The sequence below is a fragment of the Aquimarina sp. AWH4_224 genome (assembly GCF_056160245.1).
This window is the reverse complement of record NZ_JBSWWU010000008.1, coordinates 230,686-287,665: the sequence shown is the minus strand read 5'-3', so window position 1 is coordinate 287,665 and position 56,980 is coordinate 230,686. Positions and strand designations below refer to the sequence as shown.

General features: G+C 35.3%; 61 protein-coding genes (2 of these 61 running past the window's edge). 19 read left to right on the top strand and 42 right to left on the bottom strand.

Annotated elements, in window-relative coordinates:
* The 6 genes from ACXAGJ_RS17075 to ACXAGJ_RS17050 form a co-directional block, all read right to left on the bottom strand.
* Positions 1 to 264: the 5' portion of a hypothetical protein gene (locus tag ACXAGJ_RS17075; RefSeq protein ID WP_474841330.1), read on the bottom strand. It extends 150 nt beyond the left edge of the window; 264 of the gene's 414 nt are visible here — the first part of the coding sequence; the start codon lies at positions 262 to 264; the stop codon falls past the left edge of the window.
* 36 nt (positions 265 to 300) lie between these two features.
* A complete protein-coding gene (locus ACXAGJ_RS17070; protein ID WP_474841328.1) occupies positions 301 to 912 on the bottom strand; it encodes a trimeric intracellular cation channel family protein in 612 nt (203 codons plus the stop codon).
* A gap of 32 nt (positions 913 to 944) precedes the next feature.
* Positions 945 to 1,286, bottom strand: coding sequence for a YdhR family protein (locus ACXAGJ_RS17065; RefSeq protein ID WP_474841326.1), 342 nt, complete (start codon positions 1,284 to 1,286; stop codon positions 945 to 947).
* Positions 1,287 to 1,301: 15 nt separating this feature from the next.
* Entirely contained in the window at positions 1,302 to 1,733 is a 432-nt protein-coding gene (locus ACXAGJ_RS17060) for a hypothetical protein (protein WP_474841324.1), read from the bottom strand.
* An 82-nt stretch (positions 1,734 to 1,815) separates the two neighbouring features.
* On the bottom strand, positions 1,816 to 2,595 hold the full coding sequence (locus ACXAGJ_RS17055; RefSeq protein WP_474841322.1) for a sterol desaturase family protein: 780 nt from the start codon (positions 2,593 to 2,595) through the stop codon (positions 1,816 to 1,818).
* Between the two features lie 363 nt (positions 2,596 to 2,958).
* Complete coding sequence (locus tag ACXAGJ_RS17050; protein ID WP_474841321.1) at positions 2,959 to 4,641, bottom strand: tetratricopeptide repeat protein; 1,683 nt, start codon at positions 4,639 to 4,641, stop codon at positions 2,959 to 2,961.
* Between the two features lie 167 nt (positions 4,642 to 4,808).
* On the opposite strand from ACXAGJ_RS17050, the gene trxB reads away from it, so the two are divergent.
* Positions 4,809 to 5,777, top strand: a complete 969-nt coding sequence (gene trxB, locus ACXAGJ_RS17045) for a thioredoxin-disulfide reductase (protein ID WP_474841320.1) — start codon at positions 4,809 to 4,811, stop codon at positions 5,775 to 5,777.
* A 184-nt stretch (positions 5,778 to 5,961) separates the two neighbouring features.
* Here trxB and ACXAGJ_RS17040 read toward each other — a convergent pair whose 3' ends face one another.
* The 6 genes from ACXAGJ_RS17040 to ACXAGJ_RS17015 all read right to left on the bottom strand — a co-directional run bounded on the left by ACXAGJ_RS17040 (position 5,962) and on the right by ACXAGJ_RS17015 (position 11,116).
* On the bottom strand, positions 5,962 to 6,822 hold the full coding sequence (locus ACXAGJ_RS17040; RefSeq protein ID WP_474841319.1) for a GIN domain-containing protein: 861 nt from the start codon (positions 6,820 to 6,822) through the stop codon (positions 5,962 to 5,964).
* A gap of 360 nt (positions 6,823 to 7,182) precedes the next feature.
* On the bottom strand, positions 7,183 to 7,911 hold the full coding sequence (locus ACXAGJ_RS17035; RefSeq protein ID WP_474841318.1) for a head GIN domain-containing protein: 729 nt from the start codon (positions 7,909 to 7,911) through the stop codon (positions 7,183 to 7,185).
* A 45-nt stretch (positions 7,912 to 7,956) separates the two neighbouring features.
* Positions 7,957 to 9,702, bottom strand: a complete 1,746-nt coding sequence (locus tag ACXAGJ_RS17030; protein ID WP_474841317.1) for a PspC domain-containing protein — start codon at positions 9,700 to 9,702, stop codon at positions 7,957 to 7,959.
* 1 nt (position 9,703) lies between these two features.
* On the bottom strand, positions 9,704 to 10,039 hold the full coding sequence (locus ACXAGJ_RS17025; protein ID WP_073314900.1) for a PadR family transcriptional regulator: 336 nt from the start codon (positions 10,037 to 10,039) through the stop codon (positions 9,704 to 9,706).
* 87 nt (positions 10,040 to 10,126) lie between these two features.
* Positions 10,127 to 10,660 carry a zinc metalloprotease gene (locus tag ACXAGJ_RS17020; protein ID WP_073314899.1) on the bottom strand — a complete coding sequence of 178 codons (534 nt, stop codon included), beginning with the start codon at positions 10,658 to 10,660 and terminating at the stop codon, positions 10,127 to 10,129.
* A 3-nt stretch (positions 10,661 to 10,663) separates the two neighbouring features.
* Positions 10,664 to 11,116: a DUF4870 domain-containing protein gene (locus ACXAGJ_RS17015; protein ID WP_474841316.1), complete on the bottom strand. Its 453-nt coding sequence runs from the start codon at positions 11,114 to 11,116 to the stop codon at positions 10,664 to 10,666.
* Positions 11,117 to 11,271: 155 nt separating this feature from the next.
* On the opposite strand from ACXAGJ_RS17015, the gene ACXAGJ_RS17010 reads away from it, so the two are divergent.
* From ACXAGJ_RS17010 to ACXAGJ_RS17000, 3 genes are all read left to right on the top strand, one after another.
* Positions 11,272 to 11,727, top strand: coding sequence for a DUF4442 domain-containing protein (locus ACXAGJ_RS17010; RefSeq protein ID WP_474841315.1), 456 nt, complete (start codon positions 11,272 to 11,274; stop codon positions 11,725 to 11,727).
* Between the two features lie 105 nt (positions 11,728 to 11,832).
* The gene (locus tag ACXAGJ_RS17005; protein WP_474841314.1) at positions 11,833 to 12,633 is read left to right on the top strand and encodes a TIGR00266 family protein; all 801 of its coding nucleotides are present in this window, start codon (positions 11,833 to 11,835) and stop codon (positions 12,631 to 12,633) included.
* Between the two features lie 132 nt (positions 12,634 to 12,765).
* Entirely contained in the window at positions 12,766 to 12,966 is a 201-nt protein-coding gene (locus ACXAGJ_RS17000) for a hypothetical protein (RefSeq protein ID WP_073314891.1), read from the top strand.
* A 15-nt stretch (positions 12,967 to 12,981) separates the two neighbouring features.
* On the opposite strand, the gene ACXAGJ_RS16995 is transcribed toward ACXAGJ_RS17000, so the two are convergent.
* Positions 12,982 to 13,932 carry a LysR substrate-binding domain-containing protein gene (locus ACXAGJ_RS16995; protein ID WP_073314889.1) on the bottom strand — a complete coding sequence of 317 codons (951 nt, stop codon included), beginning with the start codon at positions 13,930 to 13,932 and terminating at the stop codon, positions 12,982 to 12,984.
* Between the two features lie 200 nt (positions 13,933 to 14,132).
* On the opposite strand from ACXAGJ_RS16995, the gene ACXAGJ_RS16990 reads away from it, so the two are divergent.
* Positions 14,133 to 14,756, top strand: a complete 624-nt coding sequence (locus tag ACXAGJ_RS16990; protein WP_474841313.1) for a hypothetical protein — start codon at positions 14,133 to 14,135, stop codon at positions 14,754 to 14,756.
* An 81-nt stretch (positions 14,757 to 14,837) separates the two neighbouring features.
* Here ACXAGJ_RS16990 and ACXAGJ_RS16985 read toward each other — a convergent pair whose 3' ends face one another.
* The 7 genes from ACXAGJ_RS16985 to ACXAGJ_RS16955 form a co-directional block, all read right to left on the bottom strand.
* A complete protein-coding gene (locus ACXAGJ_RS16985; protein WP_473286102.1) occupies positions 14,838 to 15,260 on the bottom strand; it encodes a DUF2141 domain-containing protein in 423 nt (140 codons plus the stop codon).
* 155 nt (positions 15,261 to 15,415) lie between these two features.
* Positions 15,416 to 16,747 (bottom strand): DUF58 domain-containing protein, encoded by a 1,332-nt coding sequence (locus ACXAGJ_RS16980; protein ID WP_474841461.1) that lies wholly within the window; start codon positions 16,745 to 16,747, stop codon positions 15,416 to 15,418.
* Positions 16,748 to 16,753: 6 nt separating this feature from the next.
* Positions 16,754 to 17,794 (bottom strand): AAA family ATPase, encoded by a 1,041-nt coding sequence (locus tag ACXAGJ_RS16975; RefSeq protein WP_084549442.1) that lies wholly within the window; start codon positions 17,792 to 17,794, stop codon positions 16,754 to 16,756.
* Between the two features lie 12 nt (positions 17,795 to 17,806).
* Positions 17,807 to 19,015 (bottom strand): DUF4350 domain-containing protein, encoded by a 1,209-nt coding sequence (locus ACXAGJ_RS16970; protein ID WP_474841312.1) that lies wholly within the window; start codon positions 19,013 to 19,015, stop codon positions 17,807 to 17,809.
* Positions 19,016 to 19,018: 3 nt separating this feature from the next.
* Complete coding sequence (locus ACXAGJ_RS16965; protein WP_474841311.1) at positions 19,019 to 19,768, bottom strand: DUF4129 domain-containing protein; 750 nt, start codon at positions 19,766 to 19,768, stop codon at positions 19,019 to 19,021.
* A gap of 1 nt (position 19,769) precedes the next feature.
* A complete protein-coding gene (locus tag ACXAGJ_RS16960) occupies positions 19,770 to 20,642 on the bottom strand; it encodes a hypothetical protein (protein WP_474841310.1) in 873 nt (290 codons plus the stop codon).
* Positions 20,635 to 21,597 (bottom strand): stage II sporulation protein M, encoded by a 963-nt coding sequence (locus tag ACXAGJ_RS16955; RefSeq protein ID WP_474841309.1) that lies wholly within the window; start codon positions 21,595 to 21,597, stop codon positions 20,635 to 20,637. The genes ACXAGJ_RS16960 and ACXAGJ_RS16955 overlap by 8 nt, the downstream gene beginning before the upstream one ends.
* A gap of 37 nt (positions 21,598 to 21,634) precedes the next feature.
* On the opposite strand from ACXAGJ_RS16955, the gene ACXAGJ_RS16950 reads away from it, so the two are divergent.
* Positions 21,635 to 22,351, top strand: a complete 717-nt coding sequence (locus ACXAGJ_RS16950) for an RDD family protein (protein ID WP_474841308.1) — start codon at positions 21,635 to 21,637, stop codon at positions 22,349 to 22,351.
* A 71-nt stretch (positions 22,352 to 22,422) separates the two neighbouring features.
* Complete coding sequence (locus ACXAGJ_RS16945; protein WP_170864561.1) at positions 22,423 to 22,584, top strand: hypothetical protein; 162 nt, start codon at positions 22,423 to 22,425, stop codon at positions 22,582 to 22,584.
* A 45-nt stretch (positions 22,585 to 22,629) separates the two neighbouring features.
* On the opposite strand, the gene ACXAGJ_RS16940 is transcribed toward ACXAGJ_RS16945, so the two are convergent.
* On the bottom strand, positions 22,630 to 23,379 hold the full coding sequence (locus ACXAGJ_RS16940; RefSeq protein ID WP_474841307.1) for a peptidylprolyl isomerase: 750 nt from the start codon (positions 23,377 to 23,379) through the stop codon (positions 22,630 to 22,632).
* 38 nt (positions 23,380 to 23,417) lie between these two features.
* Between ACXAGJ_RS16940 and ACXAGJ_RS16935 the strand changes: the two genes are divergently transcribed.
* Positions 23,418 to 24,014, top strand: a complete 597-nt coding sequence (locus tag ACXAGJ_RS16935; RefSeq protein ID WP_474841306.1) for an NUDIX hydrolase — start codon at positions 23,418 to 23,420, stop codon at positions 24,012 to 24,014.
* Between the two features lie 45 nt (positions 24,015 to 24,059).
* Entirely contained in the window at positions 24,060 to 24,863 is an 804-nt protein-coding gene (locus tag ACXAGJ_RS16930; protein WP_474841305.1) for a lysophospholipid acyltransferase family protein, read from the top strand.
* A 14-nt stretch (positions 24,864 to 24,877) separates the two neighbouring features.
* On the opposite strand, the gene ACXAGJ_RS16925 is transcribed toward ACXAGJ_RS16930, so the two are convergent.
* The 11 genes from ACXAGJ_RS16925 to ACXAGJ_RS16875 form a co-directional block, all read right to left on the bottom strand.
* Positions 24,878 to 25,633 carry a LytR/AlgR family response regulator transcription factor gene (locus ACXAGJ_RS16925; protein ID WP_474841304.1) on the bottom strand — a complete coding sequence of 252 codons (756 nt, stop codon included), beginning with the start codon at positions 25,631 to 25,633 and terminating at the stop codon, positions 24,878 to 24,880.
* Positions 25,634 to 25,690: 57 nt separating this feature from the next.
* Entirely contained in the window at positions 25,691 to 25,999 is a 309-nt protein-coding gene (locus ACXAGJ_RS16920; RefSeq protein WP_073314868.1) for a 2TM domain-containing protein, read from the bottom strand.
* 48 nt (positions 26,000 to 26,047) lie between these two features.
* A complete protein-coding gene (locus ACXAGJ_RS16915; protein WP_474841303.1) occupies positions 26,048 to 26,362 on the bottom strand; it encodes a 2TM domain-containing protein in 315 nt (104 codons plus the stop codon).
* Positions 26,363 to 26,366: 4 nt separating this feature from the next.
* A complete protein-coding gene (locus tag ACXAGJ_RS16910) occupies positions 26,367 to 26,699 on the bottom strand; it encodes a 2TM domain-containing protein (RefSeq protein ID WP_474841302.1) in 333 nt (110 codons plus the stop codon).
* A gap of 13 nt (positions 26,700 to 26,712) precedes the next feature.
* Positions 26,713 to 27,015: a 2TM domain-containing protein gene (locus ACXAGJ_RS16905; protein ID WP_474841301.1), complete on the bottom strand. Its 303-nt coding sequence runs from the start codon at positions 27,013 to 27,015 to the stop codon at positions 26,713 to 26,715.
* The gene (locus tag ACXAGJ_RS16900; RefSeq protein WP_073314862.1) at positions 27,008 to 28,363 is read right to left on the bottom strand and encodes a 2TM domain-containing protein; all 1,356 of its coding nucleotides are present in this window, start codon (positions 28,361 to 28,363) and stop codon (positions 27,008 to 27,010) included. Before ACXAGJ_RS16900 ends, ACXAGJ_RS16905 begins: the two co-directional genes overlap by 8 nt.
* Positions 28,364 to 28,394: 31 nt before the next feature.
* Positions 28,395 to 29,018 carry a hypothetical protein gene (locus ACXAGJ_RS16895; protein WP_474841300.1) on the bottom strand — a complete coding sequence of 208 codons (624 nt, stop codon included), beginning with the start codon at positions 29,016 to 29,018 and terminating at the stop codon, positions 28,395 to 28,397.
* Positions 29,019 to 29,114: 96 nt separating this feature from the next.
* Entirely contained in the window at positions 29,115 to 29,537 is a 423-nt protein-coding gene (locus ACXAGJ_RS16890) for a DUF2141 domain-containing protein (protein WP_474841299.1), read from the bottom strand.
* Between the two features lie 18 nt (positions 29,538 to 29,555).
* On the bottom strand, positions 29,556 to 31,709 hold the full coding sequence (locus ACXAGJ_RS16885; RefSeq protein WP_474841298.1) for a TonB-dependent receptor: 2,154 nt from the start codon (positions 31,707 to 31,709) through the stop codon (positions 29,556 to 29,558).
* 176 nt (positions 31,710 to 31,885) lie between these two features.
* Positions 31,886 to 33,184 carry an NAD(P)/FAD-dependent oxidoreductase gene (locus ACXAGJ_RS16880; RefSeq protein WP_474841297.1) on the bottom strand — a complete coding sequence of 433 codons (1,299 nt, stop codon included), beginning with the start codon at positions 33,182 to 33,184 and terminating at the stop codon, positions 31,886 to 31,888.
* Positions 33,185 to 34,210: 1,026 nt separating this feature from the next.
* Entirely contained in the window at positions 34,211 to 34,942 is a 732-nt protein-coding gene (locus ACXAGJ_RS16875) for a LytTR family transcriptional regulator DNA-binding domain-containing protein (protein WP_474841296.1), read from the bottom strand.
* A 309-nt stretch (positions 34,943 to 35,251) separates the two neighbouring features.
* Here ACXAGJ_RS16875 and ACXAGJ_RS16870 point away from each other — a divergent pair, with 309 nt between their 5' ends.
* Together ACXAGJ_RS16870 and ACXAGJ_RS16865 are read left to right on the top strand one after the other, a co-directional pair.
* Positions 35,252 to 35,746: an RNA polymerase sigma factor gene (locus ACXAGJ_RS16870; RefSeq protein WP_073314852.1), complete on the top strand. Its 495-nt coding sequence runs from the start codon at positions 35,252 to 35,254 to the stop codon at positions 35,744 to 35,746.
* A 6-nt stretch (positions 35,747 to 35,752) separates the two neighbouring features.
* Entirely contained in the window at positions 35,753 to 36,382 is a 630-nt protein-coding gene (locus ACXAGJ_RS16865) for a hypothetical protein (RefSeq protein WP_473286127.1), read from the top strand.
* A 1-nt stretch (position 36,383) separates the two neighbouring features.
* On the opposite strand, the gene ACXAGJ_RS16860 is transcribed toward ACXAGJ_RS16865, so the two are convergent.
* Complete coding sequence (locus ACXAGJ_RS16860) at positions 36,384 to 37,568, bottom strand: LETM1-related biofilm-associated protein (protein ID WP_473286128.1); 1,185 nt, start codon at positions 37,566 to 37,568, stop codon at positions 36,384 to 36,386.
* Positions 37,569 to 37,732: 164 nt separating this feature from the next.
* Here ACXAGJ_RS16860 and ACXAGJ_RS16855 point away from each other — a divergent pair, with 164 nt between their 5' ends.
* The 4 genes from ACXAGJ_RS16855 to ACXAGJ_RS16840 all read left to right on the top strand — a co-directional run bounded on the left by ACXAGJ_RS16855 (position 37,733) and on the right by ACXAGJ_RS16840 (position 41,987).
* The gene (locus ACXAGJ_RS16855) at positions 37,733 to 38,434 is read left to right on the top strand and encodes a DUF4331 family protein (RefSeq protein ID WP_474841295.1); all 702 of its coding nucleotides are present in this window, start codon (positions 37,733 to 37,735) and stop codon (positions 38,432 to 38,434) included.
* A gap of 23 nt (positions 38,435 to 38,457) precedes the next feature.
* The gene (locus ACXAGJ_RS16850) at positions 38,458 to 39,072 is read left to right on the top strand and encodes a DUF4331 family protein (RefSeq protein WP_474841294.1); all 615 of its coding nucleotides are present in this window, start codon (positions 38,458 to 38,460) and stop codon (positions 39,070 to 39,072) included.
* A 153-nt stretch (positions 39,073 to 39,225) separates the two neighbouring features.
* On the top strand, positions 39,226 to 40,515 hold the full coding sequence (locus tag ACXAGJ_RS16845) for a tetratricopeptide repeat protein (RefSeq protein WP_474841293.1): 1,290 nt from the start codon (positions 39,226 to 39,228) through the stop codon (positions 40,513 to 40,515).
* A 314-nt stretch (positions 40,516 to 40,829) separates the two neighbouring features.
* Positions 40,830 to 41,987: a hypothetical protein gene (locus ACXAGJ_RS16840; RefSeq protein WP_473286131.1), complete on the top strand. Its 1,158-nt coding sequence runs from the start codon at positions 40,830 to 40,832 to the stop codon at positions 41,985 to 41,987.
* A gap of 53 nt (positions 41,988 to 42,040) precedes the next feature.
* Here the strand turns inward: ACXAGJ_RS16840 and ACXAGJ_RS16835 are convergent, their stop codons facing one another.
* From ACXAGJ_RS16835 to ACXAGJ_RS16820, 4 genes are all read right to left on the bottom strand, one after another.
* Positions 42,041 to 42,835: an anti-sigma factor gene (locus tag ACXAGJ_RS16835; protein WP_474841292.1), complete on the bottom strand. Its 795-nt coding sequence runs from the start codon at positions 42,833 to 42,835 to the stop codon at positions 42,041 to 42,043.
* A gap of 7 nt (positions 42,836 to 42,842) precedes the next feature.
* Positions 42,843 to 43,373, bottom strand: coding sequence for an RNA polymerase sigma factor (locus ACXAGJ_RS16830; RefSeq protein ID WP_474841291.1), 531 nt, complete (start codon positions 43,371 to 43,373; stop codon positions 42,843 to 42,845).
* Positions 43,374 to 43,458: 85 nt separating this feature from the next.
* Positions 43,459 to 44,040 carry a superoxide dismutase family protein gene (locus ACXAGJ_RS16825; RefSeq protein WP_474841290.1) on the bottom strand — a complete coding sequence of 194 codons (582 nt, stop codon included), beginning with the start codon at positions 44,038 to 44,040 and terminating at the stop codon, positions 43,459 to 43,461.
* Between the two features lie 111 nt (positions 44,041 to 44,151).
* A complete protein-coding gene (locus ACXAGJ_RS16820; RefSeq protein ID WP_474841289.1) occupies positions 44,152 to 44,634 on the bottom strand; it encodes a YdeI/OmpD-associated family protein in 483 nt (160 codons plus the stop codon).
* A gap of 410 nt (positions 44,635 to 45,044) precedes the next feature.
* Here ACXAGJ_RS16820 and ACXAGJ_RS16815 point away from each other — a divergent pair, with 410 nt between their 5' ends.
* Positions 45,045 to 48,314, top strand: a complete 3,270-nt coding sequence (locus ACXAGJ_RS16815; RefSeq protein WP_474841288.1) for a M36 family metallopeptidase — start codon at positions 45,045 to 45,047, stop codon at positions 48,312 to 48,314.
* 27 nt (positions 48,315 to 48,341) lie between these two features.
* Here the strand turns inward: ACXAGJ_RS16815 and ACXAGJ_RS16810 are convergent, their stop codons facing one another.
* Positions 48,342 to 49,220, bottom strand: coding sequence for a hypothetical protein (locus tag ACXAGJ_RS16810; protein WP_474841287.1), 879 nt, complete (start codon positions 49,218 to 49,220; stop codon positions 48,342 to 48,344).
* 164 nt (positions 49,221 to 49,384) lie between these two features.
* Here ACXAGJ_RS16810 and ACXAGJ_RS16805 point away from each other — a divergent pair, with 164 nt between their 5' ends.
* The 3 genes from ACXAGJ_RS16805 (at position 49,385) to ACXAGJ_RS16795 (ending at position 54,817) form a co-directional block, all read left to right on the top strand.
* A complete protein-coding gene (locus ACXAGJ_RS16805) occupies positions 49,385 to 51,766 on the top strand; it encodes an Ig-like domain-containing protein (protein ID WP_474841286.1) in 2,382 nt (793 codons plus the stop codon).
* Between the two features lie 204 nt (positions 51,767 to 51,970).
* Positions 51,971 to 54,250, top strand: a complete 2,280-nt coding sequence (locus ACXAGJ_RS16800; RefSeq protein WP_474841285.1) for a fibronectin type III domain-containing protein — start codon at positions 51,971 to 51,973, stop codon at positions 54,248 to 54,250.
* A gap of 153 nt (positions 54,251 to 54,403) precedes the next feature.
* On the top strand, positions 54,404 to 54,817 hold the full coding sequence (locus tag ACXAGJ_RS16795; RefSeq protein WP_474841284.1) for a hypothetical protein: 414 nt from the start codon (positions 54,404 to 54,406) through the stop codon (positions 54,815 to 54,817).
* Between the two features lie 72 nt (positions 54,818 to 54,889).
* Here the strand turns inward: ACXAGJ_RS16795 and ACXAGJ_RS16790 are convergent, their stop codons facing one another.
* From ACXAGJ_RS16790 to ACXAGJ_RS16775, 4 genes are all read right to left on the bottom strand, one after another.
* Positions 54,890 to 55,726 carry a M23 family metallopeptidase gene (locus tag ACXAGJ_RS16790; protein ID WP_474841283.1) on the bottom strand — a complete coding sequence of 279 codons (837 nt, stop codon included), beginning with the start codon at positions 55,724 to 55,726 and terminating at the stop codon, positions 54,890 to 54,892.
* Between the two features lie 130 nt (positions 55,727 to 55,856).
* Positions 55,857 to 56,210: a hypothetical protein gene (locus tag ACXAGJ_RS16785; protein ID WP_474841282.1), complete on the bottom strand. Its 354-nt coding sequence runs from the start codon at positions 56,208 to 56,210 to the stop codon at positions 55,857 to 55,859.
* Between the two features lie 28 nt (positions 56,211 to 56,238).
* A complete protein-coding gene (locus tag ACXAGJ_RS16780; protein WP_073314821.1) occupies positions 56,239 to 56,709 on the bottom strand; it encodes a YHS domain-containing (seleno)protein in 471 nt (156 codons plus the stop codon).
* A gap of 37 nt (positions 56,710 to 56,746) precedes the next feature.
* A protein-coding gene (locus ACXAGJ_RS16775; RefSeq protein ID WP_073314819.1) for a hypothetical protein crosses the window boundary here: on the bottom strand, positions 56,747 to 56,980 show its 3' portion. 120 nt of this gene lie beyond the right edge of the window; the window shows 234 of its 354 coding nt (coding positions 121-354); its start codon lies beyond the right edge, outside the window — the gene reads right to left on this strand; the stop codon is at positions 56,747 to 56,749.

Here is a 56,980-nt window from a genome sequence, read left to right as displayed (position 1 = left end):
AGTTGACTTCTGCATAAAATGATAGACCATTTGCACAGCTGCGATGGTTACTGTTTTATTAAACTTGCCAGGATCACCATGTTTGGTAGCAAAACGAAGAATTTGGTCACAAATGGTTGTTGCTGCTTTTTTTGGTCCTGTATGTTGGATATGAATCCAGGCCAATCGCAAATGCGCTTCGTGAGTAAAAAGAGCAGGAGCAAGGCTTAGTTGTTGAAACTGCTTTTTGAAATCGAGATCGGATAATTCGTTGTGCTTTTCCATAGGACAAAAAATAAGTAATTACTTTTTCTACTGAGGTTAGCCCTTTATAAAAAAAGTAGGTAATGAGATTTTATATTTCACAACTACCAGGCGTATCGTAATGATAAGCAATGTGGTAGCAATATAAATGATGTTTTGGTCAATAGCAAAAGCATATAAAACCATAAAACATATTCCTCCGGCAATAGATGCTGTAGCATAAATTTCTTTTCTGAAAATTACCGGAATCTCATTACAAAGAATATCCCGTATTACACCACCAAAACATCCTGTCATAGCTCCCAAAGCAACAGAGATAATAGGCTCTAGCCCAGCGTTTATTCCTGTTTCTACCCCAATAATGGTAAAAATTCCCAATCCAATGGTATCAAAAAGGAAAAGCGATCTTTTAAGATATCCTAATTTATTTCTAAAAATGATCGCCAAGGTTGCCGCTATTCCTATCAAATAAATATTGAGCGTATTCTGCATCCAGGAAACAGGAGTATTACCAATTAGGATATCTCTCATGGTTCCTCCTCCGATAGCGGTTACAAAAGCAATGATAAAAATACCAAACGGATCAAGTTTACGATTGATCGCACTAAGCGCTCCAGAAATAGCAAAAGCTATGGTACCCAAAATGTCTAAAGCAGTAAAAATGGTCATTAGGCTTCATTTTGGGGATAAATGTAGCGTATCTATTTGGGATTATGATCTTTCGTATAATATTTTGTGTTCTTTCCATTGATTTCTAAATGAACTATTCCGGTATCCATTTTCAATGTATCAGGGATAATACCATATTTTAAACCAATTCCTTGAATAAGAAAGTAACTCAAATACTCTCTGGCTAGCTTTAGGTTTTCAAACAAATAGGTACCCCCAATAATGCTAGTTTCTGGATTGATATAGTAGTACTTGGTGATTAGCCCTTTTACATTTGCCATCTCATCCAAACTTTTGATAGAGATTTTTTTTAATTGTTTAGGGGATAAAGTTGATTTAAACTGCACGTTGACAATTACTTTTTCATTTAACATGAATGCTTGCTGTATTTATGATGTGATTTTATTTTGATTTGAAGGTGTTTTTATTGAGATATAAACAGATATCAGTACCATCAGAAGCGCGTTTATCTTAAGCAATATGGCGCTGGTTTTGATTTCCGTTGCATTGTTTCGAATTGCATATAGATAGATGATGAGTATCGCGGAGATCAGCACGTTTACAAGAATTTCAATTAAGTCTCTGGAAAAGACATGCTCCTTTTTGGGATATAAAATATCGCTTGTATAAAAAAGCATATTTACTATGATATAAAACAAGGTGGCATTATATACTTCGAGATACACCAATTTGGAGGTACTCAAACTTTGTTCCGGGACAATTGAAAACAACAGTATACCATATACTAATGCGCTTATGGTAGATCGATTATTTAAAAATCTGCGGTAGATTTTGTTACCTATGTTCGTGATCGTTTTCATGAGATACATTTTTTGGGGCTTATTTGAAGAATTGCCCCGGTTTTACCCTACAAAAACCAGGGGCAATTGCTTCTCGCTCAACTCAACCCTCACTTTGTTGTGAGATATCTTTGAATAGTAACATGTCTTTTACTTTACTTGAACCACCGGGATAAAAACCAGTTTCATGATCATAACTTTTAGGGTTTCTGAATGTCCCAAAAATCATATCTATAATGGGTAAGTCTGCATAGTTATCGGCATGAATCCCTCGGGCATGGTGATACGTATGCGCTTCCGGACGTTGCACGATATATCCTATCCAACTTGGTGTTTTGATATTGCTATGCTGAAAGATTGCCAAAAATGTAGTTCCTAGGATGATCAATGTGGTAGCTTCTGGTGTAAAACCTGCAATAAGTACCAGGCATAAACTACCCAAAAAGGTAAACCCGATCATATCCATTGGACTAAAATAGAAAGCCCCGTAACTGTCTAAACGTTCTGCGCTATGATGCATTTGATGAAATATCTTCCACAGCGCATCATTTTTATGCATTGTTCTGTGCCATAGGTATAACCCTAATTCGTATATCAATACGCCTACAATTACTCCCCAGGCGGTACCTAAAAAGGTAAGATCAAAAAGTTGATACTTGGCCAGATATCCATCCCATAACAATGGGAAGTAAGTAGATAAAAAGAAAAATACCACAAAGGCAATCATACCTTTAAGTTTCCAGAATTTTACCTTTGGTAAGCTTCGTGCTGGAGCAATGCCTTCCCAGATCATTAGACCGGCATACATGGCCAATACAATTAGTGATATGGGGTCTGTAATAATTTCTAAAGGGGTGGGTAACATGTTTATTATCTCTTTCATAATTTCTCCTACTTTTTGTTATTTAATATATTCGTACATTCAATTTTCCTCCTGATCCAAAATTGTTTTATGGATCTTGTTCCCTCATTTTTCTTGCTTTTAAACATCATGTTATTTTTTACAACTTTAAACTTTAATTTGTTTTCCGGGATCAAAAGTATAAGCGTTGCTGAGGTTTAGGAAAGAATAGGGGTATACCCGTGGTGAGCATCTTTTTATAAAAAGTAGACCACTATTTTAATGGTCTTAAACTAAAGTGGATTTTAGGTAGACAATGGTGTTTATTTAACTGATAAACAGGTGTTTGTGTGATGGTTGTTTTTAAGAAGTTCTGACCGTTCGAACTGTCCAAAAATCAAGGGATTAATTTTCCAGTGATAATAAATAGGTAAATATTTCTTGTTCTTGAGACAGTGCAAGCTTTTTTCGAAGTCGGTAGCGAGCTGTTTTTGCACTTTCTGGAGAGATCCCTAGTATGCTGGCCGTTTCTTTGACATTCAGATTCAGTCGGGTTAACGAACAAACCTTAAGGTCATTTGCACTTAGATCCGGATGTTTAGCCTTTAATTTTGCATAAAAACCAACATACACTTCTTCAAAAAATCGCTTGAAATCCTCCCAATCTTTATCAATATTCAGGTGTTGTCTGATGGTTTTATTAAGCTGATCGATCAGTTTATCTTTTTCTCTTGGGGTTGCTTTTTTTGCTAATAACGCAGTGTTTCTAAGTTCTTCAAGCAACTCATTCTTCTGCACAAAATTGATCGCATATGAAGTGAGTTCTTTGTTCTTGAAATTGAGCTGTTGCTTTAATTCCTGTTGTTTTAATGTAGCATTCTCCATTTCTTGTTGAGCCAATTGAGCTTTGGATTGCAGTAATTCGTTACTCTTCTCCAGGAGGTCATTGTTCTTTCTAGAGCGTTGCCGTAGATTTCTGAACACCAAAAAGCCTCCGCCAACTAGAATGATGATACCCATCATCAAACTCCATTTGATTAAAGCATCTGTTTTTTCTTTCTCTTTTAAGAATACAAGTTCCCGGTTCTGACTTTCAAGCTCTTTCTCGAATTCGAGATAAGCAATTTGCTTAGATTTTTCGGTATTGAAAACAGAATCTTTGAGCGTTATATATTGATCGTAAAAGGCCAGGGCTTCCTCTGGTTTGCCTTGTTCTTTTCTTAACTCTTTTAATTCATTATATGCCTGAAGCACATATTTTTTTAAGTTATTTTTTTTGGCTCTTTTTAACCCTAGTTGTAAATGAATATCTGCTGCTTCATAGTTCTTTTCATACCGGAGCAATTTCCCGTATTGAATCAGGTTACTGGTTATCCCATCCCTGTCGTCTATAGATTTCCCTGTGGTTATTGATCGTTCGATATGATATTTAGCCTGAGCAAACTCTTTGTTTTTGATATATAAAATCCCTAATCGATTATGAGCTTCTGCGATGCCGTAAGTAAAGTTATTTTCCTTATGAATTTTTAGTGCATTTGATATATATTCTTTGGCGTCATAATGTCTGTCTTGCTCCAAAAACACGGTTCCCATTTTTGTAAATGTCGTAGCAATTCTTCCTTTCAAGTCGAGTGCTGTAAAATAGTCAATAGCATTGTTGTAATTCTCCAAAGCTCGATCATACTCTTTAAGATCGGCATACACCATACCTATGTTGAGCATAGTATTGGCAATTCCTTCGTCGTCCTTTAGTTTTTGAAATTCCTGTTGAGAGTGGGTCAAAAATCGTAATGCTTCATTTTGATTCCCTTGCGCCCAGTGAGCGACACCGATAATACGTTGGGCTGTGGCCAGTCCTTTGGCATAATTTAGTGTTTTTGATAAATCTAAAGCTTGTTGCCCAAAATTGATAGATTGATTGGCATCACTGATCCAATATTCAAAGCCAATAGCATTCAGTAAATTAACTCGAATAGTATCTTTTTTTGGGTATTGATTTAATACATTTTGTAAACTATCTGCTTTTTTATTTTGTGAATAGCTAAAAGAAACAAGGAGTAATAAGGATGTAATGAGTATTCCCCGCATTATGGTTTATTGATTGATTGACATACAAATATAGAGTTGTTATGCCTGTTTTTATATGATTTAATAATAATTTAAGATGTCTATAACTTCATAACAATTCTTAATAACTTTAATGTAAGGTTTATGTTCAAATTGCTACTTTTACATCAGATAATAAAGAAATGATTATGTCTGATACAATCGAAAGAATAAAATGCCTTATCGTAGGCTCAGGACCTGCAGGATACACTGCAGCTATATATGCAGCGCGAGCTGATTTGAAACCTGTAATGTATACAGGAATGGAACCAGGAGGACAACTTACTACTACAACAGAAGTTGATAATTTCCCTGGATATCCAGAAGGAATTGATGGTCCCACAATGATGGTCCAGTTACAACAACAAGCAGAACGCTTTGGTACCGAGGTACGCATCGGGATGGTAACTGCTGTTGACTTCAGTACAGAAGTTGGAGGAATACACAAAGTTACTGTAGATAATAATAAAGAAATAGAAGCAGAGACTGTAATTATTTCTACTGGTGCCACTGCAAAGTATCTTGGTTTACCTAGTGAACAACGTTTAAGAGGAGGAGGAGTCTCTGCCTGTGCGGTATGTGACGGATTTTTCTACAAAGGTCAAGACGTTGCTATTGTAGGAGCAGGAGATACAGCTGCTGAAGAAGCTACCTATTTGGCTAATATTTGTTCTAGTGTTACTATGCTAGTACGTAAAGACTATATGAGAGCCTCAAAAGCAATGCAACATAGAGTGAACAATACACCAAACCTAAAGGTGATGTATAATACTGAGGTTGATGAAGTATTAGGTGATCAAGTGGTAGAAGGATTACGTATGGTAAATAATCAAACCAACGAAAAAACCGATATTAGTATCACTGGATTGTTTATTGCTATTGGACATAAACCCAATACGGATATTTTCAAAGGGCAGGTGGATATGGATGATACAGGGTATATCATTACCGAAGGTAAATCTACGAAGACCAATATCCCTGGAGTATTTGCATCAGGAGATGTTCAAGACAAAGAATACAGACAGGCAATTACTGCTGCAGGAACAGGATGTATGGCAGCTTTGGATGCAGAACGCTATTTAGCTACTGTAGAAACAAACGCAGGAGTTTCAGCTTAAAAGAAAAAATTTGAAGATATAAAAAGCGGCTGTCTAAAAAGTACTAAAAACTTGTATTTGTCAGTCTGAGCCTGTCGAAGACAAATTGAAAATCAGTGGATTTAAAACTTCGACAAGCTCAGTTTGACAATCGTATATCACTTTTTAAACAGCCGCTTTTTTGTTTTTATAAAATTTTATTTACCTAGTTTAATCGTAACTTACTAGGGGTGTAGTCAATATTTTTCTTGAAAAGCGCAGCCTCATTGGTAAATCCTTGAATACTAATTTTAGGTTCTCCTAACAGAAAAATTTCAGATTTGTCTTTAGCTTCAATGGTTATTTCTTCCTGAATTTGAACATAATTATCACTGGATCCTTCGGCCAAAAGAGACGCTTTTGTAGCATTTAGTTTAGTCCCGTAAAAGTCAGTTTCATTATCGGTACGTAGTTGCATAAACTGCACTTCGCCTTCTAGTTCTGCCGTAGCTTTTTGATACAAATCAATTTTGAATTCATCGGCAGTAACAATACCTTTTACTTCAGAGTTTTCATTTACTTGATAGACAACGCTAGTGGCACTGGCATGTAACTCTGCTCTTGATTTTCCATAGGCGATACAACTCAAATTACCGGTTTCTGTGGTCAAAAATACTTCTGCATAATCATTAACTTCAACAGTAAGACCAGAGGATTTTATAGCTGACAATGATTTTGCATTCACTTTGTCGTACAAAACAATCTTTTTAAGTTCTGCCCCATACAAAATATCAATGTTGAGCGCTTTTGCTCGACGAAGATCTTTGTCAGATTTTATAGTTAGTACACTATCTACAACCTCTATTTGTATGACACGCTGTATATTGCTATCGGCTTCAATTTTTACTTGGCTGTCACTACTTTCATCCAAAGTAACTTCAAACCCTTCGTAAATTTCTATGGTATGAAAGGGTTCTACATCATAACGTTCTGTGCTTACAATTTTGTTTCCCTTTATTTTTTCTTTTTGAGCATAAGCGCTGAAGGTTATGAAACAAATACAGTATAAAAAGAATAACTTTTTCATTGGATTGTGTGATTTTAATTTTTGATAAAGACTACAAAAAACAGCAAATGTTTATGTAGCAAACATAAGTTACAAAAATGGTAGCGCAAAACATGTACCAAAAACAATAACATTTTTCTTAAAAAGAAATTGTGCCAGACTATAAAAACAAAGGAAAAGGAGCTTTGGGACTATAGAATAAATAGTCTAAGGAGAATTAAAAAAAGGTAATAGAAACTATTACCATTTGCTAAACTAGAATCGTAAAATAAAAACTGCCCGAAAAATTTAGTACTTAACATGAACTAAGGTTTCAACAATGGGTGCTTTTCGGGCAGTATGATTTTGGTTGGTTGGGGTTGGTTAGATTGTTAGGATTGATTAGTTTCTTCTTACGTTTCCTCCAGAGTTATCGGTTTCGGATACTTTTTCTGGTTTTCCATAGTATACTACATTGGCACCGCTTGTAGCTTTTCCTGTAAATTCTTTTTGAGCATGAATTCTTATGTTTGCTCCGCTACTTGCTTTAGCTTCTGAAACCAAACTCAATAGATCTTGAGCGCGAATATTAGCTCCGCTTGAGGCACTAGCAGAATGGTTTTCTACTTTTCCTTCCAGATCGATAAATGCACCACTAGAAACCGAAGAGTTTACCGTTTGCGCTTTTATCTTTAATTTGATATCCGCTCCGCTAGAAGCACTAAGTGCAAGATCTTTTTGTGCTACTTCCTGATCAGAATATACGCTGGCTCCGCTATTTACGTGTATTTTATTGAGCTGATCATAAGATACATATACTTTTTTCTCATCTGCTCTATAAATATTCTCATCAGAAGTAATATACAGCGTGTTTTTCTCTACGTAAATCTCAATATGCTCGTGTAGGTTTTCATTAGCTTCTACGATAACTTTCTTGTCATTACTTTCTACTAAAATAACATCTAATCCTCTGCTTGCTTTTACGGCTTCAAAGTCCTGATCTATGGTTCTCTCTTTTTTTACTACTTCTCCTTGTCCTTTGATTCCATTAAGTCCATCGATGGAAATATTGCATGAGCAAAAGGCTAAGGACATACAAAGGGTGACTAAAAATTTGGCTAGTGTGGTCATTGTTTTCAGATTTTAGTGTTGTGATTTAACTGTTCGTTTTTTGATTTAATTTTCGGTTTTGATTTCTATACCGTCCTCGTCTATTTTTACTTTTACGGGTTCATTATTTAATTCAACGCCGTCTTCGTCTATTTTTAAATTGAAATTTTGATCTTCAGAGTTAATATTAATTTTTACCTCGTCTTCATCTTCATCATACTCCCAATCGTTTTCTTTCTCAGGACAGCTTTCGCATACAAACTTACCATCAACCAGTTTCAGGTATTCCTCCTCTTTTCGATCGATAGTGATGTAATCATCATAGGTCCAGGAGTTATTGAAACCAGACGTGTTATCATCAGCATAAATGGTAATACCTTCTGGTAGCGTTAGGGTGATATTCACTTCCTGATCTCTAAATTTGTTTGCGTAATCTGTGATCGCAAATCCGTCTAACAATAGTGTTTTTCCTTCTAATTCATAAAAGTACTTGATGTCTTCTGCACGTTCCGAAGCTTCATCATACGATCGGCCTTCTGCTTTTTTCTTTATGGCCAAACTCACTACAGAATCTCTTTTGGTAGACTTCATATAGATTTCTATATCGCGAACTACAATCACTCTATTACCTTCTTCATCTCTTTTGATTCTATAATCATCTCTATGTCTTAACTGACGCACATATCGATCATTACCTTGCATTTTGATGGTAAGCGTGTCCTTGGCTGTAATTGGAAGTGTTTTTTCTTCGGTAATTACATCAGCATCATACGCTTCTAAAGTTGCTTGTCTAATACCAATTACACTTAATCCGATTACAGAAATGATCCAAACTCCTAGTAATCCAAGCTTTGCAGGTGTACCTATGGATTTAAGATTGTTAATCAAAATCTTCAATCCAAGGATGAATAGGAAGAAGAAAGGGATTCCTACTGCAAAGAATGCTAATAATGATACAATCCATAGTGGAACATCGGGATGGTTACCAACTTCGATGTATTCGGTCCATGGGGTGTCCATAAATCCAAAGGTTCCTACCGTAAATAATCCTATAAACAAACTGATCAAAGTAATACCGGCAGTGATGATAAGGATGACACCAATGAACTTTACGAATATCTTCAATAAGAACAATAAAACATCTCCAAGGGCCTCAAAAAAAGTGGTAGAACTACTTTTTACTTTATTGCTGTATTTTTGATAGTCTACATTTTTTACGGTATCGGCTACGTCGTCAAAACCCTCTTTAATTTTTTTTTCAATATTGCTGATATTCACCGCTTCTCCTTTCATGGCCAGAAAGTCTGAAGTGGATTTGGCTTCTGGTACAAAAATCCAGAAAGCGATGTAAATCAAAATAAAAGCTCCACTAGAAAAGATTGTAAATAAAATCCATGCCAAACGAATCCATGTAGAATCTATTCCTAAATAGTGAGAAAGTCCTGAACTTACACCTCCTACATACGAATTGGTTGTGTCTCTAAACAACTGCTTAGAACTTTTCGGTCTTTGATACGATGCTCTTGGTTCGTCTTCAAAAATTTCCTCATCCAATCGGTAATCCTCTGGTTGCCCCATTACTGCGATTACCTCGTCTACTTCTTTATTACCGATAACTTGCCTTTCATCTCTTATCTTTTCACTAAAAAGCTCTGCAATACGTGCTTCTATATCGGCAATAATCTCGTCTCTACCTTGAGAATCTGTAAAGGAACGTTTGATCGCGCTGAGGTACCGTTGCAATTTGAGATAGGCATCCTCATCGATATGAAAAAATATCCCTGCTAAATTTATATTGACTGTTTTGTTCATTTTACTTCTTTTTTTGTTTGGTTACCAGATTTACAGCGTGTTGTAATTCGTCCCAAGTAGTGTTTAATTCCTTTAGAAACAACTTTCCGGTTTCTGTGAGTCCATAATATTTCCGTGGCGGTCCCGAGGTTGATTCTTCCCAGCGATAGTTTAAAAGCCCGGCATTTTTTAGCCTGGTTAGTAGGGGGTAAATCGTACCTTCTACCACGAGCATCTTTGCATCTTTTAAGGTTCCCAAAATCTCGGCAACATAAGCATCATCGTCCTTTAAGATAGAAAGTATGCAATATTCCAGAACACCCTTGCGCATTTGCGCTTTCGTGTTTTCGATCTTCATAAAACTAATTTTTAAAAGTTAAACTGTTCATTTTTTGATTGATGGTTTGATTGATTGATGAATTTGATTGATTAATTTGATTGATGATTATTTTAAAACATATTGATCAAGACATACAACTCCAGTAACAAAGACTGTTGCTAAAAGATAATTGATGAGGTTAAATTTTAGACCGTACCCTTGTTCTTTTGAGGTTTTGATAACCAGAAACAATAATGTAAATGTTACTAATAATGGAAGCATCCAATACCCAAGTCCAAGTACATAACTTAATCTTGCTTCGTCATTAGGGTTGAATATGGAAATTACCATTGCCATAAGTCTAAAAACAAAAGCGAAAAACAAAAATGGGTACCAGGATACTTTACCAGTTTTTCTTATTACGTAAAAGAACACAAAAGCTAATACGATAGTTATTATAGGTCCAGCAGCAGTTACTAAATAGCTATGCCAATCAGAATTATAGGTTCCCTCTTTTAAGGTTACCGAATTTAATGTCATCTTCATCGAATACCCTAATAGCTCGCCAGTTACATAGTGTGCAAACTCATGAACAATGAAGGTAAGCAACACTGCCAAAGCAGTAACCAAAATATACGATATGTTGATAGATGACTTCATTGGTTATTTGATAAACCTAATAGATAGTGGGTATCTGTATGACTCTCCTTTGTTAGCTTTTAATGCAGCAGTAATTACAAAAATGATTTCCAGAAAGAACCCGATTAGCGCGATTACTCCTATAAACGATGCACCTATAAGTGTTCTAAATCCTCCAGGATTCGAAAAATTGATAGATATCGAATCATGGTGAAATAAATCTGTAATAGAAGCATCTCCAAAAACATTAAAGATGAAAAACGGGAAGGAAAACATTCCTAAGATAACAGTATACAATAATATACTCAGTTGAAAATTGATAGCCTCTTTTCCGTTTTCGTCAATAAACTCTGATTTGTCCTTATTGGTGGTCCAAAGCAATATGGGAACAATGTAATTTCCAAACGGAATAAAGTATTTGGAAAATGCCCCCAGGTGCATGAACGTTGCGATATTTTTGTGGTTATTAGATGACATTTTTAAAAGTATATAATAGTTTCTTATGCAAATATATGTCTAAAAAAAGGTATTATGCAAAACATAGTACCATAATTTAACATAAATTTAAGAAAATATGAATTTTTGAACCCAATTACTTTTACCTATATTGTAACTATCAAAAATGTTAATCAATGAATATCACTCCAGGAAAACTAAATACCTTCTTACTATTTAAATTACCTTCGGCTTGGCTATGCGGAGTACGGGTTAAATCTATCGACAGAACAACTTGTACCGTTACCGTAAAGCACAGATGGTTCAATCAAAATCCTTTTAATTCTATGTTTTGGGCTGTACAGGGAATGGCAGCTGAGTTAACCACAGGAGCTTTGGTAACTGGTTATATTAGAAACAGCGGAAAGAAAATCTCGATGTTGGTAGCTAATAACAATGCTACCTTTACCAAAAAGGCTACAGGGAGAATTACTTTTGTTTGTGAAGATGGTGGATTGGTAGAAAAAGCTATCGAAAAGGCTATTGAAACAGGAGAAGGGCAAACGGTATGGATGAAATCTATTGGAACCAATAAAGAAGGAGTAGAAGTCTCTACTTTTAACTTTGAATGGACCTTGAAAGTAAAAAGGTAACACAAAGCACACTACTTAAACCAAAAATAGATGTAACGCTTTGCAAAAAATGTTTACCAATAATATAAACATTCATTTAATCATTAAAACGTATACCTAGTTATTATGACAGCACACGAAATAGACTACGACATCATCGGAGAAGAAATGCAATATGTGGAGATTGAATTGGACCCACAAGAAGGCGTAATTGCCGAAGCAGGAAGCTTTATGATGATGGATGATGGTATAAAAATGGATACCATCTTTGGAGATGGGTCTGACAAAGATAAAGGAATCATGGGTAAAATCTTTGGAGCAGGAAAGCGACTGCTTACCGGAGAAAGTTTATTTATGACAGCCTTTTATAATGAAGCTATAGGAAAGAAACGCGTAAGTTTTGCTTCTCCCTATCCAGGAAAAATCATTCCTATTGATTTAACGAATTACGGCGGTAAATTTATTTGTCAGAAAGATGCTTTTCTATGCGCTGCCAAAGGAGTTTCTATCGGAATCGAGTTTTCTAGAAAATTAGGTCGTGGCCTTTTTGGAGGAGAAGGGTTTATCATGCAAAAACTAGAAGGTGACGGTATGGCATTTGTGCATGCTGGGGGTACCACAGCACGAAAAGAGCTACAACCAGGTGAAAAATTAAAGATAGATACCGGATGTATTATCGGTTTTTCTAAAGGAGTGAACTACGATATTGAGTTTGTAGGGGGTATCAAAAATACCATCTTTGGGGGCGAAGGATTATTCTTTGCTACCTTAACAGGACCAGGAGTAGTATATATACAATCACTTCCATTTAGTAGGTTAGCAAATCGAGTGCTTGCTTTAGCTCCAAGAGGAGGCGGTAAAAGTAAAGGTGAAGGTAGTATTTTAGGAGGTTTAGGAGATCTTTTGGATGGCGATAACAATTTTTAACTGTGTTAAATAAGCGCTAAAAGACTGGTTTTTTAGTTTTATTTGCATATATTAGTATTAGTTAAATATTAAAATGTAAGCTTATTCCTACAATTACTAGTTTAAACCTAACATTTAAACCCCTATTAATTTATGGCCAGAGCAATGTTTGATTACACTAAAACTGTTCTTAAAAAAGTAAGTTTTGATGTTAATCTTTTTACAAAGGAAGTTCTAAAAGCACTAAACAGACTACTTCCGCACGAGATTGAAGAATTGAAAATATGGATTCAATCCTTGACGGTTAAACAACCAGAATTACAATCTTGTTTAATCTATTTAAAAACAACATAAAAAAAAAGCGACTTTCTAGTCGCTTTTTACTTTTGTAATAGGGCTTATAATTTGAACATTTTGGAATGCGATTGCACCTTTGACTACTCCAGCTATAGTGGTATGTAGTGCATCTATGATCTGCATTTTTAATTCACTTTTATTGAAGATTAAGCTTACTTCTCTTGCAGGTGTTGGTTCATTAAAATAATGCAAATTCGTTTTTTCACTTTCTTTTACATCCATAGTATGCAAATAGGGGAGTAGTGTCATACCCAATCCTTCGTTTGCCAATTTCACCAAAGTTTCAAAACTTCCACTTTGTAACTGGAAATGATCTTCATCATAACTTTTTTGTGTTTTGCATAAGTTGATAATACCATCTCTAAAACAATGACCATCTTCTAGTAATAGCAAGTCATCTATATCCAAATCTGTCGCATCGATCTTTTTCTTTTGGTTCAACCTATGGTTATTGGGGATATATCCAACAAATGGTTCATAATATAAAACACGTTCTTTTATATTTTCATTTTCCAGTGGGGTAGCAGCTATAGCCGCATCCAAATGCCCATCCATCAAACGTTCAATAATAGCTTCTGTGGTTAGTTCTTCAATTTTTAGTTTTACCTTAGGATACTTTTTGATAAAATTGGTTAAAAACATGGGCAACAACGTAGGCATGATGGTAGGGATGACACCAAGTTTGAATTCTCCTCCAATAAATCCCTTTTGTTGGTCTACAATATCTTGTATGCGTTCACTTTCATTGACAATATTTCTGGCTTGTTGCACTAGTTTATTCCCAACTTCGGTAAGCTCTATGGGTTTTTTGCTTCTGTCAAAAATCAGAATATCTAACTCTTCTTCCAATTTCTGAATTTGCATACTCAATGTGGGTTGAGTTACAAATGTTTTTTCCGCAGCTTTGGTGAAGTTTTTGTGCTCGGCAACGGCTAGAACATATTTTAGTTGTGTTATGGTCATAGGTTATATTTTAGAACTACAAAGATAATAAAGCTATTGATATTGTTTATTAAAAAGTATTTAAAAATTTGTTTTATCTATAGTTTTAATAGCTGTTATAAGAAATTACTGGTAAAATTACTTTTTTTTAAATAAAAGTAGGGTAAAACCTCAATATGGTGTTTTAATAATAAAGATGAAGAAACACTAACCTGATCAATATGTACCTTATAGCATATCCCCTTTATGATGCAATAATAGGTTTTGGAAAAGTGCTGGGAAATTTTAGCCATTTATGGATTCTTTATATCCAAAAAGTAATACCGAATTGGGTGATTTTTGGATGTATAGCCCTGGTCCTTGTATTGATTATGGTAGTGATTGTGGTAATTAGTTTTAACAAAGTTCAAAAAAGTAAACGCATCGTTTTAAAACATGAACTGGAGAAAAAGGTTGCAGAAGCATTATTAAAGAAGAGAGAAAGAGAATTAGCCTTCCTTCGATCGGGTAGAGGAAAACATTTGGGGCATTTTTTTGAAGAATATACGGCAAGACAACAACAAGCCTATATTACTGGAAAGGACAAAGATCAACAAATGCAGACCTTACTGCCTTATCATCTTCTTTTGAGCAGCCAATTAAGTACGTTGTATCCCAACTTTTCTAAAGATGAAATTCAGCATTGTGTTTTCCTTTATTTGAATATCCCTTCAGAAAAAACGGCAAAAAAGCTTCAGTTAGAAGTGTCAGAAGTACAATCGATTAGATGTAAACTCCGAACCAAAGTGTTAAAAAGCAACGAACAAAACTTAAAAACACACGTCAGAGCTATTGTTATGAACTAGGGTGTTTATATAGGGCATACAATAGGAAAAAAAGCTGTCTATTAAGACAGCTTTTTTGATTGATGAATATTTTCTGTTGGATTACATTCTTATTTCAAAAGCAAGGTCTTCGTTACCCACTTCGAATTTTGCATCTCCCCACATTGGTGGTCCGTAGCTCATGTTATTGTTGGATACCCCGTAACTTTCTTTTGGCATTCCGTTGGCTTCAAAATCCATTCTTCCATTTCCGTTAGCATCATGCAAACAAGTGATTCCATATTCTCCTGCAGGAATGTTGGTGAAAGTCACTTTGGCCACCCCGTTTTCAATTTCACTTTTTGCAGCCTGAATCGGAGCCGCTTTCATGAACGTATTCTCATCATATAAGGCAAATAATACTTCTCCTTCAGAACCAGTTACATTAGGAACGGTTACTGTAATTGTGATTCCTTTGGCATTGTCTTGCGCAGTAAGTATAAAATTAGAGGTAAACAAGGCAAGTAATAAAGCTAGAGTTTTCATATACATAAGATTTTTATAGTTATTTGATGTTTGAACACTTCAAAAGTCTATAAATCTATGTGCATGTAATAAAGTATGTTACCGAATTGTCAATATCATAGGATGAATTGTATCTGGTACTAAATAATTGGAAATTGAATAGGATCAAAGTCTCTTTATAAAAGTCCTCGTGCTTTAATTTCCAGGTACTTATTAATAGTATTTACAGTAAGATTTTGAGGAGTAGTGAGTACGGTTTGGATACCATACTTTTGCAATTCTTTGACCATTACTTTTTTGTCGTAAGCAAATTGTTGTGCTATGGTTTGGTCATAAATGGTCTGTAAATCTTCCGCCTCGGCTTTGATAAGCTGATTCAATTCGGTGTTTTCGAAAAAGATAACTACTAATAAGTGCTTTTTTGCCAGTGCTTGCAAAAACGGAAGTTGTCTTTTTAATGAAGAAATATGCTCAAAGTTGGTATAGAGAAGAAGCAGACTGCGATGTGTAATTTGTCGTTTGACATGAGCGTACAACAGCCCAAAATCCGAATCCAAAAACTGCGTTTTTACATTATAAAGCGTCTCTGAAACGGTATTGATATATGTTTTCTTACCACTATCAGGAAGAAAATCATTTACCGTATTCGAAAAGGTCAACATTCCTACTTTATCATGCTTTTTTAAAGCAATATTAGAAAAGGCTAGCGTACTGTTTACGGCATAATCCAATAAACTTAACTCATTAAATGGCATTTTCATGACCCTACTCGCATCAATAATCGAATAAATAGGCTGTGATTTTTCATCTTGAAATTGATTGATCATCAGGTTGCTGTGTTTGGCAGTCGCTTTCCAGTTAATGGTACGCACATCATCGCCAACCACATATTCCTTAATCTGCTCGAACTCCATAGTATGCCCGATACGGCGAATTTTTTTCAGCCCAATTTGTGTCAGTTTATTGTCTATCGCCAAAAAATCGTATTTCTTCATTTGGATAAAAGAAGGATATACTTTTACCATAGCAGATTTGTCAAAGCTATATCTTCTTTTAACAAATTGTATTTTGCTCATGGCGTAAATATGTAAACTACCGAACACATATTCCCCTCGTTGAACGGGGCGAAGTGAATATTCAAAATCAAGTACATTTTTTGGGCCAATACGTTCTGATTTCAAAAAATCTCTCTTCTGAAATTGAACTGGGATCTCATCGATGATTTCAACATATGTGGTAAAAGGATAGTTGTTCTTGATCCTTATCGGTACTGCGTTAAAATCACTATTCGAAAATTTATCTGGTAACAATCGGTTACTATCAATCCCATTTTTGGAATTGAAAAGGATGATAACATCAAATAAAAATACAATCACAAACCCCCATACCAACAGCCATGTAAAAGGATATAGTATATGAAACCAGTACGCTAGTAAAAATAGTACAGCTATCGTAAAGAGTATATAAAATACGTTTTTGGTCAGGTATAAAGATTTGAAAAATTGAATCACTACTTAACGGGGGATTTCTACAGATTGTAAAATCATTTCAATAACATCTTCTGTGCTCATTCCTTCCATTTCGCGCTCTGGAGATAAAATAATACGATGGCGCAATACCGGGAATAACGACTTCTTTATATCTTCTGGAGTCACAAAATCTCTACCATTGATTGCTGCAAAAGCCTTTGAAGCATTCATCACTGCTATTGAGGCACGAGGAGAGCCTCCTAAATACAGATGAGGATGGGTTCTGGTTTTGGTGACAATCTCTGCAATGTATCCTAATATCTTTTCTTCAATAATAACTTCTTGTGTCTTATTCTTGAATTCTAATAATTTTTCTGGAGTTAAAACAGCATCAATCAATTCGAGCGGTTTTGTTGCTTTGCGTTCATGATGTGTTTTAAGGATATTGATTTCTTCTTCTAGATTAGGATAATCTACCTTGATTTTAAACAAGAAACGATCTAATTGTGCTTCAGGCAATGCATAGGTACCTTCTTGCTCAACCGGGTTTTGGGTAGCCAACACCATAAAAGGTGGTTCCATAGGATATCGAACACCATCAATGGTTACTTGTCTTTCTTCCATAACTTCGAACAAAGCAGCTTGTGTCTTTGCGGGCGCTCTGTTGATTTCATCAATAAGCACCATATTAGAAAAAATAGGGCCTTTTTTAAATTCGAAATCACTTGTTTTCATATTCAAAACCGAAGTTCCCAAAACATCACTCGGCATGAGATCGGGAGTAAACTGAATACGATTAAATCCGGTTTCTAAGGTTTTGGCAAATAATTTTGCGGTCACGGTCTTGGCAATTCCCGGAACTCCCTCGATCAAAACATGACCATTGGATAACAAAGAAACAATCAATAATTCTATAAAATCTTGTTGTCCAACGATAACCTTCGCTAATTCGGTTCTTAACTTTTCTACTGCCTGTTGCAGCTCACTCAAATCGATTCGATTTTCGAAGTTAAGGTCTTGTTCTGTCGGTGCTCCAGATGACGTTTCTTCTGGCGGAGTATTATTTTGCAGTTCCTCGTTTTCCATGTGCATTTTCTATTATGATCGACTTTTGAATTCTTTAATCAATTGATAAAGTCGGATTAGTTGTTCCTTTTCTATTTTTGGTGTGTTGTGTAGGTCGTTGAAAAAATTAAACAATTCTTTGGTGTCTTCTACTGTATTATTGCTTCTGGCGGCGATGTCTATTATTGTTTTTTCATCTATACTATTCGTTGGCACCCGCAAGGTGTTCCGAACGTACTCCAAAAACAATAGGTTTTGTTTTTTTGCGATTTCCTTGTGCTTCTCTTTTTCAAAATACATCCCACTTATGGTCCTGGTAAAGGCTAGGGTTTGATTTTTTAAAGGTTCGATGATTGGGATACTTCTTTGCTTTCGTTTTCCTTCAAAAATGACCAATAATACTGCAGCAATGAGTACAAAATAATAAGCCCACTTGAGATATCGATTACTCAGTAGTAAAAACAGTGGAGACGTATAAAAAGTTTTTCCAGCTTTGTAATAATTGTCCCAAAGAATAGGCTTCCCCTTAATATAAGTCAGCGCATTTTGAGTGTACTCGAAATTGTTTGCTTTAAGCATAAAGTAATTTCCAAAAGCTTCTGGGAAGGTATGTAATAAAATAACACCGTTTCCAAAAGGTTGCTGGATATAGTTCACCTTAGGAGATTGTATTTGTAACGTATCCTTATACAGCTCAGTAATCCCGAGTACTGTAGTTTTTAGGGTGTCGATGGTTTTGAAATACGAGTTATAAATATCTCTATCGTACAAATAGGGGAGGTCCACTTTTAATTTTTTATTGACGAGCTCTAATAATGGCTTGGTCGTAATATTATTAACCGAAATTAGGTTTTCGGCCTCAAGTTGTAAAGTATCTAAGAGTTTTTCTTCTATGGTTTTTGCCGAGATAAATAGTGTATTTCCTTTATCTACCCAATTCAATACTTTATTCAACTCATCTTTGTCAAAATTCACGGTTCCATTTACAAAGAAATACGTGCCCGATACTGTGTCATTATCGGTTAAGAATTCGTAAGGAGGTTGATTAATGTCCTTTACTTTTTCGTCGGTAAATGCTTCTTTGATCAGATTATAAGAAACAAAAGTACCTAAGGGAATTTTATCAGTTTTGGCATAACTAGGAAACCAATTAACAGGTTCCGGTTCATTAGCTTCCAAAAAAGTAAGCAACCCGATGGCTACGACAATTACAATGATGAATATTTTGGATTTCTTACTCATCTATTATTTTTGAATGCTTTGGGTTATGGATAAGAACTCTTTTTCAGCCTGTTGATAGGTGTTTTGATTGACTTCAAAACTTCCATACCAAATAAAATCGTATAACTTGGTAATTACTTTAAATTGTTCTCTCAAGCTACTGTCGGTAAGCTCTTTACTATAATCTGTATTCGTTTTTTGCGACTCCCAATCGATATACTCCGCTTCAGATAGATTTTTTAGGACTAACAAATAATAATAACGAATCGCCAACCTAAAATTTTGTTGTTTTATGGCTTGATTAATGAGATCTCTGATATCTTGGTTATGGATAATGTCTTCTTCGTCGGTAAAAGCTACTTGTGGGATTTCTTCATTCTCTAAAAGCATTTCTCTTGGATTTACTTTCATAAACAACCAGACTAATAAGAATAATACTGCAATAATGACCAGATAGGGTAATATATTGAAGAAACCTGCCCAAAAACTGCTAGCTTCGTTGGTGCCAAACAACCAATTGATGAATTTCATAAATGCTTGGGCTAACCAGCTTTTGAATTGGGTCCACCAATTATCCACTTCTTGCTTTTCTCTATAATCAAAAGCTCTGTCCTTTTTATAGGATTCTATTTTATCCTGATCTAGCTTTTTAGCTTCTATCTCAGAATCTAAATCATATATGACTTCTTGACTTTGGACTATACTAGTACTATCTACAGCTTGAGCAGCTATAGAAAAAGGAATACATAATAGTAAGAAGTATAAAAATTTCAAGTTATTCAGATTTTCCTAGAGATTCTATTTGTTCAAAAGCTCCTGTAGAATGTTTTCTTTCATTCAGATTAAAATATATAAAGGCAGTAGCAACAGCAGTGATGATATATAGTATGTATTGAGCGGCAGACGAAATCGTATTTAATATAATAAAGACCCAATCAAACATGGATGAAGGATCTGACATTGTACTCTCTGAAGCCGCGGTAAATGTTTTGGTTAAAGAATAGACTACGGCCGGGATTGAAAACACCATACTAATTAACCAAATGATAATTCCTAATACGAATAGGGTAGCAAAGGTAATCCACCATTCATCTTTGACCAGTTGAAAACTTTCATTGATCGAATCAGAAACACTAATATTTCTAAAAACCAAAAGCGAAAATACCATGCTCATTGGCACGTATAAATAAACGCCTGGGAAAAAACATAACATTAAACCAAAAAATATGATGATCCCTGAGAGTAATCCCAATCCAATCATACTTCCAAAATCTTTTTTAACTCCTTGAGATACTGCATCTTGATCTACCACGCCTTTTCCTTCAATATATGATTTGATGAAGTGAAGAACGGTTCCAAAAAGGAGTCCATAAAACACTAATAGGGTAATTAACATAACAAACAGTGCAATAAACATATTTCCAGTGCCTAAAAGACCTCCACTACTAAGATTTACGGGGTCTAGCACATCAGCCGAGGCATATGTATAATAGCCTGAAGCTAATAGTAGTATTACAAAAGGAATACCAGAGGTTTTGATCAACATACCGAATAATGATTTTCCATTGTGTCTTAAAAAACCAAAAGTATCCGTCAGTATATCTCCTAATTCTCTTCTTTTTTTGAATTCTATGTAGTTATTATTCATTTTCTAGTTTGTTATATAGTTGTCTGGGGTAAATTACATAATAAAACAGGATCAGTGATAAAGAGCCTAGTATAATGATTAAGGCAAGCCAATCCGGCATTTCGGTATGTCGAGTTACGAATCCTTCCAAAAACCCTGCAATAATAAAGAAAGGAATTGTACTTATTACAATTTTTAATCCTGCCTTTATTCCTTTTACAAAGGAAGTTAAACGAGTATATGTTTTAGGGAATAAAATGGATTTGCCCACTACCAAACCAGCACATCCCGCAATAATAATTACAGAGATTTCTATGGTACCATGGATCCAAATCGTTCTTGCGCTTTCCCATAACAAACCTTTGGTATAAAAGAAGTATTGAAATGCACCTAGCATGATAAAATTTTGCATGAGCATATATACAGTTCCAATACCAAACATTACCCCTAATATAAAGCAGTTGAGGGCTACTCGAATGTTGTTGATGGTAATACCCAAAAACATGTTAGTTTCTCCCATCTGTTTATACACGGCCATAGGATCATCTTTTGCTATATTTTCTAAAGTCATATTTACATAGGCATCTCCAAGAATCGAGCGAACAAATGCTCCATCTGTGGCAGAAGAATATACGCCTATTGCGGTAAATAGTGCTGAAATTAAAAAGGCAATCAACAACTCTTTTTGATAGCTATAAAATTCTAAAGGAAACTCTTTTATCCAAAACGTATAGAACCTGTTTTTCTTCTCTTTTTTGGTTCGATATACTTTTTGATGTGCTTTGCTAGCTAAGCCATTTAGGTAACTTAGGGTTTGACTATTGGGGTAAAATGTTTGTGCATAACTGAGATGATCGGTTATTTCTATATACAGATCCGAAAGTTCATCTGGTGGAATGATGGTATTATTAACCAGAACACTTTCAAATTTTAACCATTTATCTTTATTTTGCTTCACAAAAGCCGCCTCGCGCATGTATCAAAAGATTAAGAGGTTCAAAGAAACATAATTAATGGATAATTTTCAAATAGAAACTGCCCAAAATGTTAGCATACAACAAAATGCTGCTGGCATCGGAGAGCGAATACTAGCATATTTTATTGACTTTATGATTATCATAGCGTATTACATACTCATATTGTTTGTTATTGGTATGTTGGATGCAGATATGGGGGATCAATGGGCTTTTTGGTTGATACTCAGTATTCCTCCGTTTTTGTATTTTTTGCTCTGGGAAACGTTTTGGGATGGGCAAACACCTGGGAAGGCTACTATGAAAATTAAAGTGACAAGACTTGACGGATCACGCCCTGCATTTTCAAATTATTTGATTCGGTGGTTACTTCGCTTGTTGGATATTTCTTTGGCTATGGGTGGAGTAGCAGTGGTTACCATTTTGATGAATGGGAAAGGACAACGCTTGGGGGATATGGCTGCTGGTACCACTGTGATCAGCGAACGACAACGCGTACAATTTCATCAAACCATATTGGTGGATATACCAGACGATTATGTTGCTGTTTATCCTCAGGTTACTGTTTTTAGTGATGCTGAAATGAGAAAAATTAAAACAATATACTCAGAAGCCAAGAGAGAAGCCAATCATAATGTTATTTTGGAACTGTCTAAAAAGGTCAGTGCCATAATGGATGTAACCCCGCAAGAAAAGCCTCTACATTTTGTAGATAGGGTGATTGCAGATTACAATTATTACACGCAACAATTATAATTTATCACCAAGGGGTAACAATTTTTCGAACTTTTTGATATAGGGATATAAATCATAAAATCTTTTATATCATGAAGAAAAAGAACATCAAAAAGTTACAATTGAGTAAAGACAGTATTGCACAATTAAGAGGTGGGTTAGCTCACCCAATGGGAGAGTATAAAGAACGGGTTAAATATTATGTAGGTACAAGAAATACCTGCCAATGTGAGACCATTGCTTCTCCTTGTTAAACGACAAAAGCGGACCTCGGTCCGCTTTTTTTGTTATATAAATTATTATTTAATGACTTCGGCTTTGATGAAGATGTTTTCTTTGGGCCATTCGCTGCCATCTACGGGGACGTTTGATATTTTGTCTGCGATATTCATCCCTTTTACGACCTTACCAAAGATGGTATGTTCCCCATCTAAATGACTGGCTCCTTGTTTGGCTAGAACAATAAAGAATTCATAAGGAGTAGAACGATTAGAAGGATTATCAACCCATTGTTTTGATAGTGCTACTGCACCTCGTACATGCTTTAATCCTTTTACCTGCTCTTGCGGGATGGTGTACTCTCCGATTTCAAAACGTTTTCTTGCCATTTGCTCACGATCACTATTTCCTCCCTGTATCACAAAACCTTTGGCCACTCTGTAGAAAAAAGTTTCGTCAAAGTATTTTTGTTTGACCAAATAGATAAAATTTGCTCGGTGTAATGGCGTTTCTTTATATAGTTTGATATGAATATCTCCATAAGACGTAGATATTCGTACTAAAGTTTCTGGATTTTCTTTTCCGTATGCTGCCATAAATTCTCTTAGGTTTTCGTTGGTTAGCCTAAAAGGTTCTTCTTCAGTCTTTTTGTTGGTGTCAGTGTTTTCTATAGCTTGTTTTTTTGAAGGTGAAGCGTTTGTTTTTTCAACCTTTTGCTGAGTGACAGATGGGGAATCCTTCTGCTTATTTTTTTTAGATTGTGTATCTTCACAATTAGAGAATACAAAAATGCTAATGCAAAAGACTAAAATTGATCTGGTAAATGACATTTGATACGTTTAAAAATTTAATTCCAAAAATAAAGAAAATGTCAGTACCGGGAGAATCTTCTCATTTTGTTATGGCTCCCGAAATGCGAACCAAGGAGCTGAATCGTTTAAAAATTGAAGAAAGAAACCCCAGGAATGCTGCCGTAATGATGCTTTTTTATCCCAAAAAAGCAATAACTCATATTGTTTTGATCCTAAGACCTACTTACGAGGGTGTCCATTCGGGTCAGATTGCTTTACCCGGAGGAAAAGTAGAAACCTATGATACCAGTTATAAAGAAACTGCTTTGCGGGAAACCGAAGAAGAAATAGGTGTATTTAATAAAAGTATTGAGGTGGTTAAGACTTTGACAAGAGTATATATTCCGCCATCAAATTTTTGGGTACATCCCTTTATGGGGTTTACCGATCATAGACCCGAATTTGTGGCTCAGGAAGAAGAAGTGGCGGAGGTAATCGAGGTGCCATTGTCTGAATTACTGAATGATCATAATGTAATACCACAAAGATTAACGACTTCTTATGCCAATGATATAGAGGTACCTTCCTTTAAACTAAATGGTTACACGGTTTGGGGAGCAACAGCTATGATGTTGAGTGAGCTTAAAATATTTTTAAAGACTACAATGGAATAATGATTTTGTATCTTTGGCAATCTAAATACAACCAGATTTCTACACATGGGAATATTTAAAAGAAATCCTTTTGGTCATGTTTTGTTTTTGAAAAAGTGGCTTATTCGTATTATGGGATCAATGACGCACAGGCGTTATCGTGGTTTCAACGAATTACAAATAGAAGGAAGTGAGATCATCAAAGATCTTCCAGATAATAATGTATTATTTGTCTCCAATCATCAGACATATTTTGCAGATGTAGTGGCAATGTTTCATGTTTTTAATGCAAGTTTGAGTGGGCGAGTAGACTCTATTAAAAATATTGGCTACCTCTGGCATCCTAAACTTAACTTGTACTATGTAGCGGCAAAAGAAACTATGAGAGCTGGATTGCTGGCTCGTATTTTGGCCTATGCCGGAGCAATAACGGTAGAACGTACCTGGAGGGAAGCAGGAAAAGATGTGAACCGACAGGTAAAAATGAGTGATATCACCAATATTAAAAGAGCTCTTGAAGATGGTTGGGTAATTACGTTTCCGCAGGGTACAACAAAACCTTTTAAACCTATTCGTAAAGGTACAGCTCATATTATCAGACAATACAAACCAATTGTAATCCCAATAGTTATTGATGGTTTCCGAAGATCATTTGATAAAAAAGGAATTCGTATCAAGAAACGTGGGATTTTACAATCTATGGTCATCAAAGAACCCTTGCAGATTGACTACGATAATGATTCTATAGATGATATTGTAAGCAAATTGGAATTTGCTATCGAACAACATCCATCTTTTCTAAAAGTAATTCCTCAAGCCGAACTGGAAGCCGAAGAAGAATTGAACAAAAAAAGACAGTGGGAATATTAGTGGTTATCTATATTTTATTCTAACCAAAGTTTAAAATCTTTTACTCGCTCTCTAGATACTATAATTTCTTGTTCATTAAAGTTATTGAGCTTTACTTGTAATCTTGAATTGGTGTAGGAGATAATATCTTTTATGGAATTAATGTTTACATAAAACTTTCTGCTTACTCTGAAAAACTGTTGAGGATTCAATTCTTCTTCCAGCGATTCCAGAGTAGTATCAATCAGATAATTTCTATTATCGGTAGTATGTAAATAGGTTCCCTTATTTTCAGAATAGAAGCATTCGATATCCTCTACAGAGAATATTTTAAGATGTTGCCCAACTTTTGCGGTAAAACGCTTCTTGTATTGACGGTCTATAGGATTGATCAATAACTTTTTGATATCATCAAAGTCGACCTGAATTTGTTGCTTTGCGGGGATTTGTTCTTTGTATTTGGTAACCGCAGCTTCTAATTCATCATCATCGATAGGCTTTAATAAATAATCAATGCTATTTAATTTAAACGCCTTAAGCGCATACTCATCATAAGCGGTAGTAAAGATAATGGCACTTTTTATGGTTACCGTATCAAAAATTTCAAATGATAGTCCATCACTGAGCTGTATATCCAAAAAAATGAGATCTGGATGTTCGTTATTGCTAAACCATTCGATGGATTCGTTCACAGAATGTAGCATGGTATGTACTTCGATATCCAAATCGCTGAGCATTCTGTTTAATCTTCTGGCTGCAGGTTTCTCGTCTTCAATGATTATTACGTTCATGGGTTATGTCGTTATTAGTTTGTGAAAAACAATAAAAAGATCCAATTGTTGTGGCTGTTATTCCCACAATTGTTTCTGATTGTCCTGTTCTTCTTCCATATACTTTCTTATTTTTCGCTCTTCCCAATCTTTATCAAACATCGGGTTGATGCGATATGCTTTTACGGCGTGAAATGCCAATCCAATTCCCCAACCAAAAGCGGCCCACAGAAACCAAGGATAACTCCATTCGTTTTGGTAGTAGTTAAGTCCCGCAAGAAAACCAATAATGATAATGTAGGATATCAAGTTGTTATAAAACTTTTTGAGTTCTTCTACGCGTTCTTTTGCACGCTCATATCGTTTTTGTTGTTCAAAATTATTCATAATCATTCGTTTAGCAGTTAGTGTATTGTTGTTTAAGGGAATGCTAATTTAGAGGTCCTTGAAAAAATCATCTTCCTCTCTAAGTATTTCCTCAATCTTTCGTTCTTCCCATTTTTTACTGAAAAAAGGATTTTTGTCAAAAGCTTTGATGTAATGAAATAGTAATCCTATTCCCCAAAGTACTGGTGTCACATACAAATGCCATTGTAACCAGTTTTTAAACCCTTGACTCTCAAAGTTGGTATTGACAAAGAGGATTAGCGTATTGATGATAATATATATGGTAAGGTGTATATAAAACCCCTTTTCCTCTTTAACTCTCTGTTTTGCTCGTTCGTATTTTTGTTGATCTGGTGTTTGCATAGTTTTATTCATTTACATCTTCTTCCATCATTTTTTTAATCTTCTTTTCTTCCCAGTTTTTACTGAAAAGAAATACTTTTTCGAATGCCCAAAGCCAATGGCAAAATAAGCCAATCCCCCAGGCCAAAGGTGTAATGATATTACTAAAATTCCACCATTTCAAAAAGTCTACGTCCTTATCGTCGGTACCAATAAATACCAAAAGTTTTGTTTTGAAAAAGAAGAGAGCAATGTTAATGACAACATAGATGGCTAGGTGAATATAAAAATCCCGTTCTTTTTCTACTCTTTTTTTGGCAGCTTGATAAGCCTTTTGTTCATTTTCATTCATATTCATAGTTGCCTTATTTTTAAAAATCGTCTTTATCCATTAGTTTCTTTATCTTATCCTCTTCCCATCTTTTAAAGATTCGCATACTAGGTCCAAATACACATATTCCATGAATCAGTAATCCTATTCCCCATAAAACTGGAGTGGTTAAGGAGAATTTCCATTGTGCCCAACTCAGAAAAATAAAATCCAAATCAATGCTCATAAGCAAAAGTGCAATATTGATAATCACATAAGCAGTAAGGTGAGAGTAGAATCCTTTTTCGGCATCTACCTTCTTTTTGGCTCTTTCGTAAGCTTCACTATCTTTTAAATCATTCATAACCATTTCTTTTAGATTCTTCCATGTACTTTTTGATCTTTCTCTTTTCCCAGTCTTTTCCAAAGATTGGGTGGCGGTCATAGGCTTCAGCATAGTGGAATATGACTCCAATACCCCAACCAACGATTGGGAATATCACCCAAGGGATGCCAAAACCTGTCGTGCTGTAATTGATGAATGCTAAAAACGGAATTACGATGATGTATGAAATAAAGTTTCCGTAGAATTCTTTGATTTTCTGTACTCGTTCCTTGGCACGATTGTATTTTAGTTCTTTAATATTTGTAATAGGTCTTTCTATTGTTGCGTCCATTATTTTTATTTTTTTGGTTAACATTGGGAGTTTTGCGATAAAAGCTTTCTCAGTTTTATACACCATAAACTCTCTTTTGGTGAGCAGCGCATATCGTTGCTGTACATTTCCTAAACCAACACCGCTGCTTTGCTTGATGACTTCTTTTGGCTGTAAGTTGTTTTCTACAATCAGGAAACCATCTTCTTCATAGATTTTAATGTGCAAAGGCTTTTCTGGCATCACCACATTGTGTTTTACTGTGTTTTCCAGTAATATCTGTAATGATAGAGGAACCACTCTAGCATCTGGATTTGCAGCTTTCTCTGGCATTTCAAAGATGATACTATCTTCAAACCGAAGCTGCACCAATGTCATATAGGTCTTTGCAAATTTCAATTCTTCATCTACGGTCACCAACTCTTTGTTTTTTTGTTCCAAAACGTATCGATATACTTTGGATAAAGAAGTGGTGAACTTTTGAGCCAGTCTGGGGTTTTCTTCAATCAGTGATGTTAATACATTTAAACTATTGAAAAGGAAATGAGGATCTAACTGATTTTTGAGAGCTGCAAACTTTGCAGAGGCCGTTCCTGCAATTATTTTTTGCTCGGTGATCTTTCTTTTTTGTAGCTCTTTGTAAAAGTAAAAAGCATGAAAAAATAAAGAGATCAGTAGTGTGATAAAGAACCCTATTAAATAGTAGCTCAACTTTTCGTTTTCTAAAAAGGTTTGAAAAGATCTTCCTTTGATACCAACAATGATAATCATTCTTATCAACCCAAAAACAATCATGGTAACGATAATAGAACCAATAGCTCCGTACAACAATCGTTTTCTAGGGTGTTTTTCCCAGGTGTACCATTTGCCTAAAAAATCAAAGAAATAGAAGTTGGCCATAGCCAGAGGAAACGCGAATACAAAATTGACTAATGTATCTTCCAGTACATCCATAAGAATGATGGGCTCTCCAATAGCGAATAACAACTCTGCTATCTCTATGATCACCGCAATGACGATACTGATTTTAACCATTTTTGTAATATACGTCTTCATGTACTCTGGTTTTTTAGAATCCATTGTCTTACTACTTACAATTTTCCTGAATTCTAGTTATTTGGTCCTTACCCCATTTAGGATAAAAAGGCGTTTCGTTTTTAGACTCCTTTTCAAAGTACAAGATAGCCTTTTCTACCTCAGGACAAAAGTCCTTTGGGTCTTTACCCCAGAATTTTGCGCCTCCCATTTTCCACTCGGCATGATATAATGTTGCTCTTGGATTTTCGGGATCTATTCCTTTGGCACTCCTATATAACTCTTCTACTTTTCCTGATAGGGTAGGTCCGTATACTGATGGATTCGATACTACATAAGCAGTGTTTAACATCGCTTCCATCACCAGAATCTCGGCATTTTCTTTTGAGAAAATTTTGGCTTCATTCAAAAAGTCCTGAGCTTTTTTTAATCGAGTTTGAACCTCGGTTTCGTCTTTGATATTAAAACAAGTAATGATATGTACTTGAGCAGCGTAGTAAAATGGTAACCAGTTTTCTTTTTCTGCTCTAGCAATGCGTTCGAACATGTTGATAGATTCGTCTTGTTTTCCGTTTTTCCAAAGTTCAAAAGCTTTGGTCATTCCTTTTTCGTACGCTCCTTGTGCGTTGATATTTGCAGAGGCAATAAAAGCAAGTACTATTAAAATAATTCTCATGGTGGTGTTTTTTATAATTACAGCGTAAAGATCCTCAGCCTGAGGGTTTTTTCGAACTATTTCTGACCGAGTTGTTATTTTTTGATGATGAAATGTTTATAGTTTAATGTTTTGTACTACTTTTTGGTCAGATACGGTGAATTTGGCATCTGCCCATTTTGGTGGTCCAAACTGACCTTTGGCATTATTACTGGTGCCATAGGGCTCTGTAGGCATTTTTAAGAAGGTGTTGAGTTTTTCATTGTCATCTTTATCGTGATATAAGGAAATAGCGTATTCTCCTGGTTTAATGTTCTCAAATGTTGCGGTAACTCCCTTGGAGTTTGCTTTTATATCCAAAGATTTAAATGCTTCTCCCAAGAAATTTTCCTGCTTTTGATACAGCCCAATGCGCAGGGTCCCTTTGTCAGATTTGATATTTTGGATATGCACTTCGATCGAAGCAGTTGTTTCTTGAGAAAACCCTGAAGCAGATCCCAGGATAAAAATCGTTGCTAGTGCAAGAATAAAAGTTTTCATGGTTGCTGAATTTTTAGTTTATAAATTGTCTAATTGATTATCGTTTTTATTATCGCTGATGGTCCAAAAGAATCCTACAACAAAGAATCGATCAGCAGTAGGACGAATCCCTCTTCTGGCAAAATTCCCATTAACATCTGGCGTATTCGAATATTGGTAGTTGAATACATTATTAAACCCAAGCGCATTGGATACTGAGAAATACAATATCTTTTGCTGACTTAATAAATACGCCCAACTAAAATTGAGAGAGTTGAATGTTCTGGTTTTCTGATTCTGAAAAACTCCTTGGTTTGGATCATTATAGGGCCTTCCTGAATTGAAGTTATAGGTCATGCTCAATAGAGATTTCCAATCTCCAATCCAGTATTTGGTAACTAGTGAAAGGTTGTGTTCTGCTGCAAAATTAGGAGTAGCTCTGTTTGGATAATTTCTATAGTTTCTCTCTGTATTCAGATAAGAATAACTAACCCAATATTCTAGGTTTTTTATGGATTTGTTATCTCTCCAGAATAGATCTACTCCTGCCGCATACCCATCTCCTTCATTGCTATACAAACTATCGAACTGGGGTAGGTCACTATCAAATTTAACCAGATCTTCATAAGACTTATAGTATCCTTCTAACCGAAGTGTTCTTCTATCGTGTTGATAGAGGTAATTAATAATGTAGTGTGAGGATTTTTCGGGATCTAGGGTGTTATTGAATTTTAGTACATTTTGCTGTGGAGCCTGATAAAAATCTCCATAAGCCAGAGATATCTGTGATTTTGAAGAGGTCTTGTACGCAAACGAAGCTCTCGGAGATACCCTGGTGTAGTCCAGTAATGAATTATGTACCCCTCTTACTCCAACTTGTAAAGCTAGTTTTTTACTGAAAAAGATGTTGGCTTCAGTAAAAGCAGCGGTGCTATTGTTATCAAATTCGGTATTGAAGGTGTCCACTTCTGGAACCTCTACTTTTTCTGTAAATTGATTGATAAATTGCTCTGCTCCAAAATTCAGTTTGAAACGATTACTGAATCTCTTTCTTAGCTTCACTTTAAAATGAAAACTATTGATATCATCTCTAATATACGTATCGTTAATTCCAATATCATTGAAATCGTTGGCAAAACTGGCTCCAGTATTAATTTTCCAGTCATTGCCCAAAGAAGCAGCATAAGACGAGTTGAAGTACAGGTTTCTGTTTTTTAAAGCAAAATTGACTCCTTCCGGAATGTTGATATCTTCCTGTATTAAATCAAAATTTGCATAGCTTAATCCTCCATAAAGTTTTAAGAGTCCGTTACCTAATTTATGACGATATACAGCTTCTCCAGATAAAGATTCATAAGGTTTGATCCATTCTACACGTTGGGATATAATTTCCTGATATGGTTTCAGATTTACATAAAATCCATTTACGCTTAAAGAGCTGTTTTCCCATTTTTTGGTATGTCCGCCTCCTAATCCAACATTGATAAACTGAAGGTCTGTCTTGTTCTGATCTGGTTCGTCTATGGTGTTGAGTTGAAGGATACCAGATAGTGCATCTCCGTATTCTGCAGAATATGCTCCGGTAGAGAAATTAGTTCCTTTGAATAAGAAAGAAGAAAAACGACCACGTGTTGGGATATTATTAGTAGTGGCTGCAAAGGGTTGAAACACTCGTAATCCATCAATATATACATTGGTTTCGTCTGCGTTTCCTCCTCGCACAAAAAGTCTTCCATCTTCAGCGTTATTAGAGGTTCCGGGTAATGTTTGCAGTGCTCCTATAAAATCCCCGTCTGCTCCGGCAGTAGTTACGATATCTAAAGGAGTAAGTACAGAAGCTTTACTATTGTCACCTGCAGAAAACGTTCCTGCGTTTAGAATTACACTATCCAGAGAGTTAACATCTTCTTTTAGGGTGATGGTTAGGTTGCTTAAGGTGTTGATGTCTTGAGTAAGGTAATAGGTCTCAAAAGATAAGAACGACACGACCAGGGTCTGAACGTCTGTTTCTGTTGTGATAAAAGTAAAAGCACCGTTTTCATCTGTAGAAGAACCATCGTAGGTTCCATCCAGGTAAATGTTTGCACCTTGTATAGGGATTCCCGAAGGATCTTTTACAGTACCGTTGATGGTGGCTTGTGCCTGAATTAGATAAGAGGTTAGAATAAATGCTATGGTTAGTAATTGTTTCATGTTTAAGAATCATTTTTGATTGATGAGACAAAAATGATCCTTATTCAAAGTATCGAAAACAAACTCTTACCGAACTGTCAAAAATCCATGACCAATTGAATAATTAGTGTGCAAAGGTATTACCTAGCATATGTGATTTGTAGGTAATGGAGTATTTGAATCGGAAATTAGATGTGTTAAACTACTTCTTCAACAGGGTTTTCTTTGTTCTTAAATGGCCTTACGATAAGTCGAGCTGCTTTATCATAATTGATATAGTTATAAGACCAATTAAAGAAAGTAACGAAGCGATTTCTAAAACCAACCAAAAACCATAGGTGAATAAACATCCATATGAACCAGGCAAAAAAACCTCCAAATTTAAAGTTACCAATATCAACCACTGCTTTATTTCGCCCTATAGTAGCCATTGAACCTTTGTCAAAATATTTGAAAGGGGTCATAGGTTTACCTTTTAAAAATTTCTTTAAGTTTTTGGCAAGGTGGGTTCCTTGTTGTATGGCTGGTTGGGCAACCATAGGATGTCCTTTAGGATAACCTTTGGTTTCCATTACAGAAATATCACCGATAGCAAATACATTTTCATAGCCTTCTACTTGATTAAAGGAGTTTACCTTATAGCGATTGGCTCTGGGAATAAGAGTTTCTGCTTTTAATCCTTTTACGGGTGCACCGGTAACTCCTGCTGACCATATGAATGTAGCTGTTTTGATAGTCAGGTCTGTATTGGTGGTCACCAGGTTGTTCTCGTAATTGGTAACCTGAGTGTTTACATGAATATGCACTCCCAATTTTTCCAGAAATTGGGTAGCTTTCTTTGAAGCATTTTCGCTCATTGGTGGCAATACTCTAGGTGCTCCTTCTATCAAATGAATTTGCATTTCATCAAAATTCATATCCGGATAATCTCTAGGCAGTACATTGAGCTTTAATTCTGCAATACCTCCGGCAAGCTCAACACCTGTAGGTCCAGCTCCAGCTAATACAAAGTTTAATAATTCCTTTCTTTTTTCAGGATCGCTGGTAATTACAGCCTGCTCAAGATTCTCCAACATCAAACTGCGAAGGTTCAAAGCCTGCGGGAGATTTTTCATCCGCATTGCGTTGTCCTGGATAGTTTTGTTTCCAAAGAAATTGGTTTTGGCACCAGTTGCGATTACTAAGTAGTCATATGATATTTCACCGATATTAGTGTATACCTTTTGAAGGTTGGGGTCAATAGATGCTACTTCTGCCATTCTGAAAAATGTATTTTTACCTCTTTTTACAATTTTTCTTAATGGGTAAGCAATAGAATCAGGTTCCAGGGAAGAGGTAGATACTTGATAAAGTAGGGGTTGAAATGTGTGATAATTCTGTCGATCTAATAAAACAAGTTGGACGTCTTCTTTGATCATTTTTCGGGCTAGAGCAACACCTGCAAAACCACCACCAATAATTACCAATCTAGGTACGTTAGAGAAAGGTATGTTCATATTTTACTATTTAGTATAATGTTTAGCATCAAAATTCCAACAGTGATCTTATTTCCCCGGTTGTATTTATTCAATAATGGAATACTACAAAGATAATTGGAATTAGCTAGTTGAAGAAGGGATTTAGCACATAAAAACAGATTAGATACAGATAAATATGTTTTACTGATTTTTATGTGTTTCAATGGACAATTTTATATTGGATTTTTCTATTGATTTATGGTTTTGCAGTAATTAGAGTGGTTTTTTTCTCTTGAAAATGTGGTTTTTAACCTAGTTTTTCGGTGATTTTTTATGGTTTTTGCGTAATTAAATTGTGTTTTTAGGTTTGTTTTTGGTAAATTATAGCGACGAAAAAAGTACAAATAATAACCAATTAATCCATAAAAGGGCTGTTTTAATCCGGAATAATAAATTAATTTTTTTTAAACAGGGATTAATTCTCAAATTGCATGAGTAAAAGTTATAATACACGGAAGCCTCTTGTAATCAGTTGTTAGCAGGAAACTTTTACAACGTACAATACTTCGTCATAATATAAAAACATACCCAAATTGAATTGTTTAACCTAATTGTTATGTTATGATCAGAAAATACACTTTACCACCACCGGACACATTACTACATTCTTAGCACATCGCCAATAGAAGTTACTCTCAATTTTTCTACACGTGAATTTATTACTGGAGAAATTGAGACCGAATTGCAACGTATTCTATAGTATTCTTTAGATACGTAGACCTTTATTTTAATCTTAAAAATACAGTCATGAAAAAATTCGTAATTAATTCACTGGATATTTATATGTCTTTATTAGTAGTAGCATCTATAGTAATAGTCTGCTCTGTAACGCTTTAAGTTTTTGTTTTTTGTATACGGGAAATTAAACAGAAAAGTAAGAATCAATAAACGAACAGAAAAGTAAGGAATAATACACTTTAATTAGATTGGATTTCCATTGTTCATACAATGTATTAATGACGCCAATGTCATACAAAGAGATACTTTAGTAAGGAGTGTCTCTTTTTATTTCAGAATTAGATTCAAAAACTCAGTTCGTTTGGATTTTGAAATGGATAAGATTTCTCCATTACTCATTTCTACCTGTAGAAGTTTGGTCTTGATTACTTTTTGGATATAGTTCAAGTTAATGAGGTAGGATTGATGGATTCTATAAAATTCTGGGTTATTAATAAGTTGCTGCTCAAAGTTTTTTAGCGTTTTGGAAACTAAGATATTCCCTTTATCGGGTAAAAAGATTTTGCAATAGTTAATGTCTGCTTTTATATACAGAATTTCATTAACTGGAATCATAAGAATTTGTCTTTCTTGAGGAATGGCAATTCTTCTTTTTGGAGCTGTAAGTTTTAATTCTTTGATGATTTGTTTTATTTCTAACTCTTTAGATTTAAAAGTGTAGTAACTGTCCACAAAAAAATGTAACTCTTCAAAATTGATAGGTTTTTTTAGGTATCTGATATCATTTTGCTTCAACAAAGTTATGATATCAGCATTTTCTGAAACTATAGGGAATATGTATGATTTAGATTTGATAATTTTCCGGATGATTTCTGTATTGTTCTGATCTTCTGGAAAATCATATAAGACCAAATCATGTTGATATTTTTGAATATTTATATCGTGCACTTCAAATATACTTACAGACTCACAAGAGAAAATATATGCAAAGTGTTCCAGTAGATATTTTTTTATAGTGTCTAAAATATCTGTATTGTTTCCAATCAAAGCAACCGTCATACGTGTTTAAATTATTTTACTTTTAAACATGATGCATTTTTGAAAAATAAGACAATGTCGTAGGGGTAAAAGGCTAAAAAAGGGTAATTACTTCCATCGATAACAAGGGGCAACGACAATTAGTTTTTAACCTATTAGGATGACTAAATATAGCAAAAGAAATACAAAATTGGTACGGGTTTTGCTTCTTTTTATGAAGAAAGTTTTATTGATATCCATTTTCTGTATTGCTTAAAAAAAGTAATAATTTGTTAGCAAAAGTTGTAACAGATTAGTTTTACCGACTACATATAAGGTGTAACTGACTAAATGGATAAAGAATTAGAACATAGTTTTGTAACCAATCTTGAACAAAATCAAAATATTGTTCACAAGGTTTGTAGGATCTACACCAGTGATTCTGAGTCACATAATGATTTGTTTCAAGAGATTACAATTCAACTTTGGAAGGCTTACCCCAAATTTCGCGGGGATGCAAAATTTAGCACCTGGATGTATCGGGTAGCCTTGAATACAGCAATAACGTTGTATAGGAAATCCAAGAGAAGTATAAAAACTACGGATCTGGATGCGATGAATTTCAGAATTAAAGCTGAAGATTATGATGATGAGGTAGAGCAACAGTTAAAATTAATGTACGCTGCGGTAAAGCAGCTTAACGATATAGAAAAAGCCCTGGTCTTTTTGTATCTGGAAGATAAATCCTATAAGGAAATTGCTGATACCTTAGGTATTAGTGAGGTAAATGCCAGAGTGAAAATGAATCGGGTAAAGACAAAATTGAAAAAAATATTAAATCCCTAATCCCGTATGGATGAATTAGAGTTATTAAAAAAAGATTGGAAGAAGCAGGATACTGCAATGCCAAGACTATCATATAATGAGATCTACAAGATGATTTTGAAAAAATCGTCCTCGATGGTAAAGTGGATTTTCATTATCAGTCTATTGGAGTTCTCGCTATGGGTACTATTGGATATTTTCCTTAGGGTAAATGGGTATACAGAACAAGAGCAAGTAGACGAGCTATTAAGTGGCGGCTTTATTGTAGGACTTTCATTAGTATATTATGCTGTAATCGTGTTTTTTGTGGTTCGGTTTTATTTAAATTATAAGAAAATTCAAACTACGGATTCCGCCAAAGTTTTGATGGAAAATATTTTCAGAACCAGAAAAACAGTTAAATACTACGTTTGGTTTAATATCGGTTTCTTTGCATTAACCTTTATGTCTTTTACTATATATCTGGCAGCCTTTACAGATCACTATCAAAAACAAGCGGATCTGGGACAAGCGTCTACAACAATTATTATAGTAAGCTCTATTATTCTTGGTCTCATCTTTATTGGATTTATTGCGTTATTCTATAGAGTCATTTACGGTATTATTACCAGAAGACTAAAAAGGAATTATACGGAGTTAGAAAAATTAGAAGTATAACTTATTTATTTTCGTTGAATGCAGAGGGTAGCAACTGAGGTATAAATTTTATGAGTAGGGGAAGCAAAAGACTTCCTCCCGGTAAGATAAATATAGCAAGAGAAGGAATGGTCTTGCAAATATCAATAAGTTGTTGTTTTACCTGTTGTTTTTCTTCTTTAGAGAGTTCTCTCATTGCCGACTGACCTAATAAAATCATTAGTTCTTTACTTTCAGTAATTTCCTTGATCAACCTTTTCTTATTTCTCAATACCAAAATACTTACGGTTCTTGAGGTTTGTTGATAGAAATGTAACGCAGGATTCGAATAATTGAAATACGCGATCTGATCTTTATGAGCATTGATAAATTCATGAACCATATCTATGGATTCTTTAACCTCGGCATTTGATAATTTGAGTTCTGCTCCCAGTGCCGACATAAAGGTTTGCTCTCCTTGATCCAATTCTTTATCATTCCAAATAGCCATACTGGAAAGATCTAGTATATATTTTTTTTCAATATCATCGGTGTAGGGATCCAACTCGATATAATCGAAACTTGCATCTTCTTCAGTAGAAATATTGGTGTATCTCACCGACGAAGCAAACAACTTTATTAATAATTTATCATGTTCATTTTGTTCATCTTTAGAATTTAATGCCAGAAAAACGGTATTAGTTAAGGTTTCTTCTAGTTGGGCAGCGTACTCAAAAGGGTTTTTGTTGTGAATCAAGAAATAATCAAAAGCTAAAACATCAATGAACAATAGCGCATTGGTGAGCAAGTGACTAAAGTTTTTTCTGAAGATCGATTCATTCGTTTGTATTCTGGCATGAATGATCTTTTCTAGTTTTTCTGTTTTATTAGTTGGGAGTACGTTAGAAAAAGAGAAAAACGATTTTTTGGTGTCCAGAAAACCATAAAACTGTACTAATGCATTAATACAATCTTTAGGATTAGCATTCTGTATGGTGTCGTAATACACCACAACCAAAGCAGTCAATAAATTGATCTTTGTTTTTTCTTCTTCAGAATAGGTAATATCCGAACTACTATCTATTAAAGAATGGATGGAAGTCCCATAGATAAAACCGGCACTTCTCAATCCCGCATATAATTGTTCAAATGACCACTGAAGTCTTTCAGAGTCATCATCCAAATCTCTAAGATATTTATCAATCCATCCAGAAGTAGAAGGGTTCATTAATCTACCAGTTTATTACAAATTTAGGTTTATTTTTTTTCTAAACAGTAACGATGGTGTTATGATGTTTACGATAATCATTAACAAACATTTAACGATATCAAGAAAACCGACCCTAATAATGGCTCGTAAGTATAGGCGTAAACTTTTTAAAAACTAAAAAAATGAACTCTATTAAAAAAACAAACGTGCTTCTGTTTGGTAGCTTACTAATTCTGGTTGCAGTAATACTTATGGCAGCAGATCACATTGATGCACCAGGTATTCGATTAGCAGACGGAGGTGATGCCAGAGCAGACATTGCCGATTTTTACGCTTATGAAGGAGCAAATCCGGACAATACAGTTTTTGCTACTACTGTACAAGGATTGCAGATGCCTGGAGCTGATGCTTCTTTTGATGAAGATATCCTTATCGAAATCAATATTGATAACGATGGTGATATGGTCGAGGACATGGTAATCCAAGCCATTCCAAGAGATGGAACGATGTATTTCTTTGGTCCTTATGCGCCATCAAATACAGGATTGAACAGTGTAATCGACGTAACCACATCTCTGCGCGGAGAAGTAGCGATTAGTACGGGAGCAGCCGCTAATACGGCTACAGCCAATGGAATTTCTTATTTCGCTGGACTTAGAGAAGATCCTTTTTTCTTCGATTTTGATCGTTTTTCACAAGTTATTCGCGGGCAAGTGGTTCCAGAAGGTTTCAATAGAAATGGAACTGATACATTCGATGGTACCAATGTGCTGGCCGTAGTAATCGAAGTTCCTAATTCTTTATTAGGAGGAACATTTAGCCACCCTGCAGGAACCAATGTAGAAGTGTTTAACGCATGGGTAGAAACCAAAAGAAAACAATAATCTAATTTTTAAAAACTATAATCATGAAAATTTTAAAATATAGCACCCTACTTTTGATCACCTTATTGTTTGCGACGAGCTGTAACAATGATGACGAAGGAAATCCAAATATTCCTGATCCAGGACCAGATTTTACAGGAACCTTTGCTCAGGTAGATCAAATGGGTAGACCAGCAATAAACAGTGCGTTATTACGATTTGACGATGGAGCAAACAAAGATGCGTTTAATGTTACCATCCCTTCAGAAAGAGTGCCAATTTTTCAACCGTTATTTTTGGAAGAGGCAGTTCGTCTTTACGGTGCATACGGAGCACAATATGAAAATAATATTCTTGGTCAAGATGCTGTACAACTTACCACATTTTTGGCGGCAGATGTACTACAAGTAGCACCAGATGCTCCAACTACTTATTTTGACGGTACAAATCTATTAACGGGTAGAAGACTTACAGATGATGTCATTGATATTTCATTGATATTGATTTTTGGAGGACAAAACGGAGATCGTTTTAATGGGCAGGATCTTGATGGAGACGGGAACCCAGATCTTCCGATTTTGGTTAGTGATGGAGTGGATGCATCCGGAGAAACTCCTTTGGCTTCATTTCCATATCTAGAACCGCCACACGCTTCATAAAAAGCTAAATTTTTGACCACCGCTACTACATATAACGTTGCAATCAAATAAATCTACCATATGTCATAGGGGTTGCAGCATTATGAATACCATGACGTAATGTTCCATACGTAGCGGTGGTTTAAAAAAACTAAACATTAAAATCTTAAACAGATGAAAACAATTCAAGCCTTATACATTTTAATAGCTGTAATCCTCTTCGCCTCTTGTAAAGAAGAAACCGAAAGAATAAGTAACACAAGCGATTATGAAAGCTACTTACAAATAGATCATCAGGATAAGATCCTGAAAGCTGAGTACGAATTAGCATTCTGGAATGCAAGAATAAAAGAAGATAGTACCCAAATTGCATCTATGGGGCCCGTGGCTCAAGCATATACCGATTTGTTTCAGGCCACTGGTGAGATTTCGTACCTAAAAAAAGCCGAACAAATATTACAAAGATCTGCAGATATAGCCGCTTTCAAAAGAGAGAATTATTGGTTAGCTCTTGCTCAAAATTATAGTACCCAGCATCGTTTTATAGATGCAAAAGCAGCTGCAGAAACCGCAAGAGAAATTAATGATAACAAGACTGTGAAAATGGTGTTGTTTGATGTGTCGATGGAGTTAGGAGAATACGATAATGCTTCAAAATATTTAGAAAAGATCGCAGATCATAATGATTTCAACTTCTTAATTCGATTGGCAAAGTGGAGTGATTTCAAAGGTAATCTCGATTTGACCATAAAATATATGGAGAAAGCCACAAAACTGGTAGAACAGGAGAACAACAAAGCACTCATGTTATGGTCTTACACCAATTTGGGCGATTATTATGGACATGCAGGTAGGATCAAAGATTCGTATCAACATTATTTGAAAGCGTTGGAGATAGATCCTTCATATACCTATGCCAAAAAGGGTATCGCTTGGATAGCCTATTCTTACGAAAAGAAACCGCAGGAAGCTCTAAGAATAATGAACAACGTGATTGCGAACAGTAAGAGCCCGAATTATTACCTGTTGAAAGCAGAAATCAGCGAGTATTTAGCAGATCAAACGCAAAAGGAAGACAATCTAAAGAACTACCAGGAAGGAGTTGACAATCCCAACTATGGGGTAATGTATAATGTTCATAATGCGATACTGTTGGCCGAGGAATATAAGCAGTTTGATAAGGCTATGGCGTTGGCGGAAATTGAGATTAACAATAGACCCACACCTCAATCTTATGATTTGAAAGCATACATTCTGTATCTGAAAGGAGAATACAAGCAAGCTTTGAATCTGGTAAACGCATATGTGGTGGACAAAACCTTTGAGCCAGTTGCCAATCTGCATATTGCTCAGATTTATAAGGCCAATGGACTTTTGGATAAGATGGAAGTGATCAAGGAAGAATTGATAGAGAGCGATTATGAGTTAGGTCCGCTTACTGCTGTAAAAGTACAGAACTTGTAATTGATTTTTGCAACCAATAACAATATATCATTTACGCCAGAGAATGCATACGTTCTTGTGGGAGTATAACTTATATATAATTTTTGATTTTTGTTTTTTGATGTTTAGATGATGGCTTGTCTACTTGGGGGAGTAGGCAAGCTTTTTTGTATTATTAATCTTACTATTTGGGTGTTCTGATATATGAGTTGTGGAGATCATCGAATTTATCATTGTTTATGTCGGTTTTGCCTGATTATCACATCTTTTGAATACTATTTTTTATTAGTTTTGACCCCACAAAAGGGGAAATTTCAACCAAAAACCATTCTTATATGAAAACAAATTACGTATCAGTATTGAAGTATGCGTTCATTGCTTTATTTTTTGTTTACACATCTTGTAACAAGAGTGAGGAAAATGAACTAATGGAAGAACCTGCAAGCGAAGTTGCAGAACCTGACTTTGTTAAAAATGACGGGTCAGAAGGATTAACCAAAGAAGAGGGAGGACACGATGAAGAAGAAAACGCTCCTGAAGAATTTGGTGCAAAAACGTATGGTCACTACGATTATACATTATTAAAACCAACTGATTTAACTCTTGATGATGTAAAAGCAGCAGGTTGTGGGGAAACTAAAGTTATTCCACTATTAGTTGGATCACAAAAGAAAAGAGTAGGTAGAGTAGAAGTTACTAACGACGGAGAAAACTTATACTTATTCTTTAAGGCCAATAAGTCTAGATATATGAAAAAAGTATATCTGTATATTGGTGAAAAAGGACAGATTCCATTTTATTCTAATGGATTTCCTAATCTACGTAAATTTAACTACAAAGCTTTTCCTTACTACTTTGGAGGAACGAAGAAAGCGGCTTACGTTATTCCATTATCATCTATTAACTTAGATTGTTTTGAGATCGTAGCGTATTCTAAAATTTACGATGCAGACAGCAAGTGTTTCTATTCTGCGTTTGCATACAACAAAAACTTAACTCAGGAGTATGGATATTCTTACTACTCTGGATGCTACTACTACAGAGAGTGGGTACGTTCTTTTGAGTACTGTGTGAAAAGTTGTGCACCAGAATGTGTAAAAGCATATGGTTTCCACGAAGAGTGTGGATTCTGCGAGAATGACGTATTCAACACATTCTTAGCATATGTGTTTATCGATAGTAGAGGAGATGCTGGATTTAATATTGAATTGATCACGAATCCAAATGGATGTGATATCAGCACTAGTACCGAAGTTGGACACATCAACGTATCTTCTGTAAGCGATACTCGATTAAAAATTGAATATTCTGTAAATCCAGGATACGAAATGTGCGAGATCAACTTCAACTACGGAACAGGAAGATTTAATACACCAAACAACTTCTCAGAGCAATTTGATACACCAACAACATCATTCAGTTTTGAGATCGACAAGCTTTCTGGAGCAAACATCTTTATGAATAGCGACGCTATGATTACAGAGACGAACTAGGAAAAGTTTGTAAAAATAATAAAGGGGTTAGGATGTTATCTTAACCCTTTTTTTTATGATTCTACCGCACCAAGCGTATATAGCATTTCTAATGTAGGAGATTCACTTCCACCTTCTGGTTCTAGGGTAATTCCAAAGGCTTCAGAATTGTTAGGGTTGGATAACGAGAAGATCTTATTTTCATTATCAGTAAAAGCATCCAACGTTCCCATACTTGTTGGCGTTAAAGGGTTCAAGCCTAATGACCAAACCTGATAAACTTTTCCCGGAGGAGGAGTGGGTAACCCGGCTACATCAATATAAGCTTTTTGATTTTCTTTATCCCAATATACTGTAGCATAGGCATTAGGATCTACTTGTTGAGCAGCTAATGGAACCTGGATAAATTCCTTATTACGTAAAACGCTTAGTAAGTTTTTTGTTTGAGACAAATCTTCTTCTGCCACTTGAATTTTGCCTTCAAGCAATTGCTTTTCTATTTGATTTTCTACCAGTTGTTGTCTTAGCTCCTTATTTTTATTCAATTGCACAAATAAACCAGCTAATAAGGCAACTGAAGCTGCCCAACCAATATACATCGGTAAATTGCTACGTTTTCTAGTAATCGGAATTACAGAATTATCTTCAGGATTTATACGATTTTCGATTTTTGAGTATATGGATGCATCCAAATCCGGTGCTACTGCAGCAGATAGTTCTTTCAAAGAATTTTCGATTCGCTCAACCTCCGCCAGAGCTTCTGGATGTTTTTGCAAAATAGCATACACCTCGGTATTCTCTTTTTCAGAAAGAGAACCGTAAACATAAAGTTCTAAAATCCCGGATGCTATGTATTCTTTAATATCCATGTATTTCTTATACTTCTAAGACTTGTTTTAGTTTATCGATACAAATCCTATTTCTGGTTTTCACTGTTCCCAAAGGAATATCCAGAGTTTCTGCAGTTTCTTTTTGGGTAAAGCCTTTAAAAAACAGCAAATCAATTATTTTTTTACAAAGAGGTTCTAGAGCACTGATATATTTTTTTATTCCTATACTATCTACTTTACTTAAAAAGTTATTGTTGTCTTCTAATATATCTACGAAATTTTCGGCTTCAAGGTTTTGATAGGAATTCTTAAAACTTTTTGATCTGGTTTTATCAATTGCTGCATTACGAGCAATATTGAGTATCCAGGTAAAGAATCTACCCTTTTTTTCTGAATAGGAATGTGCATTATTCCAAATTTTGATAAAAACGTCTTGTAAAACCTCCTCGGATAATTCTTTATCTCTTAATATATTATAAATAATCCCATAGACATTAGTAGCATACATGTCATAAATGCTTTGCAAAGCAGATTGCTCTTTGTTTTGTAATGCTATGATAAGTGCTGTGGGTTGCATTAAAGTGTGTGAGGGTAAACTATTAAATAATGATTTAGTGTGTTAAAAGGAAAAGAGCTCGTTGAAAACCATTTCTTTATTTAGATTACTGTATGATTCCACCACAACTTACTCGGCTACCAGCAGCTCCAGAAGGTTGAGAAGTAAAATCATCGGTTCCTTGATGTACAATTATTGCTTTACCTAAAATATTTTTCTTGTCATCATCACATCCAATACACCATTCTGTAGTTGCAAAATTAATCACCCCATGGCCGTCAGCATCTGCTTTTAGATTCCCAATATCACCTTTATGGTAACCTTCTTTTGCTCCCCATTTCCCATGAGGTTCCATAGTAGGATTCCAATGCCCTCCTGTAGATTTTCCGTCAGGAGATGAACAATCTGCTTTTTCATGAATATGTATTGCATGTTCTCCTTCATCTAGTCCGTTGAGTTCTGCGGTCATATTCACAATACCTTCGGTTTCGATAAAAGTAACTTTACCAGAAACTTGACTATCACTTTTAGGGGCTAATGCTATAGTGATGGTTTTAACTTCTGCTTCCTTTTTTTTATATAATTTTTCAACTGTAGTAGTCGGATCTATTACTTGTTTCTTTTCACCTTTACAGCCAATAATTACGATTGACAAGAAAGCAAAGACTATCAATTGTAACGCTCTCATAATTATAACTTGTCCTTTGTTTACTAGGGTAAGATAGTGTAGTTTTGGTTGATAACAAAAGAATAGAGAGTTAAATACCTATAGAATGTGTATTGATAACTTAGAATATGATTACATTTTTTTTATTAATTCTTGATTATCTCTAATTCCTCGTTTAAGGTTCTCTGCGATAATGAGAGCTTTATTAATTCTATTTTGCGAGTTTTTTATTTTTAGTATGAAGTAAATGAGACTTCTCTTTTTTCCATCAGTTAAGGATTCAAAAATCTCAAATGCTTGCGGATCACTTTGTAGAACGGCATCAAACTCCTCAGGCATTTGAACGCCATACTTAGAGGTGTCTTCTGTTAACTCTACCGTAAAGTAATCCGAAGGGAATACCTTTATTTTTTTTTGATTGGCTTTATTAAAAGTAATATGATATTGGTTGTTAAACTTTTGAATAGCAGCATGAAAAGAAACCGACCTGCCTTCAAACAAAATAGTAACGATTACTCTTTTAAAACCGTTATCAAGAAAAGAGTGTGCGATATTATGCGGTACTACAAAAGTATGTGCCGAATGTAAATGTGTCTCAAAACTTAAGGTGCTCATTCGTTGTTTTTGGTAAAGATAAGACTTCCTTATTTTCTTGTATCAGAATATCCTGTTTAGCGTTTATTAGAATTTGTTAATCAAAATCTACTTTTTTTGGGTGGAAATTTCCCCATGCACCGGTAAAACACCATCAAATTTGTACACTTTTCCCGTAATCCTAAAAAGGTTATTTTATCATTTGTTTATCAAATAGTTAGCTTTTTGTTTCACATATTTTTTTGTCATCAACAGTGTTTATAATAGTTGCAGAATATTGAATGGACAAAAAAGAATGATTTAACAAATGTGTTGAATATAAAATAATATATAAGTTAATTTATGATAATTTAGTGTGTGTTTCGCAATCATTATCATAAATCATTCATTTTTCATTAATTTTATGGTCTACAAACTCAATACACATATTTATGAAAAAAGTCTACTCGTTTGGCGTTTTATTTCTTTTGATATGCCAAACAACCTTCGCACAGGACATTAGTAGTATTGTCCAAAATCATTTTCAAGACGCGATTTCACACACTTCAAAATCTCAGGCTACTATCAATGATTACAAATATGTAATTACTGATCAGGTACCTTCACTCAAAAAGGGAATTATGCATGTATACCTGAGACAAATGTATAACGACATTCCGATCATGAATGGGAGTTATAAATTAACAGTACAAAATAACAAGGTTACTTTTGAGATTAATCAGTTTGTTGAGGCTATAAATAGTAAAATTAACTCGGTTAGTCCTGGAATAACTCCAGAACAAGCTATTAATGCTGTAATCGGAAAACACAAACTCATCCAAGCCAAAAGTTTGTCTCGTACCTCCAAGAAGTCTAAGCTAGGAGATGTATTAGTGTATAAAAACTCTGGTGTATCAATGGCAGATTATCCTATAGAAGCCAAAAAGGTATATAGATTGATTAAAGATCAATTAGTACTATGTTGGAATGTAAGTATTTATCAAAAGAACGGACAACACTGGTGGGTAGCTGATGTGGATGCTAATACTGGAAATGTGGTTTATGAAGAAGATTGGGTAGTAGCCTGTAGCTTTGATGAGCCAGGTCATGCAAATCACAATCATAGTCATAACCATGGAGAATCTTTATTGATTGAGGATCATGTTGAAGATCATATGGTAGGTCCGATGACAAAGGCAGAATCTTTAGCATTTGCTCCGGATTCTTATAATGTATACCCAATGCCGATAGAAAGTCCAATTCATGGAGGACGTTCTATTGTAACGAATCCAGCTGAGGCTACAGCATCACCTTTTGGTTGGCACGATACCAATGGTAGTGCTGGTGCAGAATTCACCACTACTAGAGGTAACAATGTTAGAGCTCAAGATGATAGCAACGGAAACAATGGTACTGGTTTTTCTCCTGATGGAGGATCAGGCCTGGATTTTGATTTCCCTGTAAATCTAAACCAAGCACCAAGTAATTATCTAAGCGCATCTATTACCAATTTATTCTATTGGAATAATATTATCCACGATGTATTCTATCAATATGGTTTTAATGAAGCTAGTGGAAACTTCCAGGAAAATAATTATGGAAGAGGAGGAGCAGGAGGCGACTCTGTAAATGCAGATGCTCAGGATGGAAGCGGAACCAACAATGCTAATTTTGCAACACCAGGAGATGGGGGTAACCCTAGAATGCAGATGTTCTTGTGGAATAGAACCAACCCTGGAAGAGATGGATCTTTTGATAATGTAATTATCGTACACGAATATGGTCATGGAATCTCTACTCGTTTGGTAGGTGGGCCTTCTTCAAATGTGCTTGGAGGATCTGAGCAAATGGGTGAAGGATGGTCTGACTATTTTGGTCTAATGCTTACAATGAGAGCGGGAGATCAAGGTACAGATGCGAGAGGTGTAGGAGCTTATGTGCTTGGACAAGCAACAGATGGAGCGGGTATTCGACCAACTCGTTATTCTACGAATCGATCTATAAATGATACCGACTATGCAGATATAGGAGGATTGGCAAGACCGCACGGTGTGGGATATGCTTTTGCCACAATTCTGTGGGATATGACTTGGTTACTTATCGATCAAGAAGGATTTGATGCAGATTTTTATAATGGAACAGGAGGGAATAATATTGCTATGGCTTTAGTAGTAGAAGGACTTAAGAATACTGCCAATAATCCAGGATTTGTCTCAGGACGTGACGGAATCCTTCAAGCTGATCAAGATCTTTATGGAGGTCAATACAGATGTTTAATCTGGAAAGCATTTGCTGAAAGAGGAGTAGGTGAAGGAGCTAATGAAAATAATAACGGAGGTTCTAACGGACAAACAGACCAAACTGTTTCATTCACTAACCCTTGTGATGGTGGTGGACCTGGTCCCGGAACTGGAGATTGTTCTGGTGACGTGACTTCTTATCCATTCAGTGAAAGTTTTGAAACAAATTTAGGACAGTGGGCACAAGCAACTACAGGTGATGACTTAGACTGGACTAGAGATGCAAATGGTACTCCTTCTAATGGGACTGGACCATCAAGTGCAGCAGATGGTAGTTTCTATCTTTATGTTGAAGCTTCTGGAAATGGAACTGGATATCCTAATAAGAGAGCGATCTTGAATTCTCCTTGTTTGAATTTCAGTAGTTTGTCAACTCCAACACTTACTTTCCAGTACCACATGTTAGGAAGTGCTATCAACAGCTTAAATGTTGAAGCCAGAACCAATAATGATGGAGTATGGACAAGTGTATTCAGCAGAACTGGAGCCCAAGGTAGTAACTGGAATGCCGCAGATGTTGATCTTTCTGCTTATGCAGGACAAGCTAGCGTGCAATTACGATTTAACGTTGTAACAGGTAGTGGTAATCAAGGATGGCAGAGTGATATCGCTATCGATGATGTAAGTATCCAGGAAGGATCTGGGAACCCTGATCCAACGTGTGACGCGCTTAACTTCAATAACTTTACTATCAACTCGTTCTCTAATCAGGATTCAGCGGGTAATTTCTCTATCGGAAGTGGAGGAGCTTCATTATCACTTACTAATAACACTTGGAAGTTTATTCCTTTAAATTATACAGTAACTGCGAACACTGTAATCGAGTTCGATTTTAGCAGTACTAGTCAAGGAGAAATCCATGCGGTAGGTTTCGAAGATGATAATAGCTTAACATCTACCAGATACTTCAAAGTTCACGGTACTCAAAACTATGGGGTAACCAATTTTGATAATTACTCAAACGGAACAACAACATATACAATACCTGTAGGTAACTTCTATACAGGTAGTATGGATAGACTGGTATTCATTAATGATAATGATGCAGGTTCAGGTAACACCTCTACATTCTCTAATGTAAAAATCTTCGAAGGTTCTTGTGGATCATCATTTGCTAGAGTGGACTTTGGACCAGTTACCGCACAAATAGGAACGGAGGACGAAGGTCAGTTATCTTCGATCAGAATAGCACCAAACCCTTTACAAAAAGGAAATGTATTACAGGTATTTATGCCTAATAATCAGTTGTCTAAATCAAATGATACTTCATATTCCATTATTAATTTAATGGGTCAAGAAGTAGGAAAAGGACAACTTAACAGTAATGGTTGGATTAATGTGGATTTCCTTGGAGCAGGTATGTACATGCTTCAAATCCAAAATTCGCATATGAAGACTGTTGAACGTTTTATAATTAACTAATTTGATTTGTTGAGAAAGGAAAGGCCGTTATACAACGGCCTTTTTTCTTTTATAATTTATTGTAGGTTTGCTTTGATGCTGTGTTAAGTATAATACTGCTAATGGTATTAGGCCATGAGGTAATCTATATACTACTTGATACAAATTTTGATGCAAAGACTCTAGAGGGAAATCGATATAAAAGTTAGCTACTATTCTAGCCAACGCTGTAAGTAACCCCCAAACTACTGCATACCAAAGTGCATACTTCATTATTTGGGGTACAAAAATTAAAGCGGCAACAATAAAGTCAAGAATTCCGGCGATGTACAAAAAGGTTAATGCGCTGGACTCTGAGCACCCAAAAATTTGAATTACCATATCTACAAACTTCCCCGGAACAGGATAAAAACCAAATGCATATAATCCATGTGAAAAAAAGGTAAGGGCAATCAAAATCTTAAGGATAAGAATAGTACGTTCTTTACTGATAGTATCCTTAAAGTATAGAATAAATACAAACGGAGTACTAAACTGTATGCTGTGTTCAAAAAACTGACCCAAGTGATAGAACTTTTCTTTAGCCATTAATACGGATAACAAGATTAAACCTATGCCCCCTGTATAAATTGGAATTTTTTGCCACATTTTTGGAACGGTATTCACAGTGAGAGAAACTATGGCAGCCAATAAGTATACTACTCCGGTGATCCGAATACTGTTCTGTATTACGGCATCGGTTGTATCGCTAGTTACATATTCTTTCCAGGGGATATCAAGTATAGATTCTACGATCGGTTTCAACAGGGCTTCATCCCAAAAAAAGGAACGAAAAGGAGCATCCCAAAATAGGTGCTGCCAGGCTCGTCCAATAAAAATAAGAAATACGGAGCCTTTTATAATCCATAAAGTAGTTGAGTTTTTCATGCCACAAAATAAATCATATTGATGTTAACATTAGTTGAAGATATAGTTATGTTTTGTAAAAAGGAGTGTTATCATATTTAATTCTGAATTAAGTTTGAGATAGGTTTTAAAATTCTGTTTTTCAATATTTTAACTTTGTTTTTCTAACCTAATATCTTAAAACCATGAATAAAATATGCCTGCTTTTTATAATCCTTTTTGCATGGAAAGCCAATGCTTCCAGTGACAAATATAGATTAACTTTACGTGATAATCCAGCAACTACCATAGTGATCGGATGGAACCAAATTTCGGGAACAAATCCTGTAGTATACTACGGTCCTGTGGATCAAGGTAGTAATTATCAAGATTATCGATATTCTGCTGCACCCAGTCGTATTGTTTCTTATCGGGGAATGAACAATCATTTTGTAAGATTATCAAGACTTACACCAGATACCGCCTATTATTTTGTGATTAAAGATAGCGAAGGTGTGAGTAGAAGACTTTGGTTTAAAACTGCGCCTTTGGAAGAAGGTAAATTTTCCTTGATTGCCGGTGGAGATTCCAGAAACAACAGAGTACCTAGACAAAATGCAAATCGATTGGTAGCAAAGCTTAAACCACACGCAGTTCTCTTTGGAGGCGATATGACCGATAATGATAACGATGCTCAATGGAGAACGTGGTTCGATGATTGGCAATTCACCATAGCAAATGATGGTAGAATGTTTCCGATAATTGCGGCAAGAGGAAACCATGAGAATAGTAATAGTACTATTGTAAATTTATTTGATGTTCCTTCATCTGGTGTTCATTATGCCATTACTTTTGGGCGTAATATTGTAAGAACTTATACTTTAAATTCATTAACCGCTATTTCGGGATCGCAAAAAGATTGGCTTCGAGATGATCTTAATGCTAACTCTAGTGTGGTTTGGAAGATTGCCCAATACCATTTTCCTATTCGACCACATGTCTCTTCCAAAGGGGAAAATTTGATAGAATATGCCAATTGGGCCCAATTATTCTATGATAAAGGAGTGAAACTAGTTATCGAATGTGATGCACATACCGTAAAGAGTACCTGGCCACTTCGTCCTTCTACTAGCTCAGGAAGTGAAGAAGGGTTTAAACGAGATGATAACGGAACGGTTTACGTTGGAGAAGGAGGTTGGGGAGCTCCCTTACGTGAGAATGATGATATTAAGGGTTGGACAAGAGACTCTGGAAAATTTAATCAGTTTAAATGGATTTTTGTGAATGAAGCAAAAATTGAAACAAGGACGATAATGGTCGATAATGCTTTACAAGTAGGAGAGGTGCCGAACAATGATGTTTTCCAAATACCAAGTAATCTACAGATATGGAACCCTAGTAATGGAAGCGTTATTAAAATTATTAATAAAAACCTTCAAGCACCTCATATTACCTTGATTAACCCTACCGATGGTCAACACTTACCCAATTCTGGTACTGTGGATATCAAGGCTAACGTTACTGATAGTGATGGACAGGTGGAAAAAGTAGAATTTTACGTAGATGGAAATCTGGTCAATACTGATTTTACTTACCCTTACAACACTCCAAGGAATTTAAGTAGTGGTATCCATAAAATCAAAGTGATAGCTTTTGATAATCATGAATTGTGTAGCGAAAAAGAAATTTCTATTACCGTTGGTCAATTTGCCAAAAATATCACGATACCAGTTTCTGAAGGGTATGATGATGTAGAGGAAAATGTGATCGGACAATTGTATGTAGATAGTAGTGATTTGGAGCTTGTTTATGATTCTACAAATCTTTTAAGTTTTCAGAAAGTGGGAATTCGATTTCAAAATGTTGATATACCTCAGGGCGCTACCATAAGCAATGCATATATTCAATTTACGGCAGACGAAAGTAACCGTCGTAGTGCAGAGTTAGAATTTTCTTTGCACGATAGTGATAATTCGCCTCAATTTACTGATCGAGATAATGTTTCAGGTAGAGGTGTGGTACCACACAAAATACGTTGGAAACCACAACCTTGGACTGAAGGTCAGTATGGAGCTGCTCAACGCACGCCAGAGTTAAAAGGTATGGTACAACAAGTTGTGGATAGACAAGGCTGGAGGCCAGGAAACAGTATGAGTTTTATAATCCGAGGGAAAGGTAAGAGCTCTTACAGAACAAAGTATAAACGAGTTGCCGGTGCTTATGAAAGTGGAGCTCATAAGGCAGCCAAATTGATTGTGGTATACTCATTTAGCGGTAGTCGCAGAGCAGTAACAGAGCCAGAACAAGAACTAGCCGTTAAATTAGAAGAACCTAAAATCAATGAAAAAGCTAAGATCTACCCCAATCCATTCGATCAGGAGTTTGAGATCCTGATTCCAAATGTAACAGGAGATGTTTCGGTACAGATCTATGATAAATCAGGAAAGATGAGATATTCAAACCTTAACCCAATACGTAATAAAATAGTAAGTATTCGTCCAGAAATACTGGATAAAGGAATCTATATCGTTCAGGTAATTGACCAGAATGGAAAGACATTACTCTCAGAACAAATTCTTAAAAGATAAAGATGGTTTATACAACAAAGAGAGAGGTTGATTTTTCCTCTCTCTTTTTCATTTATATCGGTTTTATTAACCAATTTTAAACTGTATATTAACCTTTTTAAAACCTTATGTTACCAATATTAACTCTAAGTTACTATTAGATTACGATGTATTTCTTAAAACGTCATACATTAATTTTAACCAACCTAAACAAACACACAAATCATGAAAAGAACATACTTTCTCATCTTTATTTTTATTGGTTTTCAGTTATTTGCTTCAAATGATAAGTACAGACTTACCTTAAGAGGCAATCCAGCGACTTCGATAGTTATTGGATGGAACCAAATTTCAGGAAGTAATCCAACCGTATATTTCGGAACAACAGATTTTGGAACGAATTATAACAATTATCCAAATTCTAAATCTCCTGATAGGATTGTATCGTACAAAGGAATGAATAATCACTTCGCACGATTAACTGGTTTACAACCTAATACAGCCTACTATTTTGTGATTAGAGATAGTCAAGGTACTAGTGAGCGGTTTTGGTTCAAAACAGCTCCTTCAGATAACAGTAGATTGTCATTTATTGCGGGAGGTGATTCCAGAAACAACAGAACTCCTAGGCGAAATGCAAACAGTTTGGTAGCAAAGCTAAAACCACATGCTGTTTTATTTGGAGGAGATATGACCAATCGAGATACTAATTCTGAGTGGAGAGAATGGTTTGATGATTGGCAATTAACCATTGCCAGTGATAACCGAATGTTCCCAATAGTAGCTACTAGGGGTAATCATGAGGGGAGTAACAACAGTGTGTATCATCTATTCGATGTACCTTCTTCTAGTGTTTATTATGCAATTACTTTCGGTAATAACCTGGTAAGAACATATACCCTTAATACTGAAATTTCGATTTCCGGAAATCAAACTAATTGGTTACGAAATGATTTGAACGCAAATACCAATGTTATTTGGAAAATGGCGCAATATCATAAACCAATGCGTCCTCACGTATCTTCAAAATCTGAAGGAAATAACCAATACAACAATTGGGCACAATTATTTTATGAAAAGGGAGTGAAGTTGGTGGTAGAGTGCGATGCACATACCGTAAAAACAACCTGGCCTGTACGCCCGTCAACTGGATCGGGAAGTGATGAAGGTTTTGTTAGAGATAATCAAAATGGAACCGTTTATGTTGGAGAAGGATGTTGGGGAGCTCCATTGCGATCTAATAATGATAACAAAAACTGGACGAGAAACTCGGCTCGTTTCAATCAGTTTAAATGGATTTTTGTGGATGAAAACAAAATAGAGACCAGAACCATACAAGTAGATAATGCCTCTCAAGTTGGATCTGTTTCTAATAATAATGTATTTGCTATACCAAGCAATTTGGATATCTGGAACCCATCAAATGGGAGTGTGGTGACTATAAATAAAGGAACAGTGGTAGATCCAGACCCGGATAATGGTACTGTAGATGTAGCAATTTCTTCAGGGAATGATGACGTAGAAGAACGTGAAAATGGAGATTTATACACGAATAGTAGTGATCTTGAGCTAGTGTATGACAGCTATAGCAATGCAGGATATCAAATAATTGGTTTACGTTTTAGGGGAGTAGGAGTGCCTAAAAATGCAACGATTACCAATGCATATTTACAGTTCACAGCAGACGAAAGTAATAGTGCAGATGCAGAATTAGAAATAGCCTTACACAATAGCAGTAATTCTCCAGCCTTTTCAAACTCAAACAAAGTGTCAAACCGAGCAACTTTTTCTAGTAAGATAACGTGGACACCACAATCATGGTCGAGTAATCAAAGTGGTAGTGCTCAACGATCTCCAGATTTAAAGAATATGGTACAAAGCCTGGTCAATAAAAGTGATTGGTCGTCTGGTAATAGTTTGAGCATGATCATTAGAGGAAAAGGAAGAAGTTTGACAAGTACTTCGGCAAAACGCGTAGCTGATTCTTACGAAGGAGGAGCCAGTAAAGCCCCTCGATTAATTATAAGTTATACTACAGAAAGTAACCCTCCACCACCAAATCCATGTGCTGGAGTTTCCGAATGGCAAAGTGGTGTAAGTTATTCTGCTGGAGATAGAGTAGTCTATCAAGGAAATCTTTTTGAAAGAACTTCCAGCGGCTGGCAATTTATCGAAGCTTGTACGGCGTCAAGAACCAATACTACTTTTGTTCAAAGAGTTACCCCTCCTTTGTTTAATGATTTGGTGGAGCAAACTATTATTCATCCCAATCCATTTACTACCTCCATTCATATATCAAGTTCATCATTGATCTTGAACAAAGCGAATGAAATAGTTATTTATAATATTGCAGGCGCAGAGGTTTATAAAGCTAACATCACTGCAACCATGAAAAAGGAAGGATTACTATTTAATCCAGAAATTAAAGAATCAGGGATTTACCTACTTTCAATATTTGATAAGAACGATCAAATTATTGAAAATCATAGATTGATCAAGAAATAACAGCATATAAACTTCTTTACAGGAACCGTTAATCTTTAGATGGATTAACGGTTCTTTTTTTGAGAATTTGTTAAATGATGTTTTCGTAATTCTACGATAAATATTAGGTATAATAATATCCTGAAATTTAGCCTAAATCTTAAAACCTGTATCATGAACAATTTAATGAAATCAATATTTTGTGTAACGGTAAGTATTACTTTTTTTATTGCATGCGAAACATGGAATGATTACAAGGAATTGGAGGAAGAATTTTCTAAAATTGAAGATGTAAAACACAACAAAAGTTATAGTGTAAAAATTCAATTAATTGATCGTTTGGACCAACCTGTAGGATCTAATGGTTTACAAGGATATTTTGCAATCAATCAAGATACCGGAGAGGTGTTTTATCCTGATCGTAGTGAAGATGATAATGTTTTTAGGTTATTACCCGAAGGGCCGTACCGATTTGATGCTTATGATGGGTATTTTGATGGTGCATCATCATCATTAGTTACATTAAGCGCTGAACTTGTTGACTCCAACGGTTATATTATTGTAACCCTTCGTTATTGGTCAGAATAATTTCTGGATCGCATTAATATATACAATAAAGGGAGGGTTTGTAAGAACTTTTCCTTTTTTTTGGTATTTATTTCAAAGCTCTTTAACGCTATATTTTTTTCCTTGTTTTAGTTCTTTGCCGGGATATCCTTCAAAGAAAATTGGGATGGCAATATCTCTTTCTTTTCTCACTACAAAATGAAGATGAGGACCTCTGGTATATCCTGTAAGTCCTGAAAAACCAATATGCTGTCCTTTACTAACTCGATCTCCTTCCTTTACAAGAACACCATCGTAATCTAGATGTACATAAGAGGCTGTGGTTCCATCATCATGTAGGATGATAATTCTATTGGCTTTGTATAAAAACTCTTTGCCTCCGGATTCTTTGAACTTACTTTGAACTTTTACTACTAGTCCTTCTCTAGCGGCATGAACAGATTCTCCGATTTCTAGCTGAAAATCTATTGCATATTTTGATGCGGTTTTGGTGTGCGAAAACTTACCATTAAAACCCTGTGATACCCGGTATTTTTTATTTTTCTTAAACGGCAATCGGTATAAATAATTGGTATTAGGCTTTGTATTTGTAGGATCGCCAATGTAATACCCAGCTCGATATGTTTTATTAAACTCTTTTGTTGCGATTGTTCGATCTTTTTCTTCCCATTGTATTACAACTAAACTGTCTTTGGGAGGGAGCACCATTTCTTTTACCAGACTATCTGTTGCTCTCAGTTTGATATAAAATAGAAGAGGGGCATAGGTGTGATTAAAGGCTCTCACTGCAGTGCCTTTTTCAAATTTGATCGTTTTTAAGCTAATGTCTTTTTTTACCGAATCTTTCGGAGCACTATAAAACACATTATCGGTGTTGAAACCAAATACAAATTGTATGGGGATAAAAAATAAAAGTATGATTCTGTACATACTATAAAGATCAGAAAAATTTGATTTTGTTACAAAGCTCTCTTTCTATTGCAAAAGAAACATAAAAAAAAGCGATTTGAAAGTAAGTTCAAATCGCTTTTGTATATAAGTAAAATAACATCAGTATATATTACACGGCTATTTCAGGTTTATGCAGACTTACAACGGTCAGTACTGCTATACCATTCACCCAATAATAGTAGGAATCAATTCCTTTGAATCCGAAAATAGTAGGTGCTAAAATGAATAACACAGCAACTGCAAAATCTACAATAAGGTGAAAACGATACGATAATACTCTAAACACTCCTAAGTGATGATCCGTTAATAGTGTCAATACAAAGGCTGCAATTCCTATAGCTACCGATAGTTGCAATGCTATCGGGTTAGAGCTTCCTAATCCCAATATGAAGGGTAATACAATCAATGCTATAGCTACTGGGTAGTCTAAAAATGCATGTATTCTTTTGGTTACAAATTTCATAATTATTGTTTTTATATGGGGGTTAATACTAGTTGTGGGTTTTGCTCAGTTTATTCCAATTCTTATCAGCAACACCTTTTAATTTTCCGTGATTATTCTCTGCCAACCACAGTTGTTTAGCATCCAACTCTACATTGTTTAGGTATAAGTAGTATTTACCATCTTTCACGATAAATTTATTTGGATCTACTCTAAACTTTGCTCCGGCATACACTCCAAAAGCACAGTATCCACCGTATTGAGGAACATATTTTGCAGGATTTTTGTCGAAAGTTGCTTTTTGCTCTGCAGAGGTAAAGTAGTATGCTATTTTGTTGTATTCTGACTTGTAATTCTTATTTCCTCTTTGTGCTAGTCCAAGATCTAAGTATGATACTGCACTATATCCTTGAAGTGCAATATTACTATTGTCAATATTATTGGCCATTTTATCTTGAGCCGAAATTGTTGTGGTCAGCGAAAATGCTGCGATTACTAATACTAATTTTAAAGTTTTCATTTTTTCTATTTTTTTAATGTTTGTGATTTTTTGTTTGTTATTCTGCGTTGAAGTATTCTTCCTGGATTACTTGCCCTTCATTATTCCATATTCTACGGATGATTTCATGCCAGTAGATTTTGCTTCCGTCTTTCATATCAAAATCGAAAGTGAATTCTGAAGCGGATACGTTTCCGTCTACGATAGAATGATGATGTTGAATGCCGTTTACATTGGCGATAGATCCTGCAAAACCTTCCATTTTGGCAACCATTTCTGCCTTGTTGCTGGT

Bases quoted from the DNA above. Each gene is read 5' to 3' on its own strand.
- ACXAGJ_RS17070 (WP_474841328.1), bottom strand. From the start codon at position 912: ATGACCATTTTTACTGCTTTAGACATTTTGGGTACCATAGCTTTTGCT.
- ACXAGJ_RS17065 (WP_474841326.1), bottom strand. From the start codon at position 1,286: ATGTTAAATGAAAAAGTAATTGTCAACGTGCAGTTTAAATCAACTTTA.
- ACXAGJ_RS17060 (WP_474841324.1), bottom strand. From the start codon at position 1,733: ATGAAAACGATCACGAACATAGGTAACAAAATCTACCGCAGATTTTTA.
- ACXAGJ_RS17055 (WP_474841322.1), bottom strand. From the start codon at position 2,595: ATGAAAGAGATAATAAACATGTTACCCACCCCTTTAGAAATTATTACA.
- ACXAGJ_RS17050 (WP_474841321.1), bottom strand. From the start codon at position 4,641: ATGCGGGGAATACTCATTACATCCTTATTACTCCTTGTTTCTTTTAGC.
- trxB (WP_474841320.1), top strand. From the start codon at position 4,809: ATGTCTGATACAATCGAAAGAATAAAATGCCTTATCGTAGGCTCAGGA.
- ACXAGJ_RS17040 (WP_474841319.1), bottom strand. From the start codon at position 6,822: ATGAAAAAGTTATTCTTTTTATACTGTATTTGTTTCATAACCTTCAGC.
- ACXAGJ_RS17035 (WP_474841318.1), bottom strand. From the start codon at position 7,911: ATGACCACACTAGCCAAATTTTTAGTCACCCTTTGTATGTCCTTAGCC.
- ACXAGJ_RS17030 (WP_474841317.1), bottom strand. From the start codon at position 9,702: ATGAACAAAACAGTCAATATAAATTTAGCAGGGATATTTTTTCATATC.
- ACXAGJ_RS17025 (WP_073314900.1), bottom strand. From the start codon at position 10,039: ATGAAGATCGAAAACACGAAAGCGCAAATGCGCAAGGGTGTTCTGGAA.
- ACXAGJ_RS17020 (WP_073314899.1), bottom strand. From the start codon at position 10,660: ATGAAGTCATCTATCAACATATCGTATATTTTGGTTACTGCTTTGGCA.
- ACXAGJ_RS17015 (WP_474841316.1), bottom strand. From the start codon at position 11,116: ATGTCATCTAATAACCACAAAAATATCGCAACGTTCATGCACCTGGGG.
- ACXAGJ_RS17010 (WP_474841315.1), top strand. From the start codon at position 11,272: ATGAATATCACTCCAGGAAAACTAAATACCTTCTTACTATTTAAATTA.
- ACXAGJ_RS17005 (WP_474841314.1), top strand. From the start codon at position 11,833: ATGACAGCACACGAAATAGACTACGACATCATCGGAGAAGAAATGCAA.
- ACXAGJ_RS17000 (WP_073314891.1), top strand. From the start codon at position 12,766: ATGGCCAGAGCAATGTTTGATTACACTAAAACTGTTCTTAAAAAAGTA.
- ACXAGJ_RS16995 (WP_073314889.1), bottom strand. From the start codon at position 13,932: ATGACCATAACACAACTAAAATATGTTCTAGCCGTTGCCGAGCACAAA.
- ACXAGJ_RS16990 (WP_474841313.1), top strand. From the start codon at position 14,133: ATGTACCTTATAGCATATCCCCTTTATGATGCAATAATAGGTTTTGGA.
- ACXAGJ_RS16985 (WP_473286102.1), bottom strand. From the start codon at position 15,260: ATGAAAACTCTAGCTTTATTACTTGCCTTGTTTACCTCTAATTTTATA.
- ACXAGJ_RS16975 (WP_084549442.1), bottom strand. From the start codon at position 17,794: ATGGAAAACGAGGAACTGCAAAATAATACTCCGCCAGAAGAAACGTCA.
- ACXAGJ_RS16970 (WP_474841312.1), bottom strand. From the start codon at position 19,015: ATGAGTAAGAAATCCAAAATATTCATCATTGTAATTGTCGTAGCCATC.
- ACXAGJ_RS16960 (WP_474841310.1), bottom strand. From the start codon at position 20,642: ATGAATAATAACTACATAGAATTCAAAAAAAGAAGAGAATTAGGAGAT.
- ACXAGJ_RS16955 (WP_474841309.1), bottom strand. From the start codon at position 21,597: ATGCGCGAGGCGGCTTTTGTGAAGCAAAATAAAGATAAATGGTTAAAA.
- ACXAGJ_RS16950 (WP_474841308.1), top strand. From the start codon at position 21,635: ATGGATAATTTTCAAATAGAAACTGCCCAAAATGTTAGCATACAACAA.
- ACXAGJ_RS16945 (WP_170864561.1), top strand. From the start codon at position 22,423: ATGAAGAAAAAGAACATCAAAAAGTTACAATTGAGTAAAGACAGTATT.
- ACXAGJ_RS16940 (WP_474841307.1), bottom strand. From the start codon at position 23,379: ATGTCATTTACCAGATCAATTTTAGTCTTTTGCATTAGCATTTTTGTA.
- ACXAGJ_RS16935 (WP_474841306.1), top strand. From the start codon at position 23,418: ATGTCAGTACCGGGAGAATCTTCTCATTTTGTTATGGCTCCCGAAATG.
- ACXAGJ_RS16930 (WP_474841305.1), top strand. From the start codon at position 24,060: ATGGGAATATTTAAAAGAAATCCTTTTGGTCATGTTTTGTTTTTGAAA.
- ACXAGJ_RS16925 (WP_474841304.1), bottom strand. From the start codon at position 25,633: ATGAACGTAATAATCATTGAAGACGAGAAACCTGCAGCCAGAAGATTA.
- ACXAGJ_RS16920 (WP_073314868.1), bottom strand. From the start codon at position 25,999: ATGAATAATTTTGAACAACAAAAACGATATGAGCGTGCAAAAGAACGC.
- ACXAGJ_RS16915 (WP_474841303.1), bottom strand. From the start codon at position 26,362: ATGCAAACACCAGATCAACAAAAATACGAACGAGCAAAACAGAGAGTT.
- ACXAGJ_RS16910 (WP_474841302.1), bottom strand. From the start codon at position 26,699: ATGAATATGAATGAAAATGAACAAAAGGCTTATCAAGCTGCCAAAAAA.
- ACXAGJ_RS16905 (WP_474841301.1), bottom strand. From the start codon at position 27,015: ATGAATGATTTAAAAGATAGTGAAGCTTACGAAAGAGCCAAAAAGAAG.
- ACXAGJ_RS16900 (WP_073314862.1), bottom strand. From the start codon at position 28,363: ATGAAGACGTATATTACAAAAATGGTTAAAATCAGTATCGTCATTGCG.
- ACXAGJ_RS16895 (WP_474841300.1), bottom strand. From the start codon at position 29,018: ATGAGAATTATTTTAATAGTACTTGCTTTTATTGCCTCTGCAAATATC.
- ACXAGJ_RS16890 (WP_474841299.1), bottom strand. From the start codon at position 29,537: ATGAAAACTTTTATTCTTGCACTAGCAACGATTTTTATCCTGGGATCT.
- ACXAGJ_RS16885 (WP_474841298.1), bottom strand. From the start codon at position 31,709: ATGAAACAATTACTAACCATAGCATTTATTCTAACCTCTTATCTAATT.
- ACXAGJ_RS16880 (WP_474841297.1), bottom strand. From the start codon at position 33,184: ATGAACATACCTTTCTCTAACGTACCTAGATTGGTAATTATTGGTGGT.
- ACXAGJ_RS16875 (WP_474841296.1), bottom strand. From the start codon at position 34,942: ATGACGGTTGCTTTGATTGGAAACAATACAGATATTTTAGACACTATA.
- ACXAGJ_RS16870 (WP_073314852.1), top strand. From the start codon at position 35,252: ATGGATAAAGAATTAGAACATAGTTTTGTAACCAATCTTGAACAAAAT.
- ACXAGJ_RS16865 (WP_473286127.1), top strand. From the start codon at position 35,753: ATGGATGAATTAGAGTTATTAAAAAAAGATTGGAAGAAGCAGGATACT.
- ACXAGJ_RS16860 (WP_473286128.1), bottom strand. From the start codon at position 37,568: ATGAACCCTTCTACTTCTGGATGGATTGATAAATATCTTAGAGATTTG.
- ACXAGJ_RS16855 (WP_474841295.1), top strand. From the start codon at position 37,733: ATGAACTCTATTAAAAAAACAAACGTGCTTCTGTTTGGTAGCTTACTA.
- ACXAGJ_RS16850 (WP_474841294.1), top strand. From the start codon at position 38,458: ATGAAAATTTTAAAATATAGCACCCTACTTTTGATCACCTTATTGTTT.
- ACXAGJ_RS16845 (WP_474841293.1), top strand. From the start codon at position 39,226: ATGAAAACAATTCAAGCCTTATACATTTTAATAGCTGTAATCCTCTTC.
- ACXAGJ_RS16840 (WP_473286131.1), top strand. From the start codon at position 40,830: ATGAAAACAAATTACGTATCAGTATTGAAGTATGCGTTCATTGCTTTA.
- ACXAGJ_RS16835 (WP_474841292.1), bottom strand. From the start codon at position 42,835: ATGGATATTAAAGAATACATAGCATCCGGGATTTTAGAACTTTATGTT.
- ACXAGJ_RS16830 (WP_474841291.1), bottom strand. From the start codon at position 43,373: ATGCAACCCACAGCACTTATCATAGCATTACAAAACAAAGAGCAATCT.
- ACXAGJ_RS16825 (WP_474841290.1), bottom strand. From the start codon at position 44,040: ATGAGAGCGTTACAATTGATAGTCTTTGCTTTCTTGTCAATCGTAATT.
- ACXAGJ_RS16820 (WP_474841289.1), bottom strand. From the start codon at position 44,634: ATGAGCACCTTAAGTTTTGAGACACATTTACATTCGGCACATACTTTT.
- ACXAGJ_RS16815 (WP_474841288.1), top strand. From the start codon at position 45,045: ATGAAAAAAGTCTACTCGTTTGGCGTTTTATTTCTTTTGATATGCCAA.
- ACXAGJ_RS16810 (WP_474841287.1), bottom strand. From the start codon at position 49,220: ATGAAAAACTCAACTACTTTATGGATTATAAAAGGCTCCGTATTTCTT.
- ACXAGJ_RS16805 (WP_474841286.1), top strand. From the start codon at position 49,385: ATGAATAAAATATGCCTGCTTTTTATAATCCTTTTTGCATGGAAAGCC.
- ACXAGJ_RS16800 (WP_474841285.1), top strand. From the start codon at position 51,971: ATGAAAAGAACATACTTTCTCATCTTTATTTTTATTGGTTTTCAGTTA.
- ACXAGJ_RS16795 (WP_474841284.1), top strand. From the start codon at position 54,404: ATGAACAATTTAATGAAATCAATATTTTGTGTAACGGTAAGTATTACT.
- ACXAGJ_RS16790 (WP_474841283.1), bottom strand. From the start codon at position 55,726: ATGTACAGAATCATACTTTTATTTTTTATCCCCATACAATTTGTATTT.
- ACXAGJ_RS16785 (WP_474841282.1), bottom strand. From the start codon at position 56,210: ATGAAATTTGTAACCAAAAGAATACATGCATTTTTAGACTACCCAGTA.
- ACXAGJ_RS16780 (WP_073314821.1), bottom strand. From the start codon at position 56,709: ATGAAAACTTTAAAATTAGTATTAGTAATCGCAGCATTTTCGCTGACC.